General features: G+C 36.2%; 44 protein-coding genes (2 of these 44 cut by a window edge). 31 read left to right on the top strand and 13 right to left on the bottom strand.

What is annotated here, in order from left to right:
- The 3 genes in view from YQ22_RS01770 to YQ22_RS01760 are tightly spaced (each overlapping or abutting the next) and all read right to left on the bottom strand, a layout consistent with a single transcriptional unit that may run on beyond the window.
- On the bottom strand, positions 1-444 hold the 5' portion of the coding sequence (locus YQ22_RS01770) for a TRAP transporter large permease (protein WP_071339840.1). The gene continues 834 nt to the left of window position 1, outside the view; the window shows 444 of its 1,278 coding nt (coding positions 1-444); its start codon is at positions 442-444; the stop codon falls past the left edge of the window.
- Positions 441-908, bottom strand: a complete 468-nt coding sequence (locus YQ22_RS01765) for a TRAP transporter small permease (RefSeq protein WP_071339839.1) — start codon at positions 906-908, stop codon at positions 441-443. Before YQ22_RS01765 ends, YQ22_RS01770 begins: the two co-directional genes overlap by 4 nt.
- Positions 908-1,891 carry a TRAP transporter substrate-binding protein gene (locus YQ22_RS01760; RefSeq protein WP_071339838.1) on the bottom strand — a complete coding sequence of 328 codons (984 nt, stop codon included), beginning with the start codon at positions 1,889-1,891 and terminating at the stop codon, positions 908-910. The genes YQ22_RS01765 and YQ22_RS01760 overlap by 1 nt, the downstream gene beginning before the upstream one ends.
- Before the next feature lie 291 nt (positions 1,892-2,182).
- Between YQ22_RS01760 and YQ22_RS01755 the strand changes: the two genes are divergently transcribed.
- Together YQ22_RS01755 and YQ22_RS01750 are read left to right on the top strand one after the other, a co-directional pair.
- Positions 2,183-3,229 carry a family 16 glycosylhydrolase gene (locus YQ22_RS01755; RefSeq protein ID WP_071339837.1) on the top strand — a complete coding sequence of 349 codons (1,047 nt, stop codon included), beginning with the start codon at positions 2,183-2,185 and terminating at the stop codon, positions 3,227-3,229.
- A 399-nt stretch (positions 3,230-3,628) separates the two neighbouring features.
- On the top strand, positions 3,629-5,167 hold the full coding sequence (locus YQ22_RS01750; RefSeq protein ID WP_139254429.1) for a helix-turn-helix transcriptional regulator: 1,539 nt from the start codon (positions 3,629-3,631) through the stop codon (positions 5,165-5,167).
- Between the two features lie 218 nt (positions 5,168-5,385).
- On the opposite strand, the gene YQ22_RS01745 is transcribed toward YQ22_RS01750, so the two are convergent.
- From YQ22_RS01745 to YQ22_RS01735, 3 genes are read right to left on the bottom strand one after another with little or no spacing between them, the layout of a single operon-like run.
- Positions 5,386-6,984 (bottom strand): hypothetical protein, encoded by a 1,599-nt coding sequence (locus YQ22_RS01745; protein WP_071339835.1) that lies wholly within the window; start codon positions 6,982-6,984, stop codon positions 5,386-5,388.
- Positions 6,985-7,001: 17 nt separating this feature from the next.
- Positions 7,002-8,711 carry a RagB/SusD family nutrient uptake outer membrane protein gene (locus tag YQ22_RS01740; protein WP_071339834.1) on the bottom strand — a complete coding sequence of 570 codons (1,710 nt, stop codon included), beginning with the start codon at positions 8,709-8,711 and terminating at the stop codon, positions 7,002-7,004.
- 20 nt (positions 8,712-8,731) lie between these two features.
- A complete protein-coding gene (locus YQ22_RS01735) occupies positions 8,732-11,812 on the bottom strand; it encodes a SusC/RagA family TonB-linked outer membrane protein (protein WP_071339833.1) in 3,081 nt (1,026 codons plus the stop codon).
- Between the two features lie 625 nt (positions 11,813-12,437).
- On the opposite strand from YQ22_RS01735, the gene YQ22_RS01730 reads away from it, so the two are divergent.
- The 6 genes from YQ22_RS01730 to YQ22_RS01705 all read left to right on the top strand — a co-directional run bounded on the left by YQ22_RS01730 (position 12,438) and on the right by YQ22_RS01705 (position 19,605).
- Entirely contained in the window at positions 12,438-13,583 is a 1,146-nt protein-coding gene (locus YQ22_RS01730) for a glycoside hydrolase family 117 protein (RefSeq protein ID WP_083414164.1), read from the top strand.
- Position 13,584: 1 nt separating this feature from the next.
- Positions 13,585-14,601, top strand: a complete 1,017-nt coding sequence (locus tag YQ22_RS01725; protein WP_071339831.1) for a zinc-dependent alcohol dehydrogenase — start codon at positions 13,585-13,587, stop codon at positions 14,599-14,601.
- 25 nt (positions 14,602-14,626) lie between these two features.
- Complete coding sequence (locus YQ22_RS01720; RefSeq protein WP_071339830.1) at positions 14,627-15,397, top strand: SDR family oxidoreductase; 771 nt, start codon at positions 14,627-14,629, stop codon at positions 15,395-15,397.
- Between the two features lie 19 nt (positions 15,398-15,416).
- Entirely contained in the window at positions 15,417-16,871 is a 1,455-nt protein-coding gene (gene aldA, locus YQ22_RS01715; protein ID WP_071339829.1) for an aldehyde dehydrogenase, read from the top strand.
- Positions 16,871-17,962: a mandelate racemase/muconate lactonizing enzyme family protein gene (locus tag YQ22_RS01710; RefSeq protein WP_071339828.1), complete on the top strand. Its 1,092-nt coding sequence runs from the start codon at positions 16,871-16,873 to the stop codon at positions 17,960-17,962. The genes aldA and YQ22_RS01710 overlap by 1 nt, the downstream gene beginning before the upstream one ends.
- A gap of 68 nt (positions 17,963-18,030) precedes the next feature.
- The gene (locus YQ22_RS01705) at positions 18,031-19,605 is read left to right on the top strand and encodes a sugar porter family MFS transporter (protein WP_257786214.1); all 1,575 of its coding nucleotides are present in this window, start codon (positions 18,031-18,033) and stop codon (positions 19,603-19,605) included.
- A gap of 21 nt (positions 19,606-19,626) precedes the next feature.
- On the opposite strand, the gene YQ22_RS01700 is transcribed toward YQ22_RS01705, so the two are convergent.
- Together YQ22_RS01700 and YQ22_RS01695 are read right to left on the bottom strand one after the other, a co-directional pair.
- Positions 19,627-20,103, bottom strand: a complete 477-nt coding sequence (locus YQ22_RS01700) for a nucleoside deaminase (protein ID WP_071339826.1) — start codon at positions 20,101-20,103, stop codon at positions 19,627-19,629.
- An 82-nt stretch (positions 20,104-20,185) separates the two neighbouring features.
- Positions 20,186-20,545 (bottom strand): hypothetical protein, encoded by a 360-nt coding sequence (locus YQ22_RS01695; protein WP_071339825.1) that lies wholly within the window; start codon positions 20,543-20,545, stop codon positions 20,186-20,188.
- A gap of 196 nt (positions 20,546-20,741) precedes the next feature.
- Between YQ22_RS01695 and YQ22_RS01690 the strand changes: the two genes are divergently transcribed.
- From YQ22_RS01690 to YQ22_RS01665, 6 genes are all read left to right on the top strand, one after another.
- A complete protein-coding gene (locus tag YQ22_RS01690; protein WP_198033504.1) occupies positions 20,742-22,649 on the top strand; it encodes an endo-beta-N-acetylglucosaminidase in 1,908 nt (635 codons plus the stop codon).
- Between the two features lie 421 nt (positions 22,650-23,070).
- A complete protein-coding gene (locus YQ22_RS01685; protein ID WP_058105478.1) occupies positions 23,071-24,345 on the top strand; it encodes a ribonucleotide-diphosphate reductase subunit beta in 1,275 nt (424 codons plus the stop codon).
- Positions 24,346-26,142 carry a ribonucleoside-diphosphate reductase subunit alpha gene (locus YQ22_RS01680; protein ID WP_071339823.1) on the top strand — a complete coding sequence of 599 codons (1,797 nt, stop codon included), beginning with the start codon at positions 24,346-24,348 and terminating at the stop codon, positions 26,140-26,142.
- A 356-nt stretch (positions 26,143-26,498) separates the two neighbouring features.
- Positions 26,499-27,578 (top strand): efflux RND transporter periplasmic adaptor subunit, encoded by a 1,080-nt coding sequence (locus YQ22_RS01675; protein WP_071339822.1) that lies wholly within the window; start codon positions 26,499-26,501, stop codon positions 27,576-27,578.
- Positions 27,578-30,658, top strand: a complete 3,081-nt coding sequence (locus tag YQ22_RS01670; RefSeq protein ID WP_071339821.1) for an efflux RND transporter permease subunit — start codon at positions 27,578-27,580, stop codon at positions 30,656-30,658. The genes YQ22_RS01675 and YQ22_RS01670 overlap by 1 nt, the downstream gene beginning before the upstream one ends.
- Position 30,659: 1 nt before the next feature.
- A complete protein-coding gene (locus tag YQ22_RS01665; RefSeq protein ID WP_071339820.1) occupies positions 30,660-31,964 on the top strand; it encodes a TolC family protein in 1,305 nt (434 codons plus the stop codon).
- Positions 31,965-32,042: 78 nt separating this feature from the next.
- Here the strand turns inward: YQ22_RS01665 and YQ22_RS01660 are convergent, their stop codons facing one another.
- Both YQ22_RS01660 and pta read right to left on the bottom strand, forming a co-directional pair.
- Positions 32,043-33,227, bottom strand: a complete 1,185-nt coding sequence (locus YQ22_RS01660) for an acetate/propionate family kinase (protein ID WP_071339819.1) — start codon at positions 33,225-33,227, stop codon at positions 32,043-32,045.
- Positions 33,228-33,237: 10 nt separating this feature from the next.
- Positions 33,238-35,331 (bottom strand): phosphate acetyltransferase, encoded by a 2,094-nt coding sequence (gene pta, locus YQ22_RS01655; RefSeq protein ID WP_071339818.1) that lies wholly within the window; start codon positions 35,329-35,331, stop codon positions 33,238-33,240.
- A 431-nt stretch (positions 35,332-35,762) separates the two neighbouring features.
- Here pta and YQ22_RS01650 point away from each other — a divergent pair, with 431 nt between their 5' ends.
- The 6 genes from YQ22_RS01650 to YQ22_RS01625 all read left to right on the top strand — a co-directional run bounded on the left by YQ22_RS01650 (position 35,763) and on the right by YQ22_RS01625 (position 41,225).
- The gene (locus YQ22_RS01650; RefSeq protein ID WP_071339817.1) at positions 35,763-36,203 is read left to right on the top strand and encodes a thioredoxin family protein; all 441 of its coding nucleotides are present in this window, start codon (positions 35,763-35,765) and stop codon (positions 36,201-36,203) included.
- 25 nt (positions 36,204-36,228) lie between these two features.
- The gene (locus YQ22_RS01645; protein WP_071339816.1) at positions 36,229-37,182 is read left to right on the top strand and encodes an FAD:protein FMN transferase; all 954 of its coding nucleotides are present in this window, start codon (positions 36,229-36,231) and stop codon (positions 37,180-37,182) included.
- Position 37,183: 1 nt separating this feature from the next.
- Positions 37,184-37,393 (top strand): DUF4266 domain-containing protein, encoded by a 210-nt coding sequence (locus tag YQ22_RS01640; protein ID WP_058105487.1) that lies wholly within the window; start codon positions 37,184-37,186, stop codon positions 37,391-37,393.
- 57 nt (positions 37,394-37,450) lie between these two features.
- Complete coding sequence (locus tag YQ22_RS01635) at positions 37,451-38,737, top strand: DUF3570 domain-containing protein (protein ID WP_071339815.1); 1,287 nt, start codon at positions 37,451-37,453, stop codon at positions 38,735-38,737.
- A gap of 27 nt (positions 38,738-38,764) precedes the next feature.
- Complete coding sequence (gene mqo, locus YQ22_RS01630; RefSeq protein WP_071339814.1) at positions 38,765-40,240, top strand: malate dehydrogenase (quinone); 1,476 nt, start codon at positions 38,765-38,767, stop codon at positions 40,238-40,240.
- Positions 40,241-40,349: 109 nt separating this feature from the next.
- Complete coding sequence (locus YQ22_RS01625; protein ID WP_071339813.1) at positions 40,350-41,225, top strand: DUF6268 family outer membrane beta-barrel protein; 876 nt, start codon at positions 40,350-40,352, stop codon at positions 41,223-41,225.
- Positions 41,226-41,284: 59 nt separating this feature from the next.
- On the opposite strand, the gene YQ22_RS01620 is transcribed toward YQ22_RS01625, so the two are convergent.
- Together YQ22_RS01620 and YQ22_RS01615 are read right to left on the bottom strand one after the other, a co-directional pair.
- The gene (locus YQ22_RS01620) at positions 41,285-43,486 is read right to left on the bottom strand and encodes a xanthine dehydrogenase family protein molybdopterin-binding subunit (protein ID WP_071339812.1); all 2,202 of its coding nucleotides are present in this window, start codon (positions 43,484-43,486) and stop codon (positions 41,285-41,287) included.
- 48 nt (positions 43,487-43,534) lie between these two features.
- Entirely contained in the window at positions 43,535-43,999 is a 465-nt protein-coding gene (locus tag YQ22_RS01615) for a (2Fe-2S)-binding protein (RefSeq protein WP_071339811.1), read from the bottom strand.
- Positions 44,000-44,235: 236 nt separating this feature from the next.
- Between YQ22_RS01615 and sbnA the strand changes: the two genes are divergently transcribed.
- The 5 genes from sbnA (at position 44,236) to hpf (ending at position 49,413) form a co-directional block, all read left to right on the top strand.
- Positions 44,236-45,237: a 2,3-diaminopropionate biosynthesis protein SbnA gene (gene sbnA / locus YQ22_RS01610; RefSeq protein ID WP_071339810.1), complete on the top strand. Its 1,002-nt coding sequence runs from the start codon at positions 44,236-44,238 to the stop codon at positions 45,235-45,237.
- 10 nt (positions 45,238-45,247) lie between these two features.
- Complete coding sequence (locus YQ22_RS01605; protein ID WP_071339809.1) at positions 45,248-47,065, top strand: FAD/NAD(P)-binding protein; 1,818 nt, start codon at positions 45,248-45,250, stop codon at positions 47,063-47,065.
- Positions 47,040-48,512 carry a Y4yA family PLP-dependent enzyme gene (locus YQ22_RS01600; RefSeq protein ID WP_232231273.1) on the top strand — a complete coding sequence of 491 codons (1,473 nt, stop codon included), beginning with the start codon at positions 47,040-47,042 and terminating at the stop codon, positions 48,510-48,512. Before YQ22_RS01605 ends, YQ22_RS01600 begins: the two co-directional genes overlap by 26 nt.
- Positions 48,513-48,605: 93 nt before the next feature.
- A complete protein-coding gene (locus YQ22_RS01595; protein ID WP_071339808.1) occupies positions 48,606-49,004 on the top strand; it encodes a VOC family protein in 399 nt (132 codons plus the stop codon).
- A 106-nt stretch (positions 49,005-49,110) separates the two neighbouring features.
- Positions 49,111-49,413 (top strand): ribosome hibernation-promoting factor, HPF/YfiA family, encoded by a 303-nt coding sequence (gene hpf, locus YQ22_RS01590; RefSeq protein WP_058105497.1) that lies wholly within the window; start codon positions 49,111-49,113, stop codon positions 49,411-49,413.
- Positions 49,414-49,578: 165 nt separating this feature from the next.
- Here hpf and YQ22_RS01585 read toward each other — a convergent pair whose 3' ends face one another.
- A complete protein-coding gene (locus YQ22_RS01585) occupies positions 49,579-50,031 on the bottom strand; it encodes a ferritin-like domain-containing protein (protein ID WP_058105498.1) in 453 nt (150 codons plus the stop codon).
- A gap of 239 nt (positions 50,032-50,270) precedes the next feature.
- Here YQ22_RS01585 and YQ22_RS19015 point away from each other — a divergent pair, with 239 nt between their 5' ends.
- From YQ22_RS19015 to xylA, 6 genes are all read left to right on the top strand, one after another.
- Positions 50,271-50,414, top strand: a complete 144-nt coding sequence (locus YQ22_RS19015; RefSeq protein ID WP_156894519.1) for a hypothetical protein — start codon at positions 50,271-50,273, stop codon at positions 50,412-50,414.
- A gap of 157 nt (positions 50,415-50,571) precedes the next feature.
- Complete coding sequence (locus tag YQ22_RS01580; protein WP_083414163.1) at positions 50,572-51,801, top strand: TolB family protein; 1,230 nt, start codon at positions 50,572-50,574, stop codon at positions 51,799-51,801.
- Between the two features lie 65 nt (positions 51,802-51,866).
- Positions 51,867-53,657: a PorP/SprF family type IX secretion system membrane protein gene (locus YQ22_RS01575; RefSeq protein ID WP_071339806.1), complete on the top strand. Its 1,791-nt coding sequence runs from the start codon at positions 51,867-51,869 to the stop codon at positions 53,655-53,657.
- Between the two features lie 681 nt (positions 53,658-54,338).
- Positions 54,339-54,971: a response regulator transcription factor gene (locus tag YQ22_RS01570; protein WP_058105522.1), complete on the top strand. Its 633-nt coding sequence runs from the start codon at positions 54,339-54,341 to the stop codon at positions 54,969-54,971.
- 243 nt (positions 54,972-55,214) lie between these two features.
- Positions 55,215-56,702, top strand: a complete 1,488-nt coding sequence (locus YQ22_RS01565) for a xylulokinase (protein ID WP_071339805.1) — start codon at positions 55,215-55,217, stop codon at positions 56,700-56,702.
- A gap of 10 nt (positions 56,703-56,712) precedes the next feature.
- A protein-coding gene (xylA, locus tag YQ22_RS01560) for a xylose isomerase (RefSeq protein WP_442914838.1) crosses the window boundary here: on the top strand, positions 56,713-57,671 show its 5' portion. It continues 358 nt past the right edge of the window; only the first 959 of its 1,317 coding nucleotides appear in the window; it begins with the start codon at positions 56,713-56,715; its stop codon lies off the right edge, out of view.

The raw sequence follows: 57,671 nt of genomic DNA, 5'->3' as shown, positions 1-57,671 counted from the left end.
AATTATTGGCCCTACCGTAGAAGAAGATGCGGTAACCGCACAAGCGAAATCAGCATCATAACCTTCTTTTTTCATGGCTGGTATCATTACGGAACCAATACTGGCAGTATCTGAAATTGCCGTACCGGAAATACCTGCGAACAACATGGAAGAACCAATGTTTGCTAAAGCAAGTCCGCCAGTCACATGACCAATAAGGTGATTACAGAATTTTATGATTTTAGAGGTCAAGCCGCCTTGGTTCATGAGGTTTCCTGCAATGATGAATCCTGGTATGCTTAACAACACAAAAACATCTATGCCAGAATACATTTTCATGGGCATGATAATAAGATCGGTACCATTGAAAATGAGAAATGCCATACACGAAATTCCTAATGAAAAAGCTATGGGAAACCGTAATAATAAACATATGACGAAGACGACAAGAAGTATAATGATCATGGTTTAGGCATTTTAGTGTTTTTTGGTTTTTCGTTTAAAAGATGAACAAGAATAGAAATACCCATAATTGCAATTCCTGAAAACGATATGGCCATAGGATATTTTAAGCTTGGCGATTTTTCTACGGTCCCCATCATTAGGAATTCAAAAGCGTGGTAGGTAAAAACTAGAATGAAAAGAGAAGTGATGATCCAGATAAAATATTGAAGGAGTTCTTGATTTTTTTGACTGAATTTTTCGACCAAGAATCCGAAATTAACGTAGTAAGCACCCCTAACTGCCAAACCTGCTGCAAAGGCAATAGCATAGATAAATGCAACTCTGGCGGCTTCTTCAGTCCAAGAAGGCGCCTTGGTCATAAAAAATCGACCGTAAATTTGAACAAGTGTAATGCCAACAAAAAGTAAGGTACTTATGATAGTACCCCATTTCATTGCTTTTCTGAAAAATTTAAATAAAGACATTAAGGTAAATCTTGTTTTACAGTGTTATAAATTTCTTGCATTTCCGGAGATAGGGTATCGTAGATTGTAGTGCCACATTTTTCTATAAAAGCGGCGTTGTCCACATTGACGAAAACCATACCCTTTGCTTCAAGTTCTTCTCTGATTTTCTTTTCATTTTCAAGAAATAATTGCTGATGGTAGGTAATCATTTCTTCAGATGCTTCTAAGAATATAGCTTTAAGGTCTTCTGGTAATTTCTGAAACGATTTTTCACCTATTACGGGGTATGACCAGCTAACTACATGGTTGGTAAGGTTCACGTATTTTTGAACCTCATAAAATCTGGAGACCTTAATAAGTGCCAAAGGATTTTCTTGTGCATCTATGGTTCCTTGTTGTAGAGAGGTAAAAACTTCAGAAAATGCCATAGGTGTAGTTTTTGCGCCTAAAGCATCCCAAGCAGAAACAAAAGAAGGTACATTGGGTACGCGCAAGATTAAACCTTGTAGGTCATCTGGGTGGGTAATTGGCTTGTTAGAAGTTAGCTGTCTTACACCAGCTTGAAAATAACCCAAAGGTTTTAAGCCTGTTTTTTCTAACATTTCCTTGGATATTCGTTTTCCCAAAGGTCCTTGCATCAAAATTTCAACATCATCAGGAGTTTTTAAAAGAAACGGTAACTCGCAAAAGGTCATTATTTCTGTCCAATTACTAAGAAGGGAACTAGTGGTGGTCATATCTAATACACCGGCTTGGATCATTCGGATGGCTTCAACTTCTTTAGCCAATTGTTCTGATGGGAAAGTTTCTAATTGTAACCGACCGTTTGATTTTTCTTTTAATCGTTCACCAAAAAAAATAAAAGCTTTGTGCCAAGAGTGGTCTTCATTAACCAATAGGCTTGCTTTTAGTGCATAGGGTTCTTGATCGTTATAATTACAGCTCATTAAGCTGATTATCATGAACGACAGAAATAGGCGTACTATTCTTTTTAAGAACATTTTATGGTCGATTTAGTTGGAACAATTCACCTTTAAAATACATTTTTTTGATGGTTTTTACAGTGTGGATTTTTACATTCATTTTATTGGTCTAGATATTTTTTCTTCAGGATTGCGCTGTTTTTAAGGGGTAAGTCCTGTAATTAGGTCTGTATACATCTAATTTAATAATATAGGTATCAGTAAATGTTCAGGGCTTTGTTAGTTTTTGTCTAGTTGTTTAATTGAGGTTTTTAATCTTATAACTGTACCTTGAAATCGCTTTTCAACTAAGCTTAAATCAACTCACTCATGAAATTTAAATTATTAATACTTTCTTCATTATTCCTTTTTCTGCTAACAGCATCTAATTGTAGTTCTGGTTCTGATGTTAATGAAACTCCTAATGTGGAAGTGGACAATACAGATCCAAAAGCAGACGAGGAGAAAGAGGAAGAGACAGAACAAGATTACAGTACAATGGCGGTTCCTGCAGATCCAGGTTCAGGATTGGAATGGGAATTTCAAAATTTTTCAGATGATTTTGAATATGAGGCACCAGCAGGTAATAAAGGCGATGCCTTTTTTAATAAATGGGATGACTTTTACCATAATAATTGGTCTGGACCGGGCTTGACCGAATGGAGTAGGGATATCCCATTTGTAGCCGATGGTTTATTGCAAATACCGGCGAAAAGAAAAGCTGGTACAGATAAAATAAGCACAGGTTGCATTACGAATAAAACAAGGGTTCAGTATCCTGTTTATGTAGAGGCGAGAGCAAAAATCATGAACTCCGTTTTAGCCAACGGTATTTGGATGTTAAGTCCAGATGATACACAAGAAATAGATATAATGGAAGCTTATGGAGCGGCATATTCAGAAAGTGCCCAAGCGAGCCATTCATGGTATGAAGTTAGAATGCATATTAGTCACCATGTATTTATAAGGGACCCATTTCAAGATTATCAGCCTAAAGATGCAGGATCATGGTTTATGAAAGATAATATTAAATGGAGAGAGGATTACCATACTTATGGTGTATACTGGAGAGACCCATGGCATTTGGAGTACTATATAGACGGGGAGTTGATTAGGACCGTATCTGGTAAAGATCAAATTGATCCTTTGTTTTACACAAATGCAATGAACCCAGGCGATACCAGTGCTGATACACGTACAGGATTAAGTAAAGAAATGGATATTATTATAGATGTGGAAGATCAGGACTGGAGATCTAGTCCAGCATCTGGAAATCAATCGGATACATATACACCAACGGATAATGAGCTTTCGGATACTGAAGGCCATACGCTGAAGGTAGACTGGATAAGAATATACAAACCAGTGGAAAAATAGTTGTTAGTTTATTTAATTGAGTTAAGGGCATGGGGTTGTTACCATGCTCTTTTTCTTTTTTTATTAGTCTTGATTTTAAAGTTTAGGGCAATTTTTTATAATGAATTTTAAAAGTAGATATATCAAATTATAAACAAGAATCTATGCTTTGGATACAGATAAATCCATTTAAATGGTTCAGTTAATTTTACATTCCTTCTCTTCAATTGTCTAGCTCATTTTAGGTTAATCATTAATCAATAAGTTATTGTATATTTAAGAGTATAATAACTTTCTATTTGTACAGTTTTGAAAAACACTTTTTCTAGTCAAAATTTCATTTTACAATTTTTAATAATCCTCTTATTTACTTTTGGTAATTATACAATCATTTTAGCACAAGGAAATGATAGCGTAAGTATGAAGTTAGATGAGTTTTTTACTGACTCTAACAGAATAAAGTATGAAAGTTCTGAAGCGGCAATAAAAAAGTTAAAACAGACCCATAAAGAATTGTTGCAAAAAGGCGATACGTTGAAAAGTATTGATGCTCTAATGCAACTGGCAGATGTTTATGGGCATAGGGCAGATTATGCAAGTTCGTACGATGTTTTTTGGCAATCACTTTTTTTGGCAGATAAAATTAAAAATGATTCGTTAGACGGTTTGATCGCTTGGCGATTAGGAAGGTTTTATAGCTTTTATAAGCGGGAGGAAGAGTCATTAAAATATTTGAATAAGGCATTGAGCATAAGAAAAAATATGGTTCAAGAAGGTAATACCGACCCTGCCTATTTAGTACATAATTACTTTGCTTTTGTAAGTACTTATCGTGAGTTGGACATGCCAGAACTTGCAAGTACGTATTTAGATAGTTGTTTAATCTATTACAAGGAAGTAGAAAACCAAGTGCCAATGTCTCAATTGAATTTTGAGAAGGCATTTATATTATCTAGAACAGGTCAAAACCAAAAGGCACTTGAATTATTAAAAAGTATAGAACCTTGGTTCTTGGAAAATAGACCTTCTTATATGGTTTTGGTTTATACATATTGGGGAGATGTTTTGCAGAATACAGGAGATTTAAATAGTAGTGTTCAGTATTACGAGAAAGCCATAGCGGTTTCAGAAAAATATAAAAACCACATTGATTTTACTCCGCTGATTTATGAACGGTTAACCGAACATTATAAAAAGCAAGGTAACTATCAAAAAGCGTACGAAAATTTAAAGATAGCGAAGGAATTAGATGCTTTGTTTTTTGATGGAAGAAGCTCTAAGAATAAATCGATGTTAGAGATTAGAGATGAATTTAGAATTGAAAAACAGCGTCAATCAGATTTAATTCAAAAGCAACGTTTTGAAAAGCTGCAACAAGAAGAACATATTTCAATGTTACAGCGCGTCATTTTATTAGGGACTATAGTTTTCATACTAATTTTGGCATTCTTTTTTTTTAGACATCTTCGTAATAAGCATAAGTTGGAAAAACAATTAATACGAAGAAACAAAGAATTGGAAATACAAAAAACCAACGAGCTTTTAGAATTGAAAAATAAAGAACTTGCTGCATCGGTTCTTCAGCTTGTTGAGAAAGATGAGTTTTTAAAAGAATTGAAAGAAAAATTAAAATCTAATAAAGACAACCTACAGCAGTCTGAAGTAAATAAACTATTACGCACTATTTCGGTAAGTAATAATAATAATTGGGAGGAGTTTCGACTTCGATTTACGGCGGTCAATGAAAAGTTCTACAAAAAATTAACCGAAAAATATCCGAAGCTAACGCAAAGTGATCACAAAATTTGTGCCCTGATTAAATTGAATTTTTCTAGTAAAGATATGGCTAGGTTATTAGGTATATCTGTAGAATCTGTACATACAACCCGTTATAGGTTACGTAAAAAGTTACAGTTGGAAAGAAAGGAAAACCTAGAAGATTTTATTGCTCAGTTATAAGACCGGTAAATGTCATAAAATTGTAATTTCCTTCAAATGGAACAGATTATTGGTTAGTAATTGATTGATAATATTGCAACGGCATTTTTACTGCATTGGAAGGAACTATTGTCTAAAGATTAAAGATTTTATCGCTAGTAGTTTAAAACAAAAGTTTCTATAATTAAAAAAGGACGAACCGGTAGGCTCGTCCTTTTTATGCATATTTAAAAAGTAGTCTAAGGTCTTAGTACCGCTTCAGATATAGATAAGTTATCCATATAAAAACGGGTTACCGTAGAATTATCTTGATTGTACCCTCTAATAGATAAAGTAAAATCACCTGCTACACCACCAAAATCTGTTAAGAAAGAAGAGTAGACCCATTGGTTTAGTGCAAAGTCACTTGTGAATGCTGGGTTAGGAGCAACTCCCCAATCGGTATTAGGTGCCCAATAGAATCTTAAATCCGGAGCGAATAAAGTACCTGTATCTGGTTCACTTAAAGTTTCAACATATACCCAAACCCCAACTTCATACGTTTTGCCTTCTTCGACCGTAAAAGGAATAGCTGCCCCAGAAGTGTCTGTATGAGCAATGATCATACCGCCATTTGGGTCAAATTCTATGAGGGCACTACTTTCTCCATCTTGAGCTTGCGCCGTAGAAATTTCGAGATTGTAAGCATCCCATGGAGCTCCCCACCATTGGTAAGGCCAATTAGCGGCAGTAGAGTTTTCAAAACTATAATCATAAGTGCCGTTATTTAAAATGTTATTGCCTTTAAAGACTACCGGTAAATCGGTAAAACTCTCTGCAGGGTATGCATCTGTCGTAGTTAAATCTCCAGCTGTATAACTAACTATTGCAGTATCATCATTGTATACGCGATCATTTTCAAGACTAATTATAACGATGTTTCCTTCGTTGGGATCAACTTCTACACTTGCTATTGTAGCGGGAATTTCAACACCAGCATTTGCTAAGCTAACAGAGAAATTTGTCATATCTATAGTTGTAGGTTCCATTTCTCTACTAAAATTAAGTCCTATGTTACCATCAGCTGTGGCTTCAATCGCGTCAAGTGTAACAGGCTTGGTAGAAGGGATGATTTTCACCAAATTGGTATATGTCAACTCATAACCACCTTCTGGTCTTACCCTATTTGCAGAAAACCCAAATCCATATTCTCCAAGCTTTTTGTATTTAACGTCCAATTCTTCAACAACCTCTGTAGAGGTAGTAGGATCGCCACCTTCAAAAGACCAGTTGTAGTTTTCAGGCTCACCTGTAGTGGTAATGGAAAACCTAACCGTACTACCTGCCATAATTTCATTTTTTGAATTATCGCCTATGTTCAATGCTTCACCTACGCTGCCATCACTGTTTAATAGATTAGCAGAAAGGTTCGCTCCAATATTTCCTAAAACCCTAACTACAATTGTAGTATCCAATTCGGTACCTCTTTGCTCTGTACCCACATAGGCACTGCTTTGAAAAGTTTGGTGCAGTTTTACTTCATGGTCTCCCAATTGAGTAAAGAATGCTTGTACGATATCTTCTGAAGATGTAGTATTATTTTCTGAACCAGAAATATTGGCAACTCCTTCAGGAAAAGTCCATGTTCTACTTACAACACCTACCGATACGTCGCCAAATGTAATTTCATCATTAAGATTGACCTTATTTTCAAAATCCATTTGAGAGGTCATTATTACTCTATGACTTATTTCTGGAAGTTGAACATCGTCAGCCGGATCATCATCGCAAGACAATGTCAATAGCATAAAACCAAATGAAAAGAGTATGGGTAAGTTAATTTTATATTTTATGTTCATAATATTTTTTTTATCGTTTATAAACCATCGTTAGTTTGTACTTCAGCTGCAGGTATTGGAAAGTAATTATGCACTGCAGGAGTGTAGTTCTGAGAAGAAAAAAGAAAATCTGGTCGTATTCTTTCTCTAATAAATAAAGGAGCTTGATCTTCAATAGCTTCAAAATTCTCTTCTCTCCAAATTTCCTCGGCTCTTAAATCATTATACACCTCTTGAACAATTCCCCAACGAACCAAATCTTTATAGCGATGTCCCTCAAAACAAAGTTCTAAAGGTCTTTCTACGCGTTGCAAATGCGTTAAAACAGTAGCAGCAGTTGCAGGAACCATTGGTTGTATACCGTTTACTTGTTTGCTAACATGCAGTTGAGGGAAAGTGTTGCCATTCTCATTAAGATACTGTCTAAGTGTAATTACACCGGCCCTTGCTCTAATCATATCAATGTATTCAATGGCCTCATCAACAGAACCGCCAGAGTTAAGTAGCGCTTCGGCATACATTAACAATACATCGGCATATCGTATGTGTCTAAAATTAATACCAGAGCGGCTGTTGCCATCTTCAAATTCCAAATGGTACCAGTTGGCATGTTTTTTAGCATAAGTACTTTGACCGTACGCCCATCCCTTTGAGCCCGGTTCAACGTTGTAATAAAGTCCGTCCCCATTACTAGGTACTACTGAACCTCCCATTCTTTTCGATTGTAAATTATCATCGTTTACAGGGTTAGACGGATCTACTTCATCGTTTACAAATAGTTCGTGTAAAAAATAAGTAGGAAGTACGGTATTATAGCCCCCATAGTTAAGTTGACCAACGGCTGTGGCCAATGTACTTGCTTCTGCACCGGTTTCAAAACTATTGTCGTCTACTGCGGCACCACCCGATGCCGGACTGATTTCTGCATTATAGGCAACTTCAAAAATGGATTCTGAATTAAATTCATTTTCATGTCTGAAATTGTCATTGATATCTGCCGTTAGGGAGTATATACCCGAATCAATTACACTTTTAAACAAGCTAGCTGCGGTAGTCCAATCCTCATCATATAAATACACTTTTCCTAATAATGAAGTTGCAGAGCCCCAAGTTACCCTTGCAATATTGGAATCATCCCAAGTTTGGGGTAGATTTTCTCTAGCATATTCAAGGTCTGGAATAATGATACTGTTCGTAATCTCATCAATGGTAGAAAAAGTTCCGGGTAAATCTTCTGCACTTTCTATGGCGTCTAACTTTATAACTCCGCCACCGAAGGTATGTGCAACCTGAAAGTAAAAGAATGCCCTTAAAAATTTAGCTTGGGCCTCAATCGATTCCTTTTCACCTTCTGCAAATACAGAAGTGTCTGCGGTAGCTAAATTATTAATTACCTGGTTAGCCCTATAGATTCCGATATAAAGTTGCGACCATTTATTTGCTATTTGATTAGCACCATCCGTATACGTTAAATTTCTATAGGCGAAAGGCGCATACCACGATTCTGTGCCGGCCTCGTCACCCAACATCATTTCAAATTGAAGGTCTCCACCACTAATAGACTGAAATTGAGTTGCTCCATAAACAGTTGTTAAGGCAGCATCAAATTGAGTTGAAGACTCCCAAAATACGTCTGTAGTAATGGCATTAGGGTTAATTTCCTCTAAATATTCATTTTCACTACAGGACAAGGCAAACACTGCGGTCAGTGAAAGTGCCCATATTGTTTTTATTGATTTAATTTTCATGTTGTTACAATTTTTTTTAATTAAAATTTAACCTGTAAACCAAGTACGAATCTTCTTGTTACCGGGTAATTCCCTTGGTCTACACCTCTGGTATTAAGTCCGTTTCCACCAACTTCTGGATCGTAACCTGTATAATTTGTTATGGTTAGAGGGTTCATGGCAGAAACATAAAGTCTCAATTTGCTTAAACCGATCGTAGATGTAGTTTCGGTTGGTACGGTGTAACCAAGGGTTACGTTTCTCAACCTGAAATAGGTACCATCTTCTAACCAAAAATCTGAACGAGATCTAAAGCTGCTTCCAAAAGAATCTTGTCTAAACGTGGGAATGTCTGAATTTGGATTTTGAGGAGACCACATGTTGTACTGCTCCAAATGTCTACCTGTAGCATGGGCTAAATATCTAGCACCATTAAAGATTTCAGCTCCGTGCGAATAGTAATTCTGTATGAACAGATCAAAACCTTTATAATTGAAGTTAAAGTTAAGACCAACTTCAAATTCTGCTTGACCCGATCCTTTGTATACTCTGTCATTATCATCAATAACACTATCACCGTTTTGGTCAATATATTTCATGTCACCTAGCTGGGCGCTTGGTTCAATTGCCCTATAGGCATCTAAATCGGTTTGAGTTTTTATGACTCCGTCATTTTCAACTAAGAAAAAAGCACCGGCTTCATAACCTACAGCATGAAAAGTTGTATAATCGATACCGGCTAAGGTTACTGCTGGTAAACCGCCGCCGTAGCCTCTTTCTATACCATTAAGATTTTGAATTTCATTGTCATTGGTAGTAAACGTTGCGGCAACATCCCATTTAAAAGCTTTAGCGGCATTACTTCTATAAGAGGCGGCCAGTTCAATACCTTGGTTGGTCATGTCTCCGGCATTTATTAAGATGTTACTATATGTATTCGCATCTCTAGGTTGAGTGGTACCGGCAGATGGTGGTGTTTGTAAATTAAGTATCATCTCTTTTCTATCATTCTTATAAACATCTGCGGTGAATGTAAACCTGTTGTTGAACATAGAAAGATCTACTCCAATATTTTTAGAAATTTTGGTTTCCCATTTAAGATCACTGTTGGCAATTCTTCTTTGAATATATCCGGCAGATGAAGTTTCGGCGGTATCGAATAAATAATTTACGCCACCTTCAATTCTTGATGTGGTTACATAGGGGTCGTTTAAACTTTGGTTACCCACTTCGGCCCAACTAGCTCTTAATTTTAGGTTGCTGATAGATTCGCTGTTTTTTAAGAAGTTTTCTTCAGATATATTCCATCCTGCAGAAAACCCAGGGAATATTCCAATTCTGTTTTCTTCGGAAAAAACTGAAGTTCCATCTCGTCTAATACTTGCCGAAAAAAGATATTTTTCGTCGAAATTATATAGGAACCTACCCATTAAACCGCTTAAGGTGGTTGTTTGCTCGCTACCTGTTGGGGCAGAGCTATCTTCACCAGCACCTAGAACCTGTGTTTCGTTACTAGCAAAACCAATTACACCGACCCCTACAGTTTTGGATTCAAATTTCTCGAAAGAAATCAGTCCCGTTAAATCAATATTATGTTTTCCAAAGGATCTATTGTATTTCAAGATGTTTTCTATGGTACTTCTTTGTGTCCATGTAAAATCTTCCTGTAAAACAGCGTCTTCTCTGGAAGCCGTTGGGTTCAATAAACCATCATTTCCATAAACAATGTACTGTGGTTGAAAGAACTTTCTTTGGTAATCCCAGTTATTACGGCCCAGATTTAGTTTATAGTGAAGTCCGTCAATAATTTCATAATCAAGGTTAATGGCAATGTTAGTGCTTTTCACCTCTCTTTCGTCAATATTTTGTAATTGACTTGATAAGTAACTATACAGAATTTCGTTCTGTACAGGAATCTGTACCTGATTTTCGCCAACCTCGTTTAAAGAACTTAGAGGTGTTTGCCATGGCTTCTGTCTTAAAGCATACTCATACATTCCCCAAGGTTCTTGAGTAGTGTTTTCATAGGTCATTCCTACGCTTGCAAAAGCAGAGAATTTTCCTTTTTTGAACTGGGTATTAAGTCGAGAACTTAATCTATCAAAACCAGAGTTAATAAGCACACCTTCTTGTTCAAAATAATTGGTGTTGAAGTTCATGGAAAGTCCATCGGCACCGCCACTGATACCTACTGCATAATTTTTTATGAGTGCGTTGTTATTTTGTACATCCCCAACGAAATCACTGTCATACTTAAATGCATCTGGATTGAAAAAGAAAATTAAAGGATCAGTACCCAAGGCTTCTAACATGGTATCTTCATGATACATCTGTTGAGTAGTGTTCATTAATGGAACACCCGAGATTATGTTTTGGATACCCGTGTACGTATTAAAATTTACCTCAATTTTACCTTCTTTACCTCTTTTGGTCGTTATTAAGATAACCCCGTTTGATGCCCTTGTACCATAGATTGAAGCCGAAGCCCCATCTTTTAAGACGTCTATAGATTCAATTTGTTCGGGTGCAATGTTGGGCGTACCTTCATAAGGTATACCGTCTACAATGTAAAGAGGCGTATTACTACCTAACAAAGATCCAAGTCCACGAATTTGAATATTGGCAGCTGCACCAGGTCTACCATCGGCAGCCTGAACATTAACTCCTGCAATCTGTCCTTGTATAGATTCTCCTAAATCCGATACAGGTGCTTTTTCGATAGATTCAGATTTTAGACCTACAACAGCACCGGTTACTTCTTTCTTTCTTTGAGAACCGTATCCAATAATAACAACTTCATCCAGTTGTTGTGTATCTTCTTCTAATACTACATTAATGGTTTGTCCATTAGATGCAATTTGTTGACTGGCATCTTTAAAACCTAAGTATGTAAATACCAGTATTTCTCCTTGTGACGCCGCTATGGAGTAATTGCCATCCATATCAGTGGTAACACCTTTGTTGCTTCCTGAAAGCAGTATGGTTACCCCGGGTAATGGAATTCCCGATGCGTCGGTTACCGTGCCGGATACATTTTGTTGGGCAAATGCAGTTCCATACCCGCAAATGATCAGCAGTAACATGGTCACTACGCCGTTAATTTTAAGCTTGTTTCCTTTCATAATAATGAGTTACGTTAATTGAATTTTGTTAATAGATGATAATATCACATCTAAACCAGTTAAAAATTTAATATTTCAAAATCATGACCGCTCAAATTTATCTAATTGTCAATTAGGTTAAATAAATGTTAACTGAACAAAAACTAGACACTTCTTTTTTTTGTCTAGCACCATTAAGAGCGTAGTTGGTTAATTGTACAGATTATATTTAAGGTGAGAGTAGTTTTTTGATATTGACTAACCAACAAAAGCCTTCTTATGTTTTTAGTTGATCATTTGTTGCAATTCTTAGCTAATATGGTGCATTGCGGTGAAATACTATAAGGTAAATTGCCAATGAGTTAATATGCTAAAAGTGCGGTTGAGTAACGATTAAAAATGGTGTACAGTTTTTGTTCAGTATTCATATCATGACAGAATGTATGTTATAATTAACTTGGCAAACATTGTCAAGTTGACAATAGTCTGTCTAAAAAATTGTGGAATTAAAATTTTTGGATACCAAAACATATGTAATTGATAAATACTTCAATTTGTAAATATGGTTTTCAATTTCGATAAATTTCATGGTTCAAAATCATGACCGTGATAGGCAGCTTATAACATTAAAAGTGGAAATACATCCATGGTAAGTAACACAAAAAAAACATTTAGTGAAGTAAAGTTATCTAAAAGTAAGCTAGACAGTTTAGGAATTACCAATGCACAATATTTAAGTGCGGCATCTAAACGCGCATTACAATGGCCCGAGGTTGGTAATGAATGGTTTGTTGAGTTTGAAGAACCTAAACCTTTATTGGGAGATTTGGCATATGAAGAAGGTGTCTGTAGAAGAGATCCTAGTGCTGTAATTAAAGAGAATGGTAAGTACTATGTTTGGTATAGCAAAAGTTTAGGTGCTACACAGGGTTTTGCAGGCAATATTGAGAAGGATAAGGTTTTTCCATGGGACCGTTGCGATATCTGGTATGCAACTTCTAAAGATGGCTGGACATGGAAGGAAGAAGGTATCGCCGTAAAAAGAGGAGATTTGGGTTCTTTTGATGACCGTTCTGTTTTTACGGTAGAGGTAATGAAGCATAATGATAAATTCTACCTGAGCTATCAAACGGTTAAAAGTCCATATACGGTTCGGGTGAAAAATCAAGTTGGTTTGGCTTGGTCAGATAGCCCTAATGGTCCTTGGCAAAAATTACCGGAGCCAATTCTTTCACCAGCTGATAATGGAATTTGGTTGGGTGAAGAGGATAATAGGTTTAAGGTCGAAAAAAAAGGAGATTTCGATAGTCATAAAGTGCATGACCCGTGTATTCTACCCTATAAAGGAAAGTTTTACTTGTATTACAAAGGAGAGCAAATGGGCGAAGAAATAACGTTTGGCGGTAGGCAAATACGTCACGGGGTTGCTATTGCAGACCACCCTCTGGGTCCTTATGTTAAATCATCTTACAATCCGGTTAGTAATAGTGGCCATGAAATTTGTGTATGGCAGTATGATGGGGGGATAGCATCTTTGATCACTACGGACGGACCGGAGAAAAATACCATACAATGGTCTCCAGATGGTATCAATTTTGAAATTGTGGCAAGTATTCAAAATCCGCCACATGCCATAGGCTTAAATAGGACTACGGATAAAGAGGGTAATCCAACAGAAATACTAAGATGGGGTTTGACCCATATTTACAATAACGACGATTACCAAAGTATACAGCGGTTTTCGTCATATAATAAAACATCACATACAGCAATAGGAGAAAAAGCAATTTAAAATGATAGCAACACAGTACAAAGGCGATAAAACATTTTCTGTAATAGAAAAAGAAATAGAAGCTCCTGCAAAAGGAGATGTTAGAATTAAAGTGGCATATGCGGGCGTTTGTGGTACAGATGTACATATTTATCATGGTATGATGGATAAACGTGTAAACATACCTGAGACCATTGGTCATGAAATGTCTGGGACCATAGACGCCATAGGTGAGGATGTAAGCGGATTCCAAGTAGGCGATAAAATTGTGGTTAGACCGTTGGATGATAGAAAGGTGAAATCATCAGACAAGGGGTTCAACCATATTTGTGAAGAACTCAAGTTTATAGGTATTGATAGTCCGGGTGCAATGCAACAGTACTGGAACGTACCTGCATTTACACTTCATAAATTAAAAGAAGAAACAGACTTAAAATTGGCGGCATTGATAGAGCCTTTATCAGTAGCAGTGCATGATGTAAGAATGGGTGAATTAAAGGCAGGTGAGACCGCCGTGGTTTTGGGCGGTGGCCCAATAGGTCTTTTAGTTGCTTTGGTAGCCAAGGAAAAAGGAGCTCAGGTCATTGTTTCCGAAGTAAACGATACTCGTATAGCTAAGGCAAAAGAACTTGGTTTAGATGCTGTAAACCCTATGCAGACAGATTTGGTCGACTATGTAAAAAGTAAGACCGATAATAAAAGGGCAGATGTCGTATTTGAGGTAGCAGGTGTGCAACCAGCCTTAGATATTATGACCGAGGTTGCCGGTATAAGAGGTAGAATTGTTATGGTTGCCATACATGGTCAAAAGAAAGAAGTAGACTTATTTAAATTCTTTTGGAAAGAACTTAAATTAATAGGGGCAAGAGTCTATGAAAAAGAGGATTATGAAAAGGCTATACGTTTAATTACGGCCAATGAATTGCCATTCAATGAAATGATTACGGACGTGCAACCGCTAAAGAACATACAAAGGGTATTTGAAAATATAGATAAAAACCCTGACGGACTAAAAGTCCTAATGGATTGTCAATCATAACTAAGAACTAAAACTTTAAAAGAAAATGGGTGTACTGGATAAATTCAGTTTAAAAGGTAAAACGGCATTGGTTACGGGTTGTAAGCGAGGCATAGGTAAAGCCATGGCGATAGGTATTGCGGAGGCTGGTGCAAATATCATAGGCGTAAGTGCTACTTTAGAATCAAGCGGAAGCGATGTAGAAAAGGAAATAAAGGCACTGGGCAGAGATTTTAAAGCCTATGCGTGTGATTTTAGTGATAGAAAAGCACTGTATAGTTTTATTGCAGCCGTTAAAGGTGATTTTCCTGTAATAGATATTTTGGTAAACAATGCTGGAACCATATTAAGGGCGCCAGCCGTTGAACATTCAGACGAGTTATGGGATAAAGTGATAGAGGTAAACCAAAATGCACAATTCATTTTAACCAGGGAAATAGGAAAAGAAATGGTTGACCGTGGTGCAGGAAAAGTAATATTTACGGCATCGTTGTTAACTTACCAAGGTGGAATAACCGTGCCGGGCTATGCTGCCAGTAAGGGAGCGATCGGTCAGTTGACCATGGCCTTTGCCAACGAATGGGCCGGTAGCGGAGTAAATGTCAACGCCATTGCACCGGGGTATATAAGTACTGATAATACAGAAGCCTTACGTAATAACGAAGAGCGGGCAAATTCTATTTTGGCTAGAATTCCGGCAGGACGATGGGGAGAACCAGAAGATTTTGCAGGTCCCGTGGTCTTTTTGGCTTCGGACGCGGCTGCATATATGAACGGAAGCATCACTCTGGTAGACGGAGGTTGGATGGGTAGATAATCACACTAAAAACAGAAAAATGGCATCAATAAAAGAATACCAAATGTTTATAGATGGATCTTGGGTTACTTCAACCTCTGGTGAAACCATCGATATTATAAATCCATCAACTGAGGAGGTTTACGCAAAGGTTCAAAATGGAACGGTTGCGGAAGCTGTACAAGCATTGGAAGCAGCCGAAAAGGCACAGAAAGAGTGGAAAAAAGTCCCTGCCAGAAAGAGAGCGGAACTTCTGTATAAATTTGCTGATGAAATAAAGGCGAATGCCGATAAATTGGCAGAGCTTTTAGTAAAGGAACAAGGTAAGTTGCTTAAAGTAGCTAAAATGGAAGTTGCGGTAACCGCTTCTTTTATAGAATATGCTTGTGAGGGAGCACGAAGAATTGAAGGTGATATCATTCCTTCAGATAACCCAAATGAACAAATTTGGATTCAAAAAATACCACGTGGAGTAGTAGTTGCCATAACGGCATGGAATTTCCCTTTGGCTTTGGCCGGAAGAAAAATTGGTCCGGCATTGGTAGCAGGAAATGCTATCGTGGTAAAACCGACTTCAGAAACTCCGCTAGCAACATTAGAGTTAGGGCACTTAGCTAAAAAAGTTGGTTTGCCAGATGGTTTGTTGAATATTATTACAGGACCGGGAAGAGCTATGGGTACTGCCTTGGTAGAAAACCCATTAACCAAAATGGTGACTATGACAGGGTCTACTCCTGTAGGTCAACAAATAGCAAAAATGGCAGCACAGAACCTAACGCACGTACAATTGGAATTGGGTGGAAAGGCTCCGTTTATAGTGTTTGAAGATGCTGATATTGATGCAGCCGTAGATGCTGCCTTACATTCTAGATTTGACAATTGTGGCCAAGTATGTACCTGTAATGAGCGTATGTATGTTCATGAAGATATTTACCATGAATTCATGAATAAATTTATTCAAAAGACCAAAGCGCTAAAAGTGGGTGATCCAATGCTGGAGGATTCAGATATGGGACCAAAGGTGAACAAAAGCGAATTGGAGCATATGGAGCATTTGGTCAAAGTGAGTTTAGATGAGGGTGCAACAATTGCCACTGGTGGTAAACGTTTGTCCGGTGGTGAATTTGATAAAGGATATTGGTTTGAACCAACGGTTTTGACCGATGTAACCCAAAATATGACCATTGTTCATGAAGAGTCATTTGGACCTATTTTACCTGTGTTGAAATTTAAGGATTTTGATGAGGTTGTAGGCTTTGCAAATGACTGTGAATATGGTTTGGCGGCAATGGTATTTACCAATGACATAAATAAGATCATGCGTTGCAACGATGAACTTGAATATGGTGAGATCTATGTGAATCGTGGTCATGGAGAACAGCACCAAGGTTTTCATAACGGGTATAAGTTAAGTGGCTCTGGTGGTGAAGACGGTAAATACGGATTTGAGCAGTATATGGAAAAGAAAACGTTTTACGTAAGACATAAGGCATAATGAGTACAAGAATAGCAAAAGTAGATTGTCAATTATTTAAGGTTCCTTTACCAGAAGTAATGAACGATGCCAAACACGGCGACCATACGCATTTTGAGCTGGTGACAACTACAATTACCTTGGAGGACGGTACTGAAGGCACTGGTTACACGTATACCGGCGGTAAAGGCGGGCACGCTACCAAAGCTATGGTAGAGCATGATTTCACCTCTTTTTTAATAGGTAAGGATGGTTCTAAAATTGAGGAGCTATATGAAGAAATGGAATGGCATATTCACTATGTAGGTAGAGGAGGTATTGCCTCTTTTGCCATTTCTACCATAGATATTGCCCTTTGGGATATACGCTGTAAAAAAGCCGATAAACCTTTATATAAAATGGCCGGAGATGCAGACCATACCTGTAAGGCATATTGCGGTGGTATAGATCTTCAATTTCCTATTCCAAAGCTTTTGGATAATATGAGAATTTATTTGGATAGCGGGTTCAATGCCGTTAAGATTAAAATAGGAAGGGAAAACTTAGAAGAGGATTTAGAACGCATAAAAGCAGTACGTGAGTTTGTTGGTCCGGATGTTACGTTTATGGTCGATGCCAACTATTCTATGACCGTAGAAAAAGCGATAAAAGCTATTGAAGGCTTTAAACAATATGATATTACCTGGTTTGAAGAACCGATTATACCTGATGATTATTTAGGATTTGGCGAAATTGTTGATCGTACCGGTTTTCCTTTGGCCATGGGTGAAAATTTACATACCATTCATGAATTTGAATATGCCTTTGCACAATCCAAACTATCCTTTATTCAACCGGATGCTTCTAATTGCGGTGGTGTAACAGGTTGGTTGAAAGTGGCAAAAATGGCGCAGGAACATCATATCCCGGTATGTAGTCATGGTATGCAAGAACTTCATGTAAGTCTTGTCTCTTCTCAACCCAATGCAGGTTGGTTAGAAGTACATAGTTTTCCTATCGATCAATATACCTTAAGACCTTTGGTTGTTGAAAATCATAGGGCGGTAGCTCCTGAATCTCCGGGTACCGGGGTCATTTTCGATTGGGAAAAATTAGCCCCTTACAAGAGCTAGGATTAACTGCGTTTAAGTGAGAGTTTTACTTGTTTTAACAATACTTTTATAAGCATGAACTATTACAAATACTTAACATGGAAGTAAATAAAAATTATATAATAAGAATAGCCGCCATTGTTGCACTGGGCGGCTTTATTCTTGGTTTTGATGCTTCCGTTATTTCTGGAACTTTAAAGTTTGTAGAACATGAATTTTCCCTTAACGATATTCAATTAGGTTGGCTGGTCAGTTCCATAACCTTGACTGCTGCGCTAGGCACTTTTATTGCGGGACCTTTAAGTGATAAAATAGGCAGAAGAAGCGTACTCAAATATGCCGCTTTATTATTTGCGGTCTCAGCGCTCTTTTCAGCATTTTCCACTACGTTTACTATGTTGATCATAGGCAGGTTAATAGGTGGTTTTTCTGTAGGTGCAGCTTTGATCATTGCTCCAATGTATATTGCAGAGGTAAGTCCGCCTGAGAAGAGAGGGCAAATGGTATCTTTTAATCAATTGAATATTGTCATTGGTATTTCGGCCGCATTTTTTACAAACTATCTAATCTTAAGATTGGGCGATAGCGATTATGGTTGGGTAAACACCATTAATCTAAAAAAATGGAATTGGCGTTGGATGCTTGGTTTAGAAGTGTTTCCCGCATTATTATATTATATAGGATTGTTTATTGTGCCGCAAAGCCCTAGATGGCTCTCCATGAAAGGTTCTTTAATAGAGGCAAGGCAAACGTTACAGAGGTTCGTGGGAGCAAATGAAGCAGCAAAACAAATGAAATCTATTGAAGAGAGTATTCTTCAAGAAGGTAAAAAAGAAAAGGTTCACTTCGGGGAGCTTTTTAAAAAGAACATACGCCTTGTAATACTGGTAGGCATTATTGTTGCCATATTTCAACAGCTGGTAGGTATAAATTCTGTGATGTTCTATGCACCCTTAATTTTTGAACAAACGGGCATTGGTACAGATGCATCGTTTTTACAAGCTATTTTAGTAGGATTGGTAAATTTGATATTTACTATCGTAGCCATGAAGATTATAGACAAATTAGGTAGGAAACCTATGTTGATTTACGGTATGATAGGTATGGCATCGGCAATGTTGATTCTAGCCTATGGTTTTAAGACTGCCACCTATATATTAGATGACAGCGCATTAAATGGGTTACCTAATGATGTGCCAATTGAAAAATTAAGGGCTTTGGAAGATCAAACCTTTACTTCAGATTTAGATTTTAAAGCAGCGCTTTCAAATGCCTTAGGTGATGATAAAGCCAAACAGTATGAAGCTGTTTTGGTAACTGCCGCGGCAAAGATGAATTCGGTTCTTATTTTATGTGGTATTCTTTTATTTGTCTCTTTTTATGCCGTTTCCATAGGTCCTGTAATGTGGGTGCTTTTTTCAGAACTGTTCCCAAATCGAATTCGCGGGTTGGCAATTTCATTTGTAGGTTTGGTAAACCTTACATTTGCCTTTTTGGTTCAACTTGTTTTTCCTTGGCAATTATCTAATCTTGGTAATTCGTTGACCTTTTTGTTATACGCAATTTTTGCAATAATAGGTTTGTTTTTTATTGTTGCCAAGGTACCTGAAACAAAAGGGAAATCACTAGAAGAATTGGAAAAACTACTAGTGAAATCCACATGACATTTTTAAACGGTATCTATATTAATACTTTGTCTTGTCTTGTTTAGAAGCCCAATCATTAAAGACTTCAACGGCTTCTTCTTGAAGCATTTGTTTAAAATGAATTTGTCTGTCCTGCATTTCAACTTCTAGCTCATCATATATAAACTGGTCATCAAAATCTATAGCCTTTGCATCTGCTTTATCACAACCATAATATACTGCCTTTGGTCTAGCCCAATAAATAGCACCAAAGCACATGGGGCAGGGTTCGCAAGAAGTATAAATAATACAATCTGTTAATTGAAAATCATTCAGTTTTTTACAGGCATCTCTAATAACCACCATTTCTGCATGTGCAGTAGGGTCGTTCGTAGAAGTTACCTTATTATGGCCTTCGGCTATAATTTCTCCATCTTTTACAACTACGGCACCAAAGGGGCCGCCTGCATTTGAGTTCATTCCTTTTGCTGCCATTTCTATGGCTCTTCTCATAAAAAACTCGTGATTATTCGTCATATTCTTTTCTTAATTTTAAATAGGGATGTAAAATTACAGGAATAATATGGTATTAACTTTAGTTTTCTACCGCATTTGAATATTAGTTTAGCGTATTGGATTTAGATTTTATTCTAAAACAACGCTCTTCTCCCAGATAAAGAGGATTACCGTGTTTCTCGGACCAAAATCCGTCTAGAACATCTTTGCTAAGGCACTGGTACACGACAACACCTTTGTAAATATTTTGGTCATCGCCAGTATAGCTGAAATTTATCACCAAAATATTGTTCTTAAAAAAACCTGTACCAGTCTGTTTCTGAGTATTATTAATGGTCCATTTTGCAATAATTCTATTATTACCATCAAGGGATAATAAAAGTAGACCTTTGTAATTGTGCGATTCCTCATCTTGGTTGCTTCCTATAATAGAATACGAACCCACTAATTCTTCAATACTCATATGGCATTCAATTAAAAGACGAAAGTATTGAAAATTCCATTTGAGGTCTCCATAAAGCGAAGCCTACCCTTTATATGTTCCGTTTATGTTTTAATATTCTTTTTCATTTAATATTAAACCTTCTATAATTTCAAGAGAGTTGTAGATTCTTCAGAAAAGAACAATCTTTAAACTTTAAATTAAACTGACAATGACCATGAAGAAAATAACCTTGTATTTTGTAATATTATTTTGGTGCGGATTTAACATCAAGGCACAAGAACAAGAGTATGGAAAAAATCAGCCCTATTCTTCTTATTGGTTTGTACACGAGCTTTTAGAATGGTCACCAGAAAATGATAGGGAAGCAAAGTTTAATGTAAGTAGTATTCCTTTGGCAGATCGGTTTTTAAATGATAGTACGGGTTTAGGAGAAAGTTCACCAAAAATTCCGGGTATTATAGCTTTAATGGCACCTCATACCACTAATTTTCATCCTTCTCAAGGGTTTATTTCGGTAAAACAATATGCTTTTCCATTTTGGCAATACATAGATTATTTTGTGCAATGGGGTGGCTCATCAAACGAAGGTATTATTGTGCCACCAACAGCGTTCTGGACAGATGCTGCCCATAAAAATGGAGTAAAGAGTATAGGTACGGTGTTTTTTCCGCCCAACGTTTATGGCGGTAAGGAAGAGTGGGTATATCAGTTTCTTGTAAAGAATGAGGATGGAAGCTTTCCTGTTGCCGACAAACTTATTGAAGTAGCTAAAACATATAATTTTGATGGCTGGTTTATTAATCAAGAAACGTATGATTTGGTGGGTAATATGGGGAAACTCATGCAAGAATTCATCACATATTATAGGGAACGATCAAATTTAAAATTGGTCTGGTACGATGCCATGATAGATGATTCACGCGTAATTTGGCAAGACGAATTAAACGAGCACAATCAAATGTATTTTCAAAATGGAGATACTAATATGTCTGATGTGTTTTTTATCAATTTTAGGTATCACGATGTCAATTTAGAAGATAGTAAACTTCTGGCCAATAAACTGGGAAGAAGTGAGTGGGATCTGTTCGCAGGTATAGACGTACAGTCCAAAAGTTATAAGACACCTGTAAAATGGGATGCACTATATAAGAACGGTAAACCTAATAATACATCTATAGGTATTTACTGGTCCAACTCTACCTTTGATATTTCTGAAAGTAAAATGCCAGAGGACGTATATCGTAACGAACAAAATTTTTGGAATGGTGGTTCAACTATAGAGACTAGGTTTGGCGAAAGTACTTGGCAAGGATTCTCCAATTATTTTGAACCACGAAGCGTAATTAATGAACTGCCTTTTAAATCTAATTTCAATTTCGGACTTGGTAGTTTTTACAATGAGAAAGGAAAAACGGTTTCAAGAGAAGAATGGCATAATTTAAGTATTCAAGACGTATTGCCAACATGGCAATTTCAGGTAGATACTACCAAAGTTGAACCTACCATTAGTTTTGAGGATAGCTATTTTGGTGGTAGTAGCTTATTCTTAGAAGCGTACGAGAATGCAGAACTACCTTTGTACAAGACAAAAATAAGTTTAGAAAAGAACGTGAATTTTAGCGTTGTCGCTAAAACTATTGGTGATATAAGTTTAGAGTTTTATTGCCAATTATCTAACGGGGAGATTTTAACCAATGCGCTTAAAAATTCACTTTCCTGGAAGAAAAACAATTTTAGAATAACCGTTCGTAAAAACGTTCGTATAATTAAAATCGGAGTTAGAACTAGGGGCAAAGGTAGTGCGTATTTAGGCGAAGTTGCCATAAACTACAAACACGAACCATCACCAACTACATCTCAATTTCAGGTAAATGGATTTTTAAATGAAAACAATGCCGAATTGTATGTTCATTTTAAAACTTTAGATGCTCCTGTATATCATAATTTATACTTTATAAATGAAGAAAATGACAAAATTTGGTTAGGTAAAACACCCTCTAAAGATTTTTATATTTCAAAAATTCCTACAAAAAATGGAAAAATAAAAATTGAAGTGCAATCGGAGAGTTTTGGTGGTAAAAAAGGTGAAATCATTAAAAAAACCATTGACATTTCTAAATGATACCATTTGATTTTTTAAAGAGAAAATTGAATTTTTTAGACAGATGGGTAAAGCTATTATATTGAAGAAAAACGACTTAAGTTGGTTAACTTAAATTGTAAAAAATTACATCAATGTTAATAGTATGTTATTAGAAAAAAATGACTATGGCCAACTTTATTAAAAATAATTTATACAATTATTAGCTGAAGTAATTCTTTAAGCAAATCTAAATTTAGAATTTAAATTTATCAATGTAAAATATTGATTTAAAGATATTTAAAGTGTAATTTGAAGAAGGTTGGTATTCATCTATTTTTAGTTAAAATTGCAATTGTTGATAACCATGTTAAAAGCTTAACGAGGTAAATGTGAAAATAAGGTGATTAATTTTGGAACTTTACACCTCGCTTAAATAGTTCATCATTAACATTATTTTAACATGAAAATCACACAGGTCATAAAACGGGATTTTTCAACAAAACCCTTCCATTTACACAAAATTACAAATGCTATTTTAAAGGCTATGACAGCCGTTGAACATGGTGGTCCTGGTGAAGCTGAAATAATTTCCAATAATGTGCATTTAGCACTGTTAGAAAGAAAGAAATTAGACGATAATTATATTCCTACAGTAGAGGAGGTTCAAGATTTCGTTGAGAACAAGTTAATGGAAGGCGGTTACTTTGATGTTGCTAAGGGATATATTCTATATAGAAATGAGCAAGCACAGAAAAGAAAATCAAACATCTTTGAAAAGCGAGTGAATCTAAAACCATATGAATACCCTGCGTTGTACGAATACGTTTCTGCAATTAGACATTCATATTGGATACATACGGAATTTAACTTTACAAGTGACATTCAAGACTTTAAGACTGGCTTGAATGACATTGAAAGAAATGCCATAAAAAATGCAATGCTGGCCATTTCCCAAATTGAAGTTGCGGTTAAGAGCTTCTGGGGAGATATCTACCATAAGATGCCAAAACCAGAAATTGGTTCTGTAGGTGCAACGTTTGCAGAAAGTGAAGTAAGACATCATGATGCATATTCTCATTTGTTGGAAATATTAGGTTTAAATGCAGAGTTCAAGAACTTGAAGAAAAAGCCTGTAATAATGAAAAGGGTTCATTATTTGGAAACGGCTCTTAAGAACTCTAAAAGCGAAGACAACAAAGAGTATTCAGAATCAATTTTATTATTCTCACTATTCATAGAGCACGTATCATTGTTTTCTCAATTCTTGATTATCATGGCCTTTAATAAACATAAGAATATGTTTAAGGGTATCTCTAATGTTGTTGAGGCAACCTCAAAAGAAGAACAGATTCATGGCGATTTCGGTATTGACATCATCAATATTATAAAAGATGAGAATCCTACATGGTTTAACGTAGAATTTAATAGTACTGTTCAAGATATGTGTAAAGATGCATTCTTGGCCGAGAGTGATATTATAGATTGGATTTTTGAAGCAGGTGAAATAGATTTCCTTCCTAAAAACTTAATCAAGGAATTCATTAAAAAGAGATTTAATGATTCAATAGAAAGTATCGGAATCGAAAAAATATTTGAGGTAGACGAAGAATTATTATCTCAGACAGAATGGTTTGATGATGAGATAATCGGTACCAAACATGGTGATTTCTTCGTAAAGCGCTCCATCAACTATAGCAAAAGAACACAAAGTATAACCAGTGACGACTTATTTTAAATGAACGATTCAAAAATTAACTTAGAGACTAGCGTAAAGGAAGAAATTAAGCTGAATGGTTCTAATGAACTGGTACAAGCAAGAAAAGAAGCGCTTAAAAGTATAAAACAAGACAAAGAAGAAGGGTTTAAGTGGTTAAATCAAGATAGTCGTAACTTCTTGGCTTCTGGTTACTTAACTCCTGGAGTATCAGCCGAAACCCGTATTCGTGAAATTGCAGATAGAGCGGAGAAAATATTAGGGATGCCTGGTTTTTCAGATAAGTTCTATGGGTATATGAGTGAAGGTTTTTACTCACTGGCATCTCCGGTATGGTCAAATTTTGGAAAAGAAAGAGGATTGCCAATTAGCTGTTTTGGCTCTAATATAGCCGATGATATGGGTAACATTTTGTACACCCAATCTGAAGTAGGTATGATGTCAAAATTAGGTGGTGGTACCTCTGGTTACTTTGGTAATATTAGACACAGGGGAGCAGAAGTAAAAAATAATGGTAAAGCATCTGGTGCGGTACATATTATGCAACTTTTTGAATCTATGGTAGATGTCGTAAGCCAAGGTTCTGTACGTAGAGGTCGTTTTTCTCCTTACTTACCGGTAGAACACGCTGATATTGAAGAGTTTTTGGAAATTGGTACGGAAGGTAATCCTATTCAAGAATTGACTCATGGCGTAACTGTTACGAATGAGTGGATGCAAGAAATGGTAGATGGTGACAATGAAAAACGTTCTATCTGGGCCAAAGTTTTACAGAGAAGAGGTGAAATGGGCTACCCGTATATCTTCTTTAAGGATAATGCCAACAATGGTGCTGCAGATGTATACCAAGAAAAAGGTCATAAGATTTATGCTAGTAACCTATGTACGGAGATTATGTTGCCATCTAGTGACGAGTGGTCTTTTGTATGTGTATTGTCTTCTGTAAACGTTCTTCACTACGATAAATGGAAAGATACAGATGCTGTAGAAACTATGGTATTCTTTTTAGATGCGGTAATTACGGAATTCTGTGAAAAATTAGAAGTATACCGCGATTCTGAAAATAGAGAAGATCGCCAAACCTTTTTGTTCATGGAACGCGCTTATAATTTTGCAAAAGATAACAGAGCGCTAGGTTTAGGAGTATTAGGTTGGCATTCATTATTGCAATCTAAAATGTTGCCTTTCAACAGTCAAGAAGCCTATAATCTAAATAGTGAGATATTTAAAACTATTAAGGAGAAATCTTATAGTGCTTCTGAAGAGTTGGCAGATAAATTTGGAGAGCCAAAGGTTTTAAAAGGTTTTGGAAGAAGAAATGCGACATTGAATGCAATTGCACCTACAACGTCATCTGCATTTATATTAGGTCAGGTTTCTCAAGGTATAGAACCAATTTGGTCAAATACATACGTAAAGGATATTGCCAAGGTGAAAACTACCATAAGAAATCCATTCTTAGTTGATCTTTTAGAGGAGAAAGGCATGAATACTACTGAGGTGTGGAGAAGCATACGTGATTTTGATGGATCTGTACAGCATTTAGATTTCCTTTCTGATTTGGAGAAAGATGTATTTAAGACCTATTCAGAAATTGACCAGATGGACATTATCTATCAAGCAGCAAATAGACAGAACCATATTGATCAAGGTCAATCCGTTAACATTATTGTTCATCCAGAAATGCCAGTTAAGGAAATCAATAAGATTCACGTAACAGCATGGAAATTAGGATTGAAGTCATTGTACTACCAACATAGTATGAATGCTGCCCAAAAATTCAAGCAAAAGAAAGATTGTGCTAGTTGTGAGGCATAAATAATTGTTCTAGAAATAGAATATACAGTTTAAGGTCCGGTGTTTTAGAGAACTAAAAAATTCTACTAAGGCACCGGCTTTTTTTATTAAACAGTTTGTGTTATAATCTTAGTGTAGATACGTTCAGCGTAAATATTCTGAGAGGTTAAAAAATGTTAAATAATAAGGTATATTAAACCATTTTTAAATTTTGAAGTCATATTTAATTGCCTTTATGATAGTCTTTGATATCATTTTTTATATAGTTGAAAATATGGTGCTAAAACCTTGTTAAATATAGCTTAAGATATCCCCAAAATAGGTGTTTAGGTTTAGATTTGTTAGTAGCCAAACTAACTAAAAACAATCCACCACCTATGAAAACAAAATACATTGTTTACGGTATCTTGCTGATAGGGTTGACCGCTTTGATCGTTTATCGAATAAATGCCAATAATGAAATTGGAGAGCCTAAACTGTCAGAGGAATCATCAACAGCTACAACAGTAAAAGGCCTTGTTTTACAAGAACAAGAATTTAATGACAATATTTCTCTCTCTGGAACCATTGAAGCAAATGAACAAATAGAAATTAGAAGTGAAATATCAGGAGTTGTGGAGAGTATCAATTTTGAGGAAGGTAGTAAAGTGGTAGAAGGTCAAGTACTTTTTACTGTAAATGATGTTGAGCTACAGGCACAATTGTCAAAAGTACAAACGGCACAAAAATTAGCTTCTGAAAATGAACGAAGGGCAAAATTGCTTTTAGAAAAGCAGGCTATTAGTCAAGAAGAATATGAAATTGCAAGTGCGGATTTTCAGTCTGCAAGTGCAGAATCACAACTCATACAAGCCCAATTATCAAAAACTATTGTGAGGGCACCGTTCTCAGGTACCATTGGTTTACGTTCCATATCAAAGGGAACCTATGTTACACCGTTAACACCTATTGCTAAGTTGGTGAATACCAGTAAACTTAAAATCACCTTTTCCATACCCGAAAAGTATGCATCCCAAGTGGAGATTGGTACAAATCTTACTTTTACTACTTCAGACGCCAATATAAATCATGAGGCTACTGTGTATGCTATAGAACCTGAGGTTGAAATTGCTACCAGAACCTTGAAAATGAGAGCAATTGCAGAGAATAGTGACGGGAAAATTTACCCAGGTACTTACGCAAACGTTCTTTTGCCTTTAGAAAGCGTTGATAATGCGTTATTGGTTCCGTCAGAATCTTTGATTCCGGTACAGAACGGTAAACGCATTTTTATATCTGAAAAAGGTAGGGCAAAAGAGATAGATGTAGAAATTGGTACAAGAACTGGAAATGAAGTTAGGGTGTTGACAGGCTTAAAAGCCGGTGATACCATTTTAACTTATGGCGTAATGGCCTTAAAAAATGGCACACCGGTGGAAATAGATTTTAATCAACCAGAAGCAAGAACAGGGGAATAATGAATCTATCTACTTTAAGCATAAAAAGACCGGTACTTGCCATAGTAATGAATGTGACCCTGGTTCTTTTTGGAATTATAGGTTATACGTATTTAGGAATTAGGGAATTTCCGTCAATTGACCCGGCACAAGTTTCGGTAAGAACTACATATTCTGGTGCCAATGCAGATATTATAGAATCTCAAATTACAGAACCACTGGAGAAGGCCATTAATTCTATTGACGGCATTAGAAATTTAAGCTCATCTAGTGTACAAGGTTCAAGTTCTATTAATATAGAATTTAATCTAGACAAAGATCTAGAAGAAGCAGCAAACGATGTTAGGGATAAGGTGTCACAAGCAATTAGAAGTTTGCCCGATGATCTTGACTCTGCACCTGTGGTGTCTAAATCTGATGCGGATGCACAAAGAATATTGTCAATGACCGTTCAGAGCGATAATAAAAATATTCTTGAATTATCCGACTATGCTGAAAACGTCATCGCTCAAAGAATAGAAACCATACCAGGCGTTAGTAGTGTGCAGATTTGGGGTCAACGAAGATATGCCATGAGGCTCTGGATAGACCCTTTAAAACTTTCCTCATATGGATTAACGGTTTCAGATGTACAAGATGCATTATTGGCACAGAACGTAGAATTACCATCGGGAAAATTAACCGGCGATAACACAGAGCTAACAGTAAAGACCATAGGTAATTTAAGTACTGAAGAACAATTTAATAATATCATTATCATGGCAGATAATGATAAGTTAGTGCGTTTAAGTGATATAGGTCAAGCTTCATTAGAGGGTGAGAACATGGAGACTAAAATGAGCGATTCTGGTCAGCCCATGGTAGCTACTGCGGTAATTCCACAACCCGGTACTAACTATTTGGAAATCGCAGATGCTTTTTACGAGGAATACGAAAACCTTAAAAAAGATTTACCTGAAGGTTTTAAATTGAATATTGTAATTGATGACACCGTCTTTGTAAGACGGGCGGTTACCGAAGTAGCCGAGACCTTACTTATTTCGGTAATTCTGGTAATATTGGTCATCTTTGTTTTCTTTAGAAACTGGTCAATGGCCATGCGCCCTTTAATTGATATTCCTGTATCCTTGATAGCTACGTTTTTCGTAATGTGGTTGTTTGGTTATTCAATAAATGTTTTAACACTTTTGGCTATTGTATTGGCGACGGGATTGGTTGTTGATGATGGTATCGTTGTGACCGAAAATATTTATAAAAAGGTAGAAGAGGGTATGAGTCCCATTGAGGCGGCTATCAAAGGGTCTAATGAAATATTTTTTGCTGTAATATCCATATCAATAACATTGGCAGCCGTATTTTTGCCCGTCATCTTTTTAGAAGGGTTTGTAGGAAGGCTATTTAGGGAGTTTGGGGTAGTACTTGGAGCAGCTGTACTAATTTCGGCATTTGTGTCTTTATCGTTAACTCCCATGCTCAATGCCTACTTAATTAAACCGGGCAAACAAAAGCAAACTAAATTTTATCACGTAACTGAGAAATACTTTTTGCAAATGAATAAATCCTATGCAGAATCGCTAAGGGTTTTCATGAAAAGAAAATGGTTGAGTTTCCCTATTCTAGCGGGCTGTATAGCTTTAATTGCGGTATTTTATATTCTTCTACCAAAAGAAACGGCTCCTTATGATGATCGTAGCTTTATACGTTTAAGTGTTAATGCTCCAGAGGGTTCTTCTTATGAGTATATGGATCGGTTAATGACCGATATTACCGAATTGATAAATGATTCGGTGCCAGAAAAAAAGGTGAGTTTGGTTTTGACTTCACCTGGTTTTGGTTCTTCATCTGTGAACAGCGGTAGGGCTAATATTGCATTGGTAGATCCTAGTGAGCGTGATCGATCGCAAAGAGAGATTGCCAATGATTTAGGTGAATGGGCAAAAGCTTATGTAGGAGGAAAATCTAACGTATCGGAACGCCCAACTATTTCAGTGAATAGACGTGGAGGTCCACCGATACAGTATATTATTCAAGCTCAGAATTTTGATAAGTTAAAGGAATACATACCGGAATTTATGGCAGAAGCTGAGAATGATGAGACTTTTTCTTATGTAGATGTTAATTTAAAATTTGATAAACCGGAGCTATATGTTTCTATAGATAGGGAGAAAGCGGAGACATTAGGAGTATCTGTTATAGATGTAGCCCAAACTTTGCAATTGTCATTAAGTGGTCAGCGTTTTGGCTATTTTTTAAAGAATGGAAAACAATATCAAGTAATAGGTCAGTTTGATAAGGAGGATAGGAATGCACCAATGGACCTCACATCCATATTTGTAAAGAACAAGGACGGATTACTTATTCAATTGGATAATTTGGCACATACTACCGAGCATAGTAGTCCGCCACAATTATATCATAACAATCGCTACATGGCAGCTACGGTTTCAGCAAATCTTGCACCTGGAAAAACTATAAATGATGGTATTGCCGCAATGGAAAGAATTAAAGAAAATGTACTTGATGATACCTTTACCACTGATCTGGGAGGTGAATCTCGTGATTTTGTTGAGAGTAGTTCCAATACACTCTTTGCATTTGGACTAGCATTATTACTGATATTTTTGATTTTAGCGGCTCAATTTGAAAGCTTTATTGACCCTTTTATTATCATTTTAACGGTGCCAATGGCGGTTGCCGGTGCACTGTTTTCATTGTGGTTGTTTGGGCAATCTTGGAATATATTTAGCCAGATCGGTACTATAATGCTAATTGGTCTTGTAACTAAGAATGGTATTTTGATTGTTGAGTTTGCAAACCAATTAAGGGAGCAAGGTATTGAAAAAAGTGAGGCAATTATGAAGGCTTCAGAATCAAGGTTAAGACCTATTTTAATGACCAGTTTAACCATTGCATTAGGCGCTCTACCAATTGCGTTATCTCTTGGAGCGGCATCAACTAGTAGAATAGGTATGGGTGTAGTAATTATAGGAGGTACCATGTTTTCTTTGCTATTAACCCTTTTTGTGATACCTGCCCTGTATTTATTGTGGTCTAGGGAGAAAGTAGAGAGACCGGAGTTTAAAGTACTTGAAACCAACTAGAATGAATATAACCAAGCTACCATTTTTATTATTGATTATTTTACATCTTAACGCCGCCGCACAAGAAATTCTGACTATTGAAGATGCCGTTAAGATTACGGTCCAGAACAACTATCAGATCATCACGGCCGCCAACAATTTAAAAATTGATTCTGTCTCCGTAAGTCCGGGTTTTGCTGGTATGCTTCCTACTTTAGAAGCAAGTATTGAAGATAATAATAGTGTGCAGAATTTATCACAAACAAGAACAGATGGTTCTCAAGTAGAACAGGACAATGCTAAAAATAATAGTTTGGATTATGGGGTAACTTTAGATTGGACCTTATTTGATGGGCTAAGTATGTTTGCGGCATATGATCAATTGAAACAGAACCGGGAATTAGGTGCAGAAGAATTAAAGCAAGTGGTATTGACCAAGGTTGGCGAGGTAATGATAACTTACTACGATTTGGTACAACAACAACAGCAATTAGCCGCTTTGGACAGTACTATTTATATTTCAGAACAAAGAGTAGAATTGGCTAGAAATAGATTCTCTATTGGAAAGGCCTCTAAATTGGAAGTTTTAAATGCTCAAGTAGATTTAAATACCGATCAAACTTTAATGCAACGCCAAAAAGAACTGTATGCAAATACCAAAATTCAGTTGAACGAACAATTGGCGAGGGACTTAACCACTGAATTTAAGGCAGTACCCGAAATATTCGTTGATCAGAGTTTATTGTTACCTGATTTAGAATCTAAATTAATGGCCAATAATCCAGAATTAAATGCTGAGAGAATTAGTAAGAGAATTAGTGAGCTAGAATTAAAACAGGTTAAAGCAGCAAGGTATCCTACAATTTATGCAACTACGGGCTATAATTTTGGAAAATCAGAATCTAGTCTTGGTTTTACTACAAGTTCGGAGTCTAACGGATTTAGTTATGGATTTGGGGCAACATTAAATTTATTTGATGGATTTAATCAAAATAGGAATGAGAAAATAGGAAAAATGGAATTGGAAAACGCAGCAATAGCTATTAAAGAAAAAGAACAACAGCTGCTTTCTACTTTGAGTACAACCTATCAAACTTATTTGACCAATATTAGTTTAATTGAACTAGAGGGAAATAATGAGGCAATAGCGAAAGAAAATTTAGACATAACGGTAGAAAAGTACAGAATAGGAATTATTCCTACAATTGAGTTTAGAACGGCACAACTTAATTATATAAATGCTAGGGTTAGATTTAGTAATGCAAAATTTCAAGCCAAATTATCTGAAATTATTTTAAAACAAATGTCTGGAGAATTGGCAATATGAAACGGGTACATTATGTATGGGAAAGCCTTGGAATTTAGCCATCAATTACAGAACAATTTCCAAGACTTATAATCATCACTAATTAATTAACTGGTAAACCTGTTTGGCAATTTCTAATTCTTCATTTGTAGGGATTACCAGAATTTTAACCTTAGAATCCGTGGTATTTATTTCTCTAACATTTTTAGACCTTAATTCATTTTTGGAGTCGTCTAAGTGAAGGTTAAAACAATCCATATCCTTGCACACAAGTTGACGCATTAAACTAGAGTTTTCTCCAATACCGGCAGTGAAAATAATAGCGTCTAAACCGTTCATTGCCGCAATATAGGCGCCTATGTATTTTTTAATTCGGTAGGCGTTCATTTCTAAAGCAAGAATGCAATCGGTATTACCTTTACTTGCCTCTAATTCAATATCACGTAAATCATTGTAACCTGTAAGGCCTAGCATTCCACTTTTTTTGTTCAAAAGTTCATTTACTTCATCTAAATGATACCCAAGTGTATTCACCATATAAAAAATAATGGAATGGTCAATATCACCACTTCGTGTACCCATTACCAATCCGTTAGACGGTGCAAATCCCATACTATGATCTATGCTCTTACCATCTTTGATAGCGGTAATACTACAACCATTTCCCAAGTGAATGGAAATGAGCTTGGTATTTTGATTGCTTAGATATTCATTTGCTTTCTCAGAAACATATTTATGGCTGGTACCATGAAAGCCATACGCCTGAACTCTCTTTTCTTCGAACAGGATATTGGGAACGGCATATTTTTTAGCTTTTATGGGTAACGTACCATGAAAGGCAGTATCGAAAACAACGATTTGCTTAGATGATTCAAAAATTTCCTCCGCCATTAGTATTCCTTCTAGATTGGCAGGATTGTGTAAAGGGGCTAGGGGAGAAAGCGATTTTATTTTTTGTTTAACTTCTTCATTGATTAAAGTAGTATCAACATAATCTTTACCACCATGTACCACACGATGACCAATGGCATCTATTTCTTCAGTACTATTGATCACGCCCATTTCAGCATCAAGCAAAAGAGAAGTAATTCGCTCCAGACCAGCTTTGTGAGTTGCAATTTCATAGGTTTTTTCAACCTTATGTGTATCCGTTTTATAGGTTGAAATAGCTTGGGTGCTACCAATACGCTCTATAGATCCTTGACAAATAATCTTTGCCGCAGGCATATCTAAAAGTTGATATTTTATAGATGAGCTACCAGAGTTGATAATTAAAATGTTCATGAAAATGAGTTTAGAATCCTTCTGCTTGAATAGCAGTAATTATTACAGTGTTAAAAATATCATCTACGGTACAACCTCGGCTTAAATCATTAACCGGTTTATTTAGACCTTGTAACATTGGTCCGATCGCCAAGGCACCAGTTTCTCTTTGTACCGCTTTATAAGTATTGTTTCCTGTATTCAAGTCAGGGAATATAAACACGCTAGCTTGTCCTGCAACTTCAGATTCGGGCAATTTACTTAAACCAACTTTGGCATCAACGGCTGCATCATATTGAATGGGACCTTCCACTTTTAGGTCGGGTCTTTTATCTTTTATGATTTCAGTAGCTTTTCGTACTCTATCAACATCTTCACCAACACCCGATGCTCCTGAAGAATATGATAGCATGGCTATTTTAGGTTCTATGCCAAATGCAGCGCTTGTTGCCGCAGATGAAATTGCAATTTCAGATAATTGCTCTGAAGTAGGATTAGGGTTAATGGCACAATCTCCAAAAACAGTGACCCTATTGGGTAAACACATAAAAAATATGGAAGATACAATAGAAACACCAGGCTTTGTTTTTATAAACTGTAATGCAGGTCTTATGGTATGTTGTGTGGTATGTACGGCACCGGAAACCATGCCGTCAGCATGCCCTTTATAAACCATCATGGTACCATAATATGATACGTCTTCCATTAAATCTTTGGCCATTGCCAAGTTTACGTTTTTATGCTTACGTAATTCAAACAGGGTAGTGGCGTAATCTAAAAAATTGTCAGATGTTGTAGGATCAATAATGTTTATGGTGCTAAGGTCTATGTCAATATCCAGTTCAGTGATTTTTGAAATAATCTGATCTCTATTGCCTAAAAGTGTAATGGTTACCGCTTCGGCATCTATCAACATTTTGGTTGCCATCAGAATTCGTTCATCAGAACCTTCGGGCAGTACAATATGTTTTTTAGATGATTTGGCTTTTTGCAGAAGGTTATATTGAAACATTCTAGGGGTAATGCCCTTAGCTTTAAAAGTAATTAACCTTTCGGCCAGTTCTTTGGTAGGAATGTGTTTTTCGAACTCTTGTATTGAGGTCTGTATTTTTTCGGTATTTTCAGCATAAATACGAGGTCTAATAGTCCCTATTTTATTGGTGACATAGAAGGTACCTCTTGCTACAGATAGAATGGGAATGATGTCTGAAAGTCCCTCTATCAACTTTATAATGGATTCTTCCGGTAATAAACCACCGGTTAGAACAATACCGGACAAGCTAGGGTAGTTCGTAGAAATATTTGCCTGTAGCGCCCCTAAAATAATATCTGCGCGATCACCAGGTGTAATCACCAAGCTATCATCTTTTAAATGCGTTATGTAGTTACGTAATTGCATGGCGCCAACACTAAAACTACCAACTTGGTTATTGATAAAATCTTCCCCAAAAAGAATTTTAGCATCTAGTTCTTGGGCAATTTCCTTTAATGTAGGGCTACCTAAAATAGGGTTTACAGGTATGGTACCTACCAATACGTCATTGGGTAGTTTTTCTTTTAATCCTTCAGAAACAATAGAAACATTTTCTGGTTGTACTTTATTGGCTACGATTAAAAGTACATCTACACCTTTCTCTTTAAAAGAGTCATAGGCCATGTAAAGATTACCGACCAGTTCACCTAAAGTTTTGTTTTTTCCGCTTGCTAGAATAACTGCAGGTATGCCTAGGTTTTTTGCAATAAGAACATTAATGTCCCATTCAATTATGGCACCTTCTCCAGAAAAATCTGTTCCTTCCACTAAAACGAAATCGAACTTTTTTTCAATAGTTTTATACTTGTGTATAATATGCCCTACAATTTCATCATCTTTATCTAGGTTTTTTAATTGAACCACCTGGCTACGAGTATATGCAAAAGCTTCTTCAGGCTTCATATCTACATTAAAGTAGCTTAAAACAGTGTCAATATGATTGTCGGTTTTCCCTTCGGGAACATCATCGATAATAGGTCTGAAATAACCAACCTTTGCAGTTCTACCTAAAAGAAGTTGCATAAGACCTAATGAAATAATTGATTTTCCACTATTTGGTTCTGTAGTAACAATATATATAGCTTTACTCACGTGTAAATGGGATTAGTGTTTATCAAATTTATAGGATTTTGTCAGGGAATACTATTCATGGATTATAAACTGACATTTTTGTTTAAAAAATCATGTTTTTATGATGTGTAGTTTTTAAAATAAACACAACTTGTTGATTCTAAATTTTCAAGTTTCAAAAATATAGACCAAGGGTATTCTTAAATATGATGAAAATCATATAATAGAGAAAGATGTTTAAAGAGTTTTGGGGGAATACTATCTCAAATCTTGACTAGCTTACATATAATAAAACATTGGTCATTTAAAGTAGTGAACATCAGTATCATCAAGTACACAATTTTTACTAAAAGGTGCGTTAAGCTATTAGAGGCTATTGCATTGCCGTAGCTTTTAAAACGCAGATACTGCAAAGTGCTTTGTATTAATCTGTTGCAGCAGAATTGAATTTTATGAAAAAATACGTAATTACAGTTTTGATGTTGATTATAGGGTTAAGTACCGCTATTGCCCAAGATTGGCAGACGGATTTTACTGAAGCAAAAGAACTTGCTAAAACTCACAATTTGCCTATTGTCCTTGTTTTTCAAGGTTCAGATTGGTGTGCACCTTGTATTAAATTGGATAGATCTGTATGGTCTACGAATGAATTTAAAGACTATGCTAAGGAGCATTACGTAATGTTGCAAGCAGATTTTCCACGTAGAAAAAAGAATGCTTTGCCAGTAGTGCAATTAAATAAGAACAAGGTTTTGGCAGAAAAATACAACCGGCAAGGTATCTTCCCCTTCGTGGTAGTAATGAATGCGGATGGTAAAGTGTATGGCGAAACCAGTTATAAAAAACTGTCACCAAAAGAATACATTGCAGAATTAAATTCATTCATAAAATAGCTTGAAAAAACTAGTTCTCATAGTAATGATATGTTCTGTTGGGCAGCTTCTGGCTCAAGAGCCTTTTAAGCGTACTATGAAATTAATGGGTAGCCGTTTTGATATTACGGTTGTGGCTAAAGATCCTATTGAAGGTGAAGAGTATATAGATTTGGCTATCAATGAAATAAAGAGAATAGAAAAGTTGATTTCTTCTTGGGACCCAAATTCACAGACATCGGAAATTAATAAAAATGCAGGCGTAAAACCTGTTAAAGTTGATGCGGAATTGTTCAATTTAGTACAAAGGGGAATAGGAATTTCTAAATTGACCGATGGTGCTTTTGATATCAGTTATGCATCAATGGATAACATCTGGAAATTTGATGGTAGCATGACTGAAATGCCTGAGGAAGCAACCATAAATGCATCCGTTTCTAAAGTAGGACATCAAAATATCCTCTTGAATAAAGAAGATCATACCGTTTTCCTCAAATTGAAGGGTATGAAAATAGGTTTTGGAGCAATAGGAAAAGGTTATGCGGCGGATAAGGCAAAAGAACTATTGATTTCCAGAGGTGTGGTAGCAGGTATTATAAATGCATCTGGAGATATGAATACTTGGGGAAAGCAACCTAATGGTGATAGTTGGCAAGTAGCCATTACCAACCCAATGGATAAGAACAAGATGTTTGCATTATTACCCTTGAATAATGGAGCGGTAGTTACCTCCGGTAATTATGAGAAGTACGTAACTTTTAATAATACCAGATATACACATATCATTGATCCCCGTAGCGGTTATCCGGCAACGGGTATAGTTAGCGTAACGGTATTTGCCCCAAAGGCAGAACTTGCAGATGCGCTAGCAACATCCGTTTTTGTAATGGGTAAAGAAGTGGGTTTAAATAGAATAGAGCAGTTGCCAAAGGTAGAGTGTATCATTATTGACGACTTGGGTACTATAATTACATCTAAGAATATTCAAATAAATAAGTAAAATGAAAAGGATTTTAATTGTGTTGGTAATGATTGGTGGTCTTAGTAGCTGCACGGTATTAAAGGAGTACGATAAAGTAAATATCAATGATCCGGATATGACCTTGCAAGATAAAAAGTGCGATAGAAATGTGATTACCATGCATTCGTATAGAGAAGCAGCGGTAGGTGCAAATGGAGGTAAAACAGGTGGAGGCTGCGGCTGTAATTAGTAAGTAATGAAACAACAAAGACATAAGTTTAAATTTATAGTGCTACTCATTACATGTATGCTATGCGGTGCTGGTTACGCCCAGCAAAATACCGGAGCAAACAACTCTTATAAAAAACGTGTGTTGGAAACTACCGAAGTAGATTTCTTAAGCAGTTACTATTCTCAAAACGGTGATAATGCTGCTGTTACCGGTGGTATTGGTACAGAAGAACTTACAGATGTTACGGGAACTATTATAGTATCGGTTTCATTGAATGATGATGATATTTTAACCATTGATGCTGGTGTTTCTGCCTACACCTCTGCATCTTCTAGTAATGTGGATCCATTTGATGGAAGCGAAAGGGCAGATGCTTTTGTAGCAAGTACTGGAGCTTCTAGGTCAGATGTATGGACCAACTTGTCCGGCACATATACGCATAGTTCAGATGATAGAAATACTATGTACTCCGGAAATCTATCAGTGTCATCGGAATATGATTATTTTTCATTCGGATTTGGTGGTGGGTTAACAAAGCTCTTCAATGAAAAAAATACCGAGGTAAGTATTAATGCGAATATATTTCTAGATACCTGGACTCCCATTTACCCAACGGAACTAAGACCTTTTGCAAGTGGGGCAAATGGTTTGGATAACGGATTCTTTTTAAACAAAACAATTACCGGGAACACAGATTACAGCCCTACTTTTGAGAAGTTTACAGATGAGACAAGAAACTCCTATTCGGTAGGTTTGGGCTTTTCTCAAATTCTAGGTAAAAATCTTCAAGGTTCATTGGCTTTGGATTTTGTAAAGCAAGATGGTTTATTGAGTACACCTTTTCAACGTGTTTATTTTGCAGATGTAGCCGATTCATTTATTCAAGAATTTCAACTTGCGGATGCTATTGAGCAACTACCGGATAGCCGCTTTAAAGTTGCAGGTAGCGGAAGGTTGAATTGGTATATAAATGAAAGTGTTGTGTTACGATCCTACTATAGATATTATTTTGATGATTGGGGTATTAACTCGCACACGGCAAGTGTAGAAGTGCCTATTAAGCTAACGGATAAGTTTACGGTATACCCATCCTATAGATTTTACCAGCAGTCAGCCGCAGATTATTTTTACGGATATGAAGAAGCATTTTCTACGGATACGTTTTATACCTCTGATTATGATTTGTCAAAATATTCGGCAAACCAATTTGGAATGGGAGTTTCCTACACGGATATTTTTACAAAAATGCATGTCTGGAAACTCGGACTTAAAAGTATTGATGTAAAGTTCTATAAATATGATAGGAATACGACCTTTAGTTCCAGCATTGTTACAGCAGGCTTTAAGTTTGTGATGGATTAATTTTATATTACATTTTAAAAATTTATAATGGTTTTACGAGAAGAATATGACCTAATATGTGTAGGTGCAGGTATCATGAGTGCTACGTTAGCTTTATTGGTAAAACAGTTAAAGCCAGATCTTAACGTGCTGATCGTTGAACGATTAGGTAAAGTGGGACAAGAAAGCTCTGCCGCTTGGAACAATGCAGGTACAGGTCACTCTGCCTTATGTGAGTTGAACTATACTCCAGAAAACGAAGATGGTGCTGTAGATATTAGCAAGGCAATTAACATCTGTACCCAGTTTGAAATATCTAAGCAATACTGGTCTTATTTGGTAACGGAAGGCTTGATCAAAGACCCTAAAACATTCATCGCTCCCGTACCACATCATAGCTGGGTAAAGGGAGGAGAGAACGCCAACTATCTTGAAAATCGTTTTAAAGCTTTTAAAGAGCATTTTATGTTCAACTCGATTGAGTTTACTAGAGAAGTTGAAAAAATGAAAGAATGGTTTCCTTTAATGATGCATAATCGTACTGAAGATGAGGTTATGGCAGCATCGCGAATAGATAGGGGAACCGAGATGAATTACGGCGCATTAACGGAAAAATTATTTGATATACTTAAAGATGAATATGATACTGAAGTATTGTTCCATACAGAGGTTGAAGACATAGACCCTGACCATGATGAAGAATGGTTGGTGAAGATGAAAAATTTAGAAACAGGTAAGAAAAATACAATCGATGCCGAACATGTTTTTATCGGTGCCGGTGGCGGTAGTCTTTTATTGCTGCAAAAGGTTGAAATAGACGAGAAAGACGGCTACGGTGGATTTCCTGTTAGTGGCGAGTGGTTGGTCTGTAAAAATCAAGATATCATAAATCAGCATAACGCCAAGGTATATAGCAAAGCAGGTATTGGTGACCCGCCAATGTCGGTACCGCATTTAGATACCCGTTATATCAATGGAAAGAGAGAATTGTTATTTGGTCCGTTTGCAGGTTTTAGTCCTAAGTTTTTAAAGGAAGGTTCTTATTTAGACCTGTTTAAATCTATCAATTTTGATAATATACCATCCATGTGGGGCGTGTTTTGGCATAATCTTCCATTGACAAAATATTTATTGGAACAAGTGACCATGAGCTTTGATGATCGCATGGAATCATTGCGTCAATTTGTTAAGGATGCCAAAAATGAAGATTGGGAAATTGTAATTGCAGGTCAACGTGTTCAAACCATAAAAAAAGATGAATTTGAAGGCGGTTCGTTGGAGTTTGGTACACAATTGGTAAGTAGTAAAGACGGTAGAATTACATGTTTGTTGGGTGCATCACCAGGAGCTTCAACTTCTGTTAAAATAATGCTCGATGTTATTGAAAAAGCATTTCCGGAATTGGTGGCATCGGAACAAGGGAAAGATAAATTAAATGAAATGGTCCCATTTTATAATAAGGAAGTCACTAAAGAATTATTCGATCAAGAATTGGCTAGGGTAACCAAAGATTTGAATTTGTAGTTTAAGGTAAATCTTTTAAGATACTTTTATGCTTATTAGAACAACAAGTGTACAATAAATAGACCGTACTTGCATTATCCTTAATTAGATAGATGGTAAGTACAATTACATGCATCATAAAATTTTAATCCTTTTTTTATTTTTGATTACCGGATCTGCCTCGGCACAGTTGAGCGATTTGGCAAGAATAGATTTTACGTTTATACCCAATAAAAATTCTGATGTAGAATATACCCGTTCTAGAGTATTGATAAATGCTCCAATTCCTTTAAAGGGAGAAGGTAAATATTTGTTTTTAGGGTTTGATTATAGCAATATTCATCTTCGCTTTAAAGATGAAGAATTACCATTTGATAGAAATCAATTAAATGACTTTAGAATACTTGATTTTACCATAGGGTATACACAACCACTAAAGAATGATTGGCGATTAGGGGTAAGGTTTCAGCCGGGTATAAGTACAAACCATACGGCAAGAAATTTAACGGTTGATGACATCGTCTTTTCGGGAGACTTGGTTTTTATTAAAACATATCAAGATGACTATAAGCCCTCACGTTTGATCTTAGGGCTTTCGTATTCCCAAAATAGAGGCTATTTATTCCCTTTACCGTTTATAAGTTACTACAAGAAATTTAGTGCAGATTGGTCATATAATTTGGGGATTCCCAAAACCAATTTACAATACCATATATCGGACAAACATAGAATGAAGTTGTTTGCCCAATTAGATGGTTTTACCTCTAATGTGCAGAATGGGGCACTAGTGAATGATACGGATGTTGCGGAACTCATAAATATGTCTTTGATCAATGGTGGTCTACAATATGAGTATCATTTTACAGATCACTTTCAGCTAGATTTAAGGGCGGCTTATAACTTTAGTTTAAGCAATAAGCTAAAAGATGGAGACAATAATACCATACTTACAATAGATAACGATTCTAGAAGTTATTTGAGGGCGGTATTGAAATTTAAAATATGAACTAAAAAAACGCCAGAATTTTTATTCTGGCGTTTTAGTATTACAATAGCATAAGGGTATTAACCTATTACGGATTTCTCCGTAATAAACGGTTGATTATAATGTCTTTGTCCTGTAGCTTTATAAAGGGCATTGGCCAACGCGCCAATAATTGGAGGTAATGAAGGCTCTCCCAAACCTGTTGGGTCAATTCCGTTATCCACAAAGAACGTTTCTATTTCTTTAGGTGCTTCCTTATGTCTTATTAAGCGATAAGTGTCAAAATTCTTGTGTTGTGGTTGCCCGTTTTCAAAGGTCATTTCACTATAGGTGGCATGCCCTATGCCATCTATAATTCCACCTTCAATTTGGTTTTTTGCAGCCATTGGGTTGATTACAATACCGCAATCTACCGCACACCATACTTTATCAACTTTTGGAGCATCTGTATCATCATTTAAGTCTAATACTTGTGCAACATAAGAGTTATGGCAGTAATAGGCAGAAACACCTCTTTTTGCACTACCTTGCCCGTTAGACCAACCGGATTTATCCCTTACCAATTTTAAAACACCGGCATAACGCTCGGGATCGTAATCGTTCTTCTCTGGTTCACCAACAGGATTTTTAATTGCTCTGTCAAAAAGTTCCAGTCTGAACTCAATAGGGTCTTTACCTGCGGCTTCTGCAACTTCATCAATAAAGGCCTGTTCTGCACCGGCAACAAAGTTTGAGCGTGGTGCTCGCCAAGCTCCGGTAGTAACTACCGTTTCTAAATTAAACTTCTCAGCTAAGTAATTATCTACCGCACCGGCAGGAAACCTATTTTCAAAAAGTAGGTCGTCATTAGATCCGGCACCTTTAACATGCCATGCAAGCAAGTTACCCTCTTTATCCAATGCTGCTTTATATTTTACCTTGTAGGTAGGGCGATATGTTCCCTGGGTCATATCATCCTCTCGGGTATATACTAATTTTATGGGAGCTTGCATTTTTTGTGAAATCACCGCAGCTTCTACTCCAAATGTTCCATAGAGGCGTCTTCCAAAACCACCACCCATACGTGTCATTTTAATATCGATTTTTTCAACCGGTAAGCCTAATCTAGAAGCCAATGTTTTTTCTAAAAACTCAGGTGTTTGTATGGGACCGTTCAATAACGCCCTTTCTCCATTTACATCTGCAAAGAAGTTCATGGGCTCCATGGTATTGTGTGCTAAAAATGGTGCGCTATACGTACGTTCAATAACCTTATCGGCTTTTCTAAATGCACTTGCCACATCACCATCTTTACGTGCAGGTTTTTTAGAAGTAGAATTCAATAATTTAGTCAATGCCTCATCATGGCCTTCGGTACTTTCTAAGGTCGAAGTTTCTTCCCATTCAACCTTCAACGCTTTTTTGGCTTGCATACATTGCCAGGTAGAATCACCTACAATGGCTACCAATTTAGCAATTGCACCACCATCGGACCACTGCTTTTCAACATTTTCAGGATAAACATCAATAGGGAAAACATCTTTAATTCCGGGCATAGATTTTACAGCTTCTGCATCCATTGATTTATAGGTGAGTCCAAAGGCTGGTGGATGTATAATCATGGCAATCATCATACCTTCCTCTTGAATATCAATACCAAATAAAGGTTTACCGGTAACCAAATTAGGTCCGTCAACATTTCTTTTATCCGTTCCTATAATATTGAAATCACTTGTTTCTTTTAACGCAACCTCTTCTGGCACGGTCATGGTAGCGGCTTTAGAGGCCATTTCTCCAAAACCAGCGGAATTATCAGAGGCGGTATGGCTTATAACACCATTGTCAACGGTTATTTCAGAGGCATCTACTTGCCACGCATCCGCTGCCGCAGCAACTAACATATGTCTCGCTGTGGCACCGGCCATTCTAAGTCCAGACCAACCAGCTCTTATAGATTGGCTTCCCCCTGCAAGTTGTCTTTGGAAAATATCGGTATTCAAAGGAGCTTGTTCAACCACAACGTCTTTCCAATCAACACCTAGTTCATCTGCTATGATCATAGGCATTGAGGTTTTTACATTCTGTCCAATTTCTGGATTTGGAGACATAATGGTTACCAAACCGTTATCGGCAATTTTTAAGAATCCATTAATGTTGAACCATTCCTTTGGTATACTTTTTATTTGTTCTGGTGTAGGTTTGCATGAAGCAAGCCAGCTAAACCCTAAGATCATTCCGCCACCTGCTAGTGTACTACTTTTTAGAAAGGAACGTCTATTATATGAAGTTTTAATGAGTGTCATCTGTTTGTTTTTTTAGAAGGTTAAAATCTCAATTAGAGTGCAAATCTTTTACGCATTTGAACTACTTGCAGCGTTTTTAATTGCTTTCTTAATTCGAGTATAAGTACCACAACGGCAGATGTTACCGTTCATGGCATCTTCAATTTCAGTATCGGTCGGATTAGGATTTCTCTTTAAAAATGCACTGGCATTCATAATTTGACCGGCCTGGCAATATCCACATTGATACACATCTTCTTCTAACCAAGCTTTTTGAACTGGGTGATCTCCGTTTTCAGAGAGACCTTCAATAGTAGTAATTGATTGTTCGCCAACCGCTGATATGGGTAGTTGACAAGACCTAACGGCATTGTCGCCCAAATGAACGGTGCAAGCGCCACATTGCGCAATACCACAACCAAATTTTGTGCCTACTAATTTTAAATGATCTCGTAGTACCCAAAGCATTGGCGTTGATGGGTCAACGTCTACTTCTTGGGTTTTTCCATTAACTTTTAAATTGAAGTTTGCCATTCTATTTTTTGTATTTGTTTGAGTCGCTTGAAATTAAGGTTTTTTTTAGAGTTTTAATGTGGTTTTAACTTTAAATATTCTTAAAGAAAAGCCAACTTTTTGGTTAGCCATTTAGAGTGTCCAATTTGAAAGAGTTACTATAATATTTTATCGTGATATCGTAAGAAAAGTTATGCAGGTACATTTATCAAAATTAATAACCAATTGCTTAAGGGCATTTAATTGATAAGTACAGTATGATTACTCAAAATATAACCTCAATTTCAGAATCTATTATAGACACGGTAGGTAATACACCATTGGTAAAGCTTAATAACGTTCTAGATGATTCACATTTTAATTTATTTGGTAAACTAGAGGCGGCTAACCCTGCGGGGAGTATTAAGGATAGAACCTCACTTTTTATTTTAAAACAGGCACTTGCTAGCGGAACAATTAAAAAGGGAGATACCGTTATAGAATCAAGTTCTGGAAATATGGCCGTGGGCCTTGCTCAAGCTTGTTTGTATTATGGTTTAAAACTTATAGTCGTAGTAGACCCCAAACTAAATTCGCATACAGAAAAGATTTTAAGAACCTATGGCGTACGCATTGAGCATGTTACGGTACCCAAGAAAAATGGCGGCTATTTAGCGGCTAGGCTTGAGAAGGTTCAACAATTATTAGATCAAATACCCAACAGTTATTGGTCTAATCAATATGGTAACCAAAATAATCCTTTTACGCATCACGAAACTATGTCTGAACTAATGGATTCTTTACATGGCAAGTTAGATTATCTATTCGTTGCTACAAGTACCTGTGGAACACTAATGGGCTGTGCAGATTATATCCACGAAAACCATTTGAACACCAAAATCATTGCCGTTGATGCTGTTGGTAGTGTTCTTTTTGGCGGTCCCCCATTAAAAAGGTTGATACCGGGTCATGGTGCCGGAGTGCCCTCTCAATTTTTAGATACCAATAGAATTTATGATCATGTGTATGTAGATGATGTGGATTGTGCCCGCGGATGCTGGAGCTTACTGGAAAAAGAAGCCATTTTATGTGGAGGTTCTTCTGGTGGAATGGTCAGTGCAGTACGTAAATACAGTCAAAAAATGGAGCAGGATAGTAATTGTGTACTGTTTCTATGTGATCGTGGAGAACGTTATTTAGATACCATTTATAATAGGGATTGGTTGTTAAAAGAACTTCCGGAAAGTAAAAACGCTTTTACGCCAATTGGCGGTTGGTAGAAGATATGTTATGAAAAATACACGATCATATAAAATAGGTATTGTAGGTTTTGGACCTAAAGGCTTCTATGCATTTGAAAGATTAATTGCATATATAAAAGCTTATAATCTGTTTGAACACATACAAGTACATATTTTTAACACTACGGGTTTTTTAGCTTCTGGTGATGTTTATAGACAAGATCAACCGGAGTATTTGATCATGAATTATACCAATGGTAATATTTCTGGTTGGGTTTTGCAAGAGCCATTTTCAGTAGTACCTAAAACTTCTGATTTTGTATCATGGCTTGCAAATAACAATTATGGAAATACCTCGCCTAATTCATATGCTCCTAGAGCGCTAGTAGGTGAATATTTATCAGATTGCTATCATCAGGTTATGGAACACTTACCAGACAATGTAGAAGTTATAGAACATATGGGTTTGGTTACCAATGTAGTCAATAATAATACCGAGTATCAGTTGCATTTTAAAAATGATGGGCTATCACAAGAATATGTGGTTAATTGTGATAAGGTGCTTTTTACTACTGGTCACAATACGTTTAGATCTCAACGAGATAAATCCATTGACAATGCTAAAAAGATAAACTTTATTTACCCTACCAATGATACATTAAAACATCTAAAAAAAGATTCATTAGTGGGGATTAAAGGCTATGGGTTAACCGCCATTGATGCTATTTTGGCGTTGACCGAGGGTAGGGAAGGAACTTTTGTCAAAAATGAAAAAGGAGTATTAAAATACGAGGCATCTGGTAAAGAACCATTTAAAATTTATCCGTTTTCAAGAACCGGATTGCCAATGATACCTAGAACTGGTTCCACTGAATCTTCTGTAGAATTACATTATTTTACCAAAGAGTGTATGGCTCACTTAATGGAAAGTAAACCCGTAAGTTTTGAGTGTACGGTACTACCTTTGATAAAGAAAGAATTCTATTTTGCTTACTACAGTGTTTTATTCAAAAACTACGGGCATCAATTTTATTACGATGAAGATTTTACCGTACTAGAAAATCAAGTGCAGTACTTTCATGAAGATTATCCTGAATCACCCGTTTTTAATTGGGATAGCATAGTGAATCCGTTTAATGATGAGCCTATTTTATCAACTGTGCTTTTACAATGCTATCTAGAATTTTTAATACAGGAAGCAAAAAAAGGAGAGGATGAAAGTCCATTTATGGCTGCGGTTGGCGCATGGCGCAAAATAAGTCCGTTATTCAATGAACTGTACAGTTTTGGAGGATTGGATGCCGCTTCGCATAAATTGTTTGATACGTACTACTTTGGACTGTTCAATAGATTGTCATATGGTCCGCCAGTACAGAATATGCAGAAAATGCTGGCATTGTGCAAAGCGGGTATTTTAGATTTTACTTATATAAAAGCTTCCACCATTACAGAAAACACCTTGGACGACAATTTTATTTTGCAATTAAATGACGCCCATGCTACAGAACTAAATTACATAGTCAATGCCACCATTTCCAGAGCAAGAGAGGGTGAATTTATAAATGAGCTATACCAAAACTTAATAAAGAACGGTCTAGTACGTGCGTTTCAAAATAAACTAAATACCAGTTATAGCCCGGGTTGTGTAGATATAGATGAAAACGGTAATGCCATAAATGCACAAGGTAAAGTTGACTCACATATTACATTTTACGGAACTCCAACTGAAGGAATAACCTGTGATAATGATACCCTATCTAGGTCTAGAAACAATTTTGCAACTATTTGGGCAAAGCAAACCAGTAACACCATATTAAAAAAAGCTAGAATCACCGAAAATTATGGAAGAGAAGAAAATGTACTATAAAGGAAAACCAAAATATCAACTTACACCGAAAACATCGGATTGGATGCATGAATTATTTAACAATCAATCCGTGGTTAAAGGTTTGGTAGAAAGATATGGTTCACCGATTAATGTACATCATTTGCCATCTTTCAATAACAATTGTGAGATGTACAAACAAGTTTTTGAGAGTTACGGATTAAAATATAGAATCTTCTATGCCAGAAAGGCCAATAAATCTAGAGGTTTGGTAAAACAAGCATTTGCATCGGGTATTGGTGTAGATACCGCCAGTTTTAAAGAATTGGAACAATCATTGGCATTAAGTGGTAATGGTGAAAATTTAGTGCTTACAGCTGCAATTAAGACAGCACCGCAAATTGAATTGGCCATAAAAAATGGCGTTCCTATCATATTGGATAATGAAGACGAGTGTGTACTAACACAAGCAATTGCCAAAAGAATTGGTCAAAAAGCAAATGTAGGTTTTCGCATTAGCGGATTTACGGTTGACCAAGAAAAACTATATAGCCGTTTTGGTTTTGATGTTGATGAGGTAGTAAATTTCATTGCATCATATGTTGGGAAAAACAAGTCTTTTAATATGCTTAAGGTTACCGGACTTCACTTTCATTTAGATGGATATTCCACTTATCAACGCAGCGTAAGTTTGGTTGCCAGCATCCAAATTTTTTCCAAGTTGAAAGAAAAAGGATATGCAATGTCCTTTATTGATATAGGTGGGGGTATACTAATGAACTATTTAGAAGACGAAAAAGAATGGAATACATTCAATGAACAATTGAAAAATTCGGTCTTAGAAGATAGCAATGATATTACGTTTAACAACAATGGTCTTGGTTTTAGACTAGAGGATGGTCAGCTACGTGGTAAACTGAATACGTATCCGTTTTTTAATGCGATAAACAAAGAAAGTTTTATTAGAGAGGTGCTGGATTTTGTAGATGATCAATCTGGTTTGTCGGTAGCATCATTATTAGTAAAGAATGGAGTTGAATTGCGAATAGAACCCGGTAGATCATTATTAGATCAAGTAGGTATGACAATTGCAAAAGTGATACACCGCAAGAAAGATGCAAAAGGGCAGTGGTTGGTAGGTCTAGAAATGAATATGAGCCAAATGATGAGTTCTAGCGCAGATTTTCTTTTAGACCCATTTATGTTATATAATTCTGAGGTTGAAAAAAACGAGAATGTAGATGTATTTTTTACAGGAGCCTATTGTTTAGAAAGAGATGTGTTGCTAAAGAGAAAAATAACCTTGCCTAGATTACCTGCAATAGGGGAGTATGTTGCTTTTGTCAATACTGCTGGTTATATGATGCATTTTTTTGAAACCGAGGCACATTTATTTGAGTTGTCATCCAATTTAATGTTTACGGGGTCCAATGAAAAATTATCGTTTTTTCAATTTATTGATGATGCAAAAATTTCCTTGGAACAGTAAAGATGTCTTGCAATATGTAATGCATCAATAACTGTATTTTTCAAGGTAAGGGAACGGTATGTTATGGGGTAAATTGTATTAAAACAATATATCATGAAAATACAAGCATATTTAGCCTTTAACGGTAATTGTCAAGAAGCATTGAACTTCTACGCAAACCTGTTCAGTGCAGACATAAAAAACAAGCAAACATACGAGGATAAGAAAATAGATGTTCCGTCTTCTTATCGTGGAAAATTACAGCACGCAGAGCTCAAAGGAAAAGGAGTTCATTTTATGGCATACGATGCCTCTCCAGACACACCTTTGAACAATGGCAATCAAATTAATATGAGCGTTGATGTCGATAATTTGGACGAAGGCAAACAGTTATTTAATGACTTGTCAAGTGGAGGTCAAGTACACCATGAATTTAGGGAACGTGAATGGGGACATTTTGGTAGATGTACCGATCGTTTTGGCATAGGATGGATGGTAAACGTTGATAAGTAAAAATCAAAATAAGTACAGTAAGAGGTATTTTCTAGCGGCAATTATTGTCGTTTGAAAAGCCTCTTTTATTATTAATCTCGCTAGGCGAGTAAAAACAAGAGAATTTATGGAAATTATATATGAGTATGATGGCGTAACAGCAAGTGACAGGTTGGAAACATATATCAAGGACAAGCTGGACAAATTGCATGCAAAATTTGATGATGTTATTAGGGCAGATGTATTTATAAAGCAAGAAAATACATCTTCTGATGAAACAGGTATGATTTGTAATATACGGTTAAGTGTACCTGGTCCCAGAATTTTTGCAGAAGCCAGTAATCAAAATTTTGAAGAGTCGGTAAACGAATCTATTAGTGAACTGGAAAGACAGTTGAGAAAACGTAAGGATAAAATGAAAACGTATTAAACTTGGATTATGAAAAAAGCATTGATATTATATTTTGGTAAAAAGTTCTATAAAAGTTGGCTAAGGAAAAAACGAGCTAAAGCCGCTAGAACTTAAAATTAAATATTACGTAAAAAAAATAGCCCTTGTTAAACAAGGGCTATTTTTATTGATAATTATATAATATTATCTATAGTCTTCAAGAACTTCCGTGGTTTCTAAATCATTCTGTAATTGCTCTCTTTGTGCTCTGATAATTTCTTTTAAACGGTGTGGCATCATAGTTTCTGCCAAAGCATTATCATAATCGTTAATGGCTGCTTTGTCACCCCTTACTGCTTCTTCTAACATTGCTTCATCATTATCTTCAGCAAAGAACGCCTTAACATCCATCCAAGTTCTGTGTAGTGTACCTGCTGCGCTACCTTCAATTTGAACGCTACCTAAATCTAATTCAGGAACAGAACCTCTAAGTTCTTTCAAGAACTGCATGCGATCTATAATTTTTTTCTCAAAGTAACTTTTAATGCCTACATCCTTTGAATTTTCAGATGCTTTTTCAAAACCTTTAATGGCATCTTCATTTTTACTAACCAAGTCTTTAAGACTATCTTCAATTTTCTTTATATCGTTATTCATAATATTAAATTTAATAGGCGATCATGCCCGTTATTAATCATTTCTGTTATAAACAAGTTACGGGTAAACCGGCGTTTTCATTAACGTTATACAATAGTACTTTAGCTGTATGCAGTAGAACTTTAAACTCCTAAAAATTAGCTTCTAAAAGAAGGTTTTAGTGTAGATTTTATATGGATAGAGTTAAGTTGAAATCTACGTAGTGCTTACATTGTTGTCAAACTTAAAAAAGAAAAACTATGGGATTATCACCACTATTTGGAGTAGCAAAAATGTTAGTAAGAAGTAGAAAATTGAAAATGGCGGCCGTTGGTTTACAATTGGCCTATTTAGGGTACACTTATTATTCAGAGAAGAAAAAAAATAAACAGGTGTCAAAATAATTTAAAAATTAGAGTTAAATATTTGATATTCAATTAATAATGTGTATTTATTAAAGTTATTGATTTACAGAATATGATAAAACCTATGAATTTTTATTAATAATCAATTGAATGAGTTGCTAGACCTTTGGAGTATGAAATCCCAAAATCTAGTATTATGAACAATTCATTTAAAATTAGCCTTTTGTTCGCCTGTATGGCGACCATGGGTTATGGCCAAGATTTGGCCTACAACGATTCTTCAACCAGTTTTCTTGAAAGAAAGGTTACAGAAGTTTCTAACCGCACAGAGAATTACAACAAGTTAAAATCACTTGGTTATTCAGATGAAGAAATCTTTGAAGACCTAGGTAATGCCAATTTCCTGACCAAAAAATACGAGAATGCTTTATACTGGTATGGCAGACTTATGGAAATTTCTGAAGATGGTACCTTAAAGAAAAGTTACCAAAAAAGATTTGATCACGCCGTTTCTCAGTTAGGTAAAGAGGTACAAAACGAGATTGCCGATGAAAACTGGACAGAGCTGGTTAAAGATGACTATAAGATGACCCGTAATGTTATTCACCCACGTCTTACCTCAAACAACAGACGAAATTTTTTACCGTGGGATGACAACCAAGTGAGTAGCGAATTTGCAGCTACAACAAAAACACCGGCAAAAAAAGCACCAGGTGAGTACGCTCCGCCAGTGGCGTTGACCAATGGTGGTAATACGGCATACTATAGTAAAACCGTATATCGTAAACCCGTAACCGGCATGTTCTCCAAGAAAAAAGCAGTCCATAAAATTTATAAAGCTGACAAAGTAGGCGGCGAGTGGAAAAAAATAACCGAAGTAGCGGTTTGTCCAGGTGATTACTCGGCAAAGCACCCAGCCGTATCACCAGATGGCAGTAGATTGTTCTTTGCTTCTAATATGCCGGGAACGTTTGGCGAGTATGACATTTATGTGGCAACCATTCAAAAAAACGGAATGTTGGGTCAGGCGAAAAATTTAGGTAAAAAGGTCAATACCGCTAAAAATGATATTCACCCTAACCCTATATCTAACGGTAGTCTGGTTTTTGCCTCTGACGGTAGGGAAGGCTATGGCGGTTTAGATGTGTACATGGTAGAGGTTGGTCAACGTAGTGTAGGGCTGGCGGTTAACATGGGTAATACAATTAACAGCTCTTATGACGAATACTCCGTAAACTTATTGCAAGGTGATGGTTCCGGTTACGTGGTATCTAACAGAATTGCAAAAGGTAAGCATACACAGAACGTAGCATTTAACTTAAATGATAAACCTATAAACGAGAGAGACAGAGATGATCGTTTCTTGGAAGCTTTTAACTCAGAAAAACAGATGCAATATTCTAGCTCTGTATTTGAAGATGAATAACCACCCATTATTCATATCCCCCAATTCATAGACAATTTCAATTCTAATCATTAAAATCAAACGTTATGGAAAGTCCGTATAAAATCAGTAGTTTTCTTATTGCTTTATTTTTATTGGCTCTTGTCCAAACAGTAAAAGGTCAAGAAACCAATGCAAACTTAGGCTCCAGTAGTACCTACCACAATCAATTATTCTTCAATAGGTTTTTTATAAACCCAACATTCTCTTTGGTACGTGAGAACAAGTCATATTTGAACATTCTACATAGAAACCAATATGCAACCTTTGACGACAACAGTCAAAACTACTTTCTAGGTTTCAGTAATAAGTTAAATGACCATACAGCTGTAGGTATTGGCGTATATAGCCAATGGTCTGGTGTGGTTCAAGAATTTGGTTTCAATGCCAACTACGCATCGTCTGTTCGTTTAGGAGACAAATCTGTATTAACGTTTGGTACCAATGTAACTTACTTTAATCAAGGTTTGGACAAGAACAGAGTTGTTGTAAGTACAGATGACCCAGAGATAGCAGATGCTAGAAAAGAAAGTAAAATTGCGGTACAACCAGGTATCAATCTATCACTTGGTAGTTTTGATTTTGGACTGTATGCAGAAGATTTAGTAAAATACAATCAAACAACGAACGAATTTTTGACCGATTTGTCAACCAAGAGTGTTAAGGCATCGGTTCAATATACCCATTCATTTGAGCATTCAAGAGGACTTTTTGAAAATGCGAGATTAATGCCAATGGCTCAAGTAGGGCAAAATTATGATGGTAGCCTGTACTACTTTGGTTCCATGTTATTAGACTTACCAAATTATGGTTGGTTGCAAACTACGGTAGACCAAGAATATGGTGTAGCAGCTGGTGTAGGTTTTAACTTAAGTGAAAAAATGTCTTTAGGTTATTTAATGGAGAAGGATCTATCAAGTGATGATGCCAACCTTGGCTGGAACCATGAGATTACATTGGCATATAAGTTTAAAGATGATGATTTGGCCATTTCGGTAGCAGATAATTCATCGGACAATCAAATAGATAATATCGTAAGAAATTATGAAGAGCAAATAGCCAATTTAATAGAAGAGAGAGATAGTGCAAGAAAGGCAAGTAGAAGAAAGCAAGAAAGTAGTTCTAATGCACCTGTTTCAGAAAGTAGTTTGGCTTATGAAAATAAAATAATCTTAGATGAACTGATTCTTCGTCAAGATTCAATTGAGAGTGAAAGAATAGCAGCGTTTGAAGAGCGTTTTGAGCTAATTGTAAGAATGTTGCGTAACGATATTGATACTACCATTAAAAGCTCTTTACAAGACTTTAGTGCAGAGGAAAACACCTCATATGTAAACAATGATATCGTGGATGATGCTATAGATTTTGTAACAGAGCCTGCCGATGCATTTGCTACGGGTACAACATCAACATCTTCATCTTCAAATACATCTACAGCGGCAACATCGACTTCTTCAAGAAGGGCGAATTTCAAGGAGTTTCCATCAACAAGAGATAATTTTAAAGAATTGCCTGTTAAAATGTTAGTGGATTCAGATGCAATAGATATGAATTCAGGATATTATGTTATCGCAAATGTTTACAGCCAAACAAAGTATATGAATGCATTTATGAAAGATTTACGTGAAAAGGGTTTGGATCCAAAGCAATTTTACAATAAGGAGAACGGTCTATATTATGTATACTTGGCAGACTATGATTATAAGAACGAGGCACAAATGGCTGCAAGTACAGATTTAAACGGTAAATACAATCAAGAGAAATGGATTATGCAAGTGAACGAAGCAACTGCAACAGCATCCAATACTTTTGAAGACGATTATATAAGTAGAGAATAATGAATTGAGTTTCCATAATTTCCTAAGGTTTTATGGTTGATTTGAATTGTCAATAAAAGGAGGGGTGTTATCCGGGGGGATGACTGGGTCCCCTCCTTTATCATTTGGTTTACATTGGTGGTAATTCTTGATTTTAACTTTACGTTAACTATCGATGAATTACCTTATTTTTTAAGAAAAATTGGTAGTTGAACGAAAATATATGGGTTTTCAACGGCTATGTTGCATTAATTTATATATTTCCAACACCAAAAAGATTCAAACCCAATTGTATAACCCCAAATCCCCCCACAACCATGAATGAGTATTACCTACACAATTCCCATTTTAAAACACATCTTTTTCTTCACTGGTTTTCTAATTTTTTAGAACTCAAAAATCTCACAGATTTACTGTTTGGCAAACGGCTCGGTTTTGTGAACTGACACGTTAGCGGTCATCCGTTTTTCAATTAGATTTTTTAACTGAACAATAGCAAAGAACTTTCAATTTTTGATTGCTCTTTAGGGCAACTTTTGTCTATTGATTTGTAAAACTGAATTTATAGTTTTCACTATTTGTTCATTTACATGTCCGTTGTTTAGTGGTTTTAACCTTTGTAAAAGGTTCCTGAAATTATTAAAAACTAACAGTAGTCAATATTCTGTAAATAGAATATTGGCTTCAAAAACTATGGAGATTATGAAAAGCTCAAATATTAGAATAATAGTATTGGAAAAAGATACCTCACTGCATACCGTTTATAGAAATCATTTTGAGGAAATAGAAGGTTATGAAGTAGTGGGCAGTTACACGTCTGCCAAAGATGCCATCAAAGATTTCAAGTTTACAAGACCTCAAATTGTACTTTCTGAAATAGAATTGAACGATATGAACGGCGTAGATGCCATTAAATTGTTTAAAAAGAAAGACTGGGAAATCAAAATTGTAATGTTCAGTGAAAATAATGATTTTGAAGTGATTAAGAATGCTTTTAAAAAAGGAGCAAATGGTTACTTAACAAAACCATTGACCCTGGATAAATTGGAACACGCCCTAAAGAGTATGGAAAAAGAAGGTGCGGCAATGAGCAATGATATAGTCAAGAAAATCATTAGCAATTTTCATAGAAAAACTTTTGCTTTTTTCTCAGAAAGAGAAAATCAGATCGTAGATTTTCTATGTCAAGGAGCTACTTATAAAATGATTGCCCAAAAGCTTTTTGTAACACCAAGTGCAGTAAATTTCCACATTCAAAATATCTATTTAAAGTTAGATGTTAATTCTAAATCAGAAGCACTTTCTAAATTGGAACAATTACAAAATCAGCTATAAAAGTGGTATAAATTATAATCTTATTCTTTTGATTGTAAAGGTAATACGAAAACCTTTTCGATAATTATTAGTAATTTAAAATTAATATAAAGAATTGTAAATCAACACTTTAATGGTTTTTATTTAAAAATTTAAATTTGATTAAATTCAGTTACGATAATTTTTCGTAGCCTAAATATCTATTGCTAAGGATAGTACTTATTTTTGGTTTAACTTATTACAGCAAACCAATTTATACTATTTATGTACCATTTAGGATTAGATATAGGAAGCTCATCTATTAAGATAGCCTTGGTAAATGCTTCAACGGGAAAGAGCGTTGGGGTAGTTACTGAACCAGAGACAGAAATGTCTATGGAGGCTGTAAAAAATGGTTGGGCAGAACAAAGTCCATTAGATTGGTGGCGTTATGTTTGTAGCGGCATTGACAAACTATGTACACAAGAAAAAATTGAAAAATCAGATATATCGGGTATCGGCATATCCTATCAAATGCACGGTCTGGTGCTTATTGATAAAGAAGGGAGTCCACTTAGAAAATCTATTATATGGTGCGATAGTAGGGCGGTGGGTATAGGTCAACATGCATATGAACAAATGGGCCCCAATACCTGTAATTCGCATCTACTGAACTCGCCATCTAACTTTACGGCTTCTAAATTAAAATGGGTAAAGGAAAATGAGCCCGATATCTATGCGCAAATCTATAAAATGATGCTACCGGGCGATTTTATCGCCTATAAGTTATCTGGTGTGGTAAATACTACAGTTTCCGGCTTGTCAGAAGGTATATTCTGGGATTTTAAAAGTGATGCCATAGCAGAAATTCTACTTGATCATTACGGACTGGAAAAAGAGATGATTCCAGATATTGTGGATACCTTTTCTGTACAATCTAAAGTAAATGAAAAAGGTGCATCTGAAAGTGGGCTACAAATAGGTACGCCAATTCTTTATCGTGCAGGTGATCAACCCAATAACGCTTTGACCCTAAATGTATTTAATCCGGGTGAAGTAGCGGCAACGGGCGGTACATCTGGTGTTGTATATGCAGTGACAGATAATCTTTCTGTAAAAGAAAGCTCAAGGGTAAACAATTTTGCACATGTAAACTATTCTCCTGGAAAACCCGCTAGAATAGGGAAATTACTTTGTATCAACGGAGCAGGAATACAGTACCGGTGGTTACTTAATAATTTAAATGTCTCCTCTTACGAAGAAATGGATATACTGGCCAACGAAGTGCCGATCGGGTGCGATGGGGTATCCATGATTCCCTTTGGTAACGGGGCAGAAAGAATGCTGGAAAGTAAGGAAGTTGGTACTAGGATCATCAACCTAAACCTGAACAATCACGGTAAAGGGCACTTATGCCGTGCAGCATTGGAAGGTATTGCCTTTTCTTTTGTTTACGGTATGGAAATTATGGAATCTGACGGAATAAAAGTAAATGTAATGCGCGCCGGGAACGATAACCTATTTCGTTCAGAAATCTTTTCAACTACGGTAGCCACTTTAATTGGTTATGATATTGAAATTTATAATACCACTGGGGCGATCGGTGCTGCAAGGGCGGCCAATCTGCATAAAGGAGATTTTAAAGCTTTTGGTAAAACGGTTTTGGATAATGATTATGTAATGACCTTTAGTCCAAAAGAAGATAAAACGGCATATAAAAACGCGTATGCCACCTGGAAAAATGAATTGGAATTAATATTGAACAACTTATAAAATCAACATAATGGCAAACAAAGAATACTTTAAAGGTATAGACAAAATTAAGTTTGAAGGAAAAGAATCCGATAATCCGTTGGCATTTAAATATTACAACCCAGAACAAGTTGTAGCGGGTAAGACCATGCGTGAGCACTTTAAGTTCTCCACGGCATATTGGCATACCTTCTGTGGTCAAGGATCAGACCCATTTGGACCTGGTACGCAGAGTTTTGAATGGGATAAATCATCCGATGCGGTACAAGCGGCTAAAGATAAGGCAGATGCTGCATTTGAATTCTTTGATAAAATAGGATTCGATTACTACTGTTTTCATGATTTCGATTTAATTCAAGAAGCACCCACCTTTGCTGAATCTGAAAAAAGATTGGCAACAATTACGGATTACCTGAAAGAAAAACAGAAGGAATCCGGGAAAAAATTGCTTTGGGGTACGGCCAACTGTTTCTCAAACCCAAGATACATGAACGGTGCAGCTACCAATCCAGACTTTAACGTTGTGGCAAGAGCCGGTGGTCAAATTAAATTGGCTTTAGATGCTACCATAGCTTTAGGAGGGGAAAATTATGTATTCTGGGGTGGTAGAGAAGGTTATATGTCCTTATTGAACACAGATTTAGGTCGTGAGGTAGATCATATGGGACAATTCTTGACCATGGCGAGAGATTATGCACGTAGTCAAGGCTTTAAGGGTAATTTCTTCATTGAGCCAAAACCTATGGAGCCAATGAAGCATCAATATGATTTTGATTGTGCTACGGCAATTGGTTTCTTAAAAGAATATGGTTTGGATAAAGATTTTAAAATGAACATTGAGGTCAACCATGCAACGTTGGCACAGCATACTTTTCAGCATGAAATTGCGGTTGCCGCAAAAGCAGGTATGTTAGGTAGTATGGATGCTAACCGTGGAGATTACCAAAACGGTTGGGATACCGATCAGTTCCCTAACAACATTCAGGAAAC

The organism is Maribacter sp. 1_2014MBL_MicDiv, assembly GCF_001865655.1.
Classification (GTDB): Bacteria; Bacteroidota; Bacteroidia; order Flavobacteriales; family Flavobacteriaceae; genus Maribacter; species Maribacter dokdonensis.
Note: the sequence above shows the minus strand (reverse complement) of the source record. Positions and strands in the feature narration are given on the sequence as shown.

What these genes read in the sequence shown, in the direction of transcription:
- YQ22_RS01765 (WP_071339839.1), bottom strand. Translation starts at nt 908, where the DNA reads ATGTCTTTATTTAAATTTTTCAGAAAAGCAATGAAATGGGGTACTATC.
- YQ22_RS01760 (WP_071339838.1), bottom strand. Translation starts at nt 1,891, where the DNA reads ATGTTCTTAAAAAGAATAGTACGCCTATTTCTGTCGTTCATGATAATC.
- YQ22_RS01755 (WP_071339837.1), top strand. Translation starts at nt 2,183, where the DNA reads ATGAAATTTAAATTATTAATACTTTCTTCATTATTCCTTTTTCTGCTA.
- YQ22_RS01750 (WP_139254429.1), top strand. Translation starts at nt 3,629, where the DNA reads ATGAAGTTAGATGAGTTTTTTACTGACTCTAACAGAATAAAGTATGAA.
- YQ22_RS01745 (WP_071339835.1), bottom strand. Translation starts at nt 6,984, where the DNA reads ATGAACATAAAATATAAAATTAACTTACCCATACTCTTTTCATTTGGT.
- YQ22_RS01740 (WP_071339834.1), bottom strand. Translation starts at nt 8,711, where the DNA reads ATGAAAATTAAATCAATAAAAACAATATGGGCACTTTCACTGACCGCA.
- YQ22_RS01735 (WP_071339833.1), bottom strand. Translation starts at nt 11,812, where the DNA reads ATGAAAGGAAACAAGCTTAAAATTAACGGCGTAGTGACCATGTTACTG.
- YQ22_RS01730 (WP_083414164.1), top strand. Translation starts at nt 12,438, where the DNA reads ATGGTAAGTAACACAAAAAAAACATTTAGTGAAGTAAAGTTATCTAAA.
- YQ22_RS01725 (WP_071339831.1), top strand. Translation starts at nt 13,585, where the DNA reads ATGATAGCAACACAGTACAAAGGCGATAAAACATTTTCTGTAATAGAA.
- YQ22_RS01720 (WP_071339830.1), top strand. Translation starts at nt 14,627, where the DNA reads ATGGGTGTACTGGATAAATTCAGTTTAAAAGGTAAAACGGCATTGGTT.
- aldA (WP_071339829.1), top strand. Translation starts at nt 15,417, where the DNA reads ATGGCATCAATAAAAGAATACCAAATGTTTATAGATGGATCTTGGGTT.
- YQ22_RS01710 (WP_071339828.1), top strand. Translation starts at nt 16,871, where the DNA reads ATGAGTACAAGAATAGCAAAAGTAGATTGTCAATTATTTAAGGTTCCT.
- YQ22_RS01700 (WP_071339826.1), bottom strand. Translation starts at nt 20,103, where the DNA reads ATGACGAATAATCACGAGTTTTTTATGAGAAGAGCCATAGAAATGGCA.
- YQ22_RS01695 (WP_071339825.1), bottom strand. Translation starts at nt 20,545, where the DNA reads ATGAGTATTGAAGAATTAGTGGGTTCGTATTCTATTATAGGAAGCAAC.
- YQ22_RS01690 (WP_198033504.1), top strand. Translation starts at nt 20,742, where the DNA reads ATGAAGAAAATAACCTTGTATTTTGTAATATTATTTTGGTGCGGATTT.
- YQ22_RS01685 (WP_058105478.1), top strand. Translation starts at nt 23,071, where the DNA reads ATGAAAATCACACAGGTCATAAAACGGGATTTTTCAACAAAACCCTTC.
- YQ22_RS01680 (WP_071339823.1), top strand. Translation starts at nt 24,346, where the DNA reads ATGAACGATTCAAAAATTAACTTAGAGACTAGCGTAAAGGAAGAAATT.
- YQ22_RS01675 (WP_071339822.1), top strand. Translation starts at nt 26,499, where the DNA reads ATGAAAACAAAATACATTGTTTACGGTATCTTGCTGATAGGGTTGACC.
- YQ22_RS01670 (WP_071339821.1), top strand. Translation starts at nt 27,578, where the DNA reads ATGAATCTATCTACTTTAAGCATAAAAAGACCGGTACTTGCCATAGTA.
- YQ22_RS01665 (WP_071339820.1), top strand. Translation starts at nt 30,660, where the DNA reads ATGAATATAACCAAGCTACCATTTTTATTATTGATTATTTTACATCTT.
- YQ22_RS01660 (WP_071339819.1), bottom strand. Translation starts at nt 33,227, where the DNA reads ATGAACATTTTAATTATCAACTCTGGTAGCTCATCTATAAAATATCAA.
- YQ22_RS01650 (WP_071339817.1), top strand. Translation starts at nt 35,763, where the DNA reads ATGAAAAAATACGTAATTACAGTTTTGATGTTGATTATAGGGTTAAGT.
- YQ22_RS01645 (WP_071339816.1), top strand. Translation starts at nt 36,229, where the DNA reads ATGATATGTTCTGTTGGGCAGCTTCTGGCTCAAGAGCCTTTTAAGCGT.
- YQ22_RS01640 (WP_058105487.1), top strand. Translation starts at nt 37,184, where the DNA reads ATGAAAAGGATTTTAATTGTGTTGGTAATGATTGGTGGTCTTAGTAGC.
- YQ22_RS01635 (WP_071339815.1), top strand. Translation starts at nt 37,451, where the DNA reads ATGCTATGCGGTGCTGGTTACGCCCAGCAAAATACCGGAGCAAACAAC.
- mqo (WP_071339814.1), top strand. Translation starts at nt 38,765, where the DNA reads ATGGTTTTACGAGAAGAATATGACCTAATATGTGTAGGTGCAGGTATC.
- YQ22_RS01625 (WP_071339813.1), top strand. Translation starts at nt 40,350, where the DNA reads ATGCATCATAAAATTTTAATCCTTTTTTTATTTTTGATTACCGGATCT.
- YQ22_RS01620 (WP_071339812.1), bottom strand. Translation starts at nt 43,486, where the DNA reads ATGACACTCATTAAAACTTCATATAATAGACGTTCCTTTCTAAAAAGT.
- YQ22_RS01615 (WP_071339811.1), bottom strand. Translation starts at nt 43,999, where the DNA reads ATGGCAAACTTCAATTTAAAAGTTAATGGAAAAACCCAAGAAGTAGAC.
- sbnA (WP_071339810.1), top strand. Translation starts at nt 44,236, where the DNA reads ATGATTACTCAAAATATAACCTCAATTTCAGAATCTATTATAGACACG.
- YQ22_RS01605 (WP_071339809.1), top strand. Translation starts at nt 45,248, where the DNA reads ATGAAAAATACACGATCATATAAAATAGGTATTGTAGGTTTTGGACCT.
- YQ22_RS01600 (WP_232231273.1), top strand. Translation starts at nt 47,040, where the DNA reads ATGGAAGAGAAGAAAATGTACTATAAAGGAAAACCAAAATATCAACTT.
- YQ22_RS01595 (WP_071339808.1), top strand. Translation starts at nt 48,606, where the DNA reads ATGAAAATACAAGCATATTTAGCCTTTAACGGTAATTGTCAAGAAGCA.
- hpf (WP_058105497.1), top strand. Translation starts at nt 49,111, where the DNA reads ATGGAAATTATATATGAGTATGATGGCGTAACAGCAAGTGACAGGTTG.
- YQ22_RS01585 (WP_058105498.1), bottom strand. Translation starts at nt 50,031, where the DNA reads ATGAATAACGATATAAAGAAAATTGAAGATAGTCTTAAAGACTTGGTT.
- YQ22_RS19015 (WP_156894519.1), top strand. Translation starts at nt 50,271, where the DNA reads ATGGGATTATCACCACTATTTGGAGTAGCAAAAATGTTAGTAAGAAGT.
- YQ22_RS01580 (WP_083414163.1), top strand. Translation starts at nt 50,572, where the DNA reads ATGAACAATTCATTTAAAATTAGCCTTTTGTTCGCCTGTATGGCGACC.
- YQ22_RS01575 (WP_071339806.1), top strand. Translation starts at nt 51,867, where the DNA reads ATGGAAAGTCCGTATAAAATCAGTAGTTTTCTTATTGCTTTATTTTTA.
- YQ22_RS01570 (WP_058105522.1), top strand. Translation starts at nt 54,339, where the DNA reads ATGAAAAGCTCAAATATTAGAATAATAGTATTGGAAAAAGATACCTCA.
- YQ22_RS01565 (WP_071339805.1), top strand. Translation starts at nt 55,215, where the DNA reads ATGTACCATTTAGGATTAGATATAGGAAGCTCATCTATTAAGATAGCC.